Annotated in this window: 43 protein-coding genes and 1 tRNA gene; 26 read left to right on the top strand and 18 right to left on the bottom strand. The window is 64.3% G+C overall.

The window, feature by feature from the left end:
* Positions 1-404: 404 nt before the first annotated feature.
* The 3 genes from A8B82_RS13980 to secG form a co-directional block, all read right to left on the bottom strand.
* Positions 405-1,247, bottom strand: a complete 843-nt coding sequence (locus A8B82_RS13980; RefSeq protein WP_067293494.1) for a hypothetical protein — start codon at positions 1,245-1,247, stop codon at positions 405-407.
* Positions 1,248-1,537: 290 nt separating this feature from the next.
* Positions 1,538-3,184 (bottom strand): CTP synthase, encoded by a 1,647-nt coding sequence (locus A8B82_RS13975; RefSeq protein WP_067293491.1) that lies wholly within the window; start codon positions 3,182-3,184, stop codon positions 1,538-1,540.
* A 175-nt stretch (positions 3,185-3,359) separates the two neighbouring features.
* Positions 3,360-3,716 carry a preprotein translocase subunit SecG gene (secG, locus tag A8B82_RS13970; RefSeq protein ID WP_067293488.1) on the bottom strand — a complete coding sequence of 119 codons (357 nt, stop codon included), beginning with the start codon at positions 3,714-3,716 and terminating at the stop codon, positions 3,360-3,362.
* Positions 3,717-4,068: 352 nt separating this feature from the next.
* Here secG and nthA point away from each other — a divergent pair, with 352 nt between their 5' ends.
* From nthA to A8B82_RS13955, 3 genes are read left to right on the top strand one after another with little or no spacing between them, the layout of a single operon-like run.
* Positions 4,069-4,677 carry a nitrile hydratase subunit alpha gene (nthA, locus tag A8B82_RS13965; protein WP_067293485.1) on the top strand — a complete coding sequence of 203 codons (609 nt, stop codon included), beginning with the start codon at positions 4,069-4,071 and terminating at the stop codon, positions 4,675-4,677.
* Positions 4,678-4,708: 31 nt separating this feature from the next.
* Positions 4,709-5,386, top strand: a complete 678-nt coding sequence (gene nthB / locus A8B82_RS13960) for a nitrile hydratase subunit beta (RefSeq protein WP_067293484.1) — start codon at positions 4,709-4,711, stop codon at positions 5,384-5,386.
* Entirely contained in the window at positions 5,383-5,706 is a 324-nt protein-coding gene (locus tag A8B82_RS13955) for a nitrile hydratase accessory protein (RefSeq protein WP_067293481.1), read from the top strand. The genes nthB and A8B82_RS13955 overlap by 4 nt, the downstream gene beginning before the upstream one ends.
* A 51-nt stretch (positions 5,707-5,757) precedes the next feature.
* Here the strand turns inward: A8B82_RS13955 and A8B82_RS13950 are convergent, their stop codons facing one another.
* Entirely contained in the window at positions 5,758-6,153 is a 396-nt protein-coding gene (locus tag A8B82_RS13950) for a DUF6524 family protein (protein ID WP_067293478.1), read from the bottom strand.
* A gap of 182 nt (positions 6,154-6,335) precedes the next feature.
* Between A8B82_RS13950 and A8B82_RS13945 the strand changes: the two genes are divergently transcribed.
* Together A8B82_RS13945 and A8B82_RS13940 are read left to right on the top strand one after the other, a co-directional pair.
* Positions 6,336-7,628 carry an adenylosuccinate synthase gene (locus A8B82_RS13945; RefSeq protein WP_067293475.1) on the top strand — a complete coding sequence of 431 codons (1,293 nt, stop codon included), beginning with the start codon at positions 6,336-6,338 and terminating at the stop codon, positions 7,626-7,628.
* 9 nt (positions 7,629-7,637) lie between these two features.
* Positions 7,638-7,862 (top strand): DUF2842 domain-containing protein, encoded by a 225-nt coding sequence (locus A8B82_RS13940; protein WP_067293473.1) that lies wholly within the window; start codon positions 7,638-7,640, stop codon positions 7,860-7,862.
* Between the two features lie 120 nt (positions 7,863-7,982).
* On the opposite strand, the gene A8B82_RS13935 is transcribed toward A8B82_RS13940, so the two are convergent.
* Entirely contained in the window at positions 7,983-10,322 is a 2,340-nt protein-coding gene (locus A8B82_RS13935; RefSeq protein WP_067293470.1) for a hypothetical protein, read from the bottom strand.
* Between the two features lie 138 nt (positions 10,323-10,460).
* Here A8B82_RS13935 and A8B82_RS13930 point away from each other — a divergent pair, with 138 nt between their 5' ends.
* A complete protein-coding gene (locus A8B82_RS13930; protein WP_067293467.1) occupies positions 10,461-11,174 on the top strand; it encodes a thiamine diphosphokinase in 714 nt (237 codons plus the stop codon).
* Positions 11,175-11,217: 43 nt separating this feature from the next.
* Here the strand turns inward: A8B82_RS13930 and A8B82_RS13925 are convergent, their stop codons facing one another.
* A complete protein-coding gene (locus tag A8B82_RS13925) occupies positions 11,218-12,633 on the bottom strand; it encodes a diguanylate cyclase domain-containing protein (protein WP_067293465.1) in 1,416 nt (471 codons plus the stop codon).
* 100 nt (positions 12,634-12,733) lie between these two features.
* On the opposite strand from A8B82_RS13925, the gene A8B82_RS13920 reads away from it, so the two are divergent.
* The 7 genes from A8B82_RS13920 (at position 12,734) to A8B82_RS13890 (ending at position 19,283) form a co-directional block, all read left to right on the top strand.
* Positions 12,734-13,018 carry a DUF3572 domain-containing protein gene (locus tag A8B82_RS13920; RefSeq protein ID WP_067293462.1) on the top strand — a complete coding sequence of 95 codons (285 nt, stop codon included), beginning with the start codon at positions 12,734-12,736 and terminating at the stop codon, positions 13,016-13,018.
* On the top strand, positions 13,015-13,725 hold the full coding sequence (locus A8B82_RS13915; protein WP_201120817.1) for an HAD family hydrolase: 711 nt from the start codon (positions 13,015-13,017) through the stop codon (positions 13,723-13,725). Before A8B82_RS13920 ends, A8B82_RS13915 begins: the two co-directional genes overlap by 4 nt.
* A 91-nt stretch (positions 13,726-13,816) precedes the next feature.
* A complete protein-coding gene (locus tag A8B82_RS13910) occupies positions 13,817-15,379 on the top strand; it encodes a trimethylamine methyltransferase family protein (protein WP_067293456.1) in 1,563 nt (520 codons plus the stop codon).
* 219 nt (positions 15,380-15,598) lie between these two features.
* A complete protein-coding gene (locus A8B82_RS13905) occupies positions 15,599-16,186 on the top strand; it encodes a heme NO-binding domain-containing protein (RefSeq protein ID WP_067293455.1) in 588 nt (195 codons plus the stop codon).
* On the top strand, positions 16,183-17,217 hold the full coding sequence (locus A8B82_RS13900; protein WP_201120815.1) for a GGDEF domain-containing protein: 1,035 nt from the start codon (positions 16,183-16,185) through the stop codon (positions 17,215-17,217). The genes A8B82_RS13905 and A8B82_RS13900 overlap by 4 nt, the downstream gene beginning before the upstream one ends.
* A 90-nt stretch (positions 17,218-17,307) precedes the next feature.
* The gene (locus A8B82_RS13895) at positions 17,308-18,351 is read left to right on the top strand and encodes a glycosyltransferase family 2 protein (RefSeq protein WP_067293452.1); all 1,044 of its coding nucleotides are present in this window, start codon (positions 17,308-17,310) and stop codon (positions 18,349-18,351) included.
* A complete protein-coding gene (locus tag A8B82_RS13890; RefSeq protein WP_067293451.1) occupies positions 18,348-19,283 on the top strand; it encodes a glycosyltransferase family 2 protein in 936 nt (311 codons plus the stop codon). Before A8B82_RS13895 ends, A8B82_RS13890 begins: the two co-directional genes overlap by 4 nt.
* A gap of 9 nt (positions 19,284-19,292) precedes the next feature.
* Here the strand turns inward: A8B82_RS13890 and A8B82_RS13885 are convergent, their stop codons facing one another.
* A complete protein-coding gene (locus A8B82_RS13885) occupies positions 19,293-20,039 on the bottom strand; it encodes a WecB/TagA/CpsF family glycosyltransferase (RefSeq protein WP_067293448.1) in 747 nt (248 codons plus the stop codon).
* A 205-nt stretch (positions 20,040-20,244) separates the two neighbouring features.
* On the opposite strand from A8B82_RS13885, the gene A8B82_RS13880 reads away from it, so the two are divergent.
* From A8B82_RS13880 to A8B82_RS13840, 8 genes are all read left to right on the top strand, one after another.
* The gene (locus A8B82_RS13880; protein WP_067293445.1) at positions 20,245-21,699 is read left to right on the top strand and encodes a hypothetical protein; all 1,455 of its coding nucleotides are present in this window, start codon (positions 20,245-20,247) and stop codon (positions 21,697-21,699) included.
* Between the two features lie 584 nt (positions 21,700-22,283).
* Positions 22,284-28,736 (top strand): type I polyketide synthase, encoded by a 6,453-nt coding sequence (locus A8B82_RS13870; protein ID WP_067293440.1) that lies wholly within the window; start codon positions 22,284-22,286, stop codon positions 28,734-28,736.
* Positions 28,736-29,728 (top strand): glycosyltransferase family 2 protein, encoded by a 993-nt coding sequence (locus A8B82_RS13865; protein ID WP_138069766.1) that lies wholly within the window; start codon positions 28,736-28,738, stop codon positions 29,726-29,728. The genes A8B82_RS13870 and A8B82_RS13865 overlap by 1 nt, the downstream gene beginning before the upstream one ends.
* Positions 29,725-34,344 (top strand): MupA/Atu3671 family FMN-dependent luciferase-like monooxygenase, encoded by a 4,620-nt coding sequence (locus A8B82_RS13860; protein ID WP_067293434.1) that lies wholly within the window; start codon positions 29,725-29,727, stop codon positions 34,342-34,344. The genes A8B82_RS13865 and A8B82_RS13860 overlap by 4 nt, the downstream gene beginning before the upstream one ends.
* Positions 34,337-35,014: a 4'-phosphopantetheinyl transferase family protein gene (locus A8B82_RS13855; RefSeq protein WP_067293431.1), complete on the top strand. Its 678-nt coding sequence runs from the start codon at positions 34,337-34,339 to the stop codon at positions 35,012-35,014. The genes A8B82_RS13860 and A8B82_RS13855 overlap by 8 nt, the downstream gene beginning before the upstream one ends.
* 4 nt (positions 35,015-35,018) lie before the next feature.
* Positions 35,019-35,975 (top strand): hypothetical protein, encoded by a 957-nt coding sequence (locus tag A8B82_RS13850; protein WP_067293429.1) that lies wholly within the window; start codon positions 35,019-35,021, stop codon positions 35,973-35,975.
* On the top strand, positions 35,972-38,509 hold the full coding sequence (locus A8B82_RS13845) for a hypothetical protein (RefSeq protein WP_067293426.1): 2,538 nt from the start codon (positions 35,972-35,974) through the stop codon (positions 38,507-38,509). The genes A8B82_RS13850 and A8B82_RS13845 overlap by 4 nt, the downstream gene beginning before the upstream one ends.
* Positions 38,506-39,339, top strand: a complete 834-nt coding sequence (locus A8B82_RS13840; RefSeq protein WP_067293424.1) for a glycosyltransferase — start codon at positions 38,506-38,508, stop codon at positions 39,337-39,339. The genes A8B82_RS13845 and A8B82_RS13840 overlap by 4 nt, the downstream gene beginning before the upstream one ends.
* Positions 39,340-39,358: 19 nt before the next feature.
* Here A8B82_RS13840 and A8B82_RS13835 read toward each other — a convergent pair whose 3' ends face one another.
* A complete protein-coding gene (locus tag A8B82_RS13835; protein WP_067293421.1) occupies positions 39,359-40,555 on the bottom strand; it encodes a glycosyltransferase family 4 protein in 1,197 nt (398 codons plus the stop codon).
* Between the two features lie 151 nt (positions 40,556-40,706).
* Here A8B82_RS13835 and A8B82_RS13830 point away from each other — a divergent pair, with 151 nt between their 5' ends.
* Positions 40,707-42,011 carry an oligosaccharide flippase family protein gene (locus A8B82_RS13830; protein WP_067293550.1) on the top strand — a complete coding sequence of 435 codons (1,305 nt, stop codon included), beginning with the start codon at positions 40,707-40,709 and terminating at the stop codon, positions 42,009-42,011.
* 905 nt (positions 42,012-42,916) lie between these two features.
* Here the strand turns inward: A8B82_RS13830 and A8B82_RS13825 are convergent.
* The 8 genes from A8B82_RS13825 to A8B82_RS13790 all read right to left on the bottom strand — a co-directional run bounded on the left by A8B82_RS13825 (position 42,917) and on the right by A8B82_RS13790 (position 51,828).
* Entirely contained in the window at positions 42,917-44,227 is a 1,311-nt protein-coding gene (locus A8B82_RS13825) for a DUF874 domain-containing protein (protein WP_067293418.1), read from the bottom strand.
* A gap of 127 nt (positions 44,228-44,354) precedes the next feature.
* Positions 44,355-45,401, bottom strand: coding sequence for a CpsD/CapB family tyrosine-protein kinase (locus A8B82_RS13820; RefSeq protein ID WP_067293415.1), 1,047 nt, complete (start codon positions 45,399-45,401; stop codon positions 44,355-44,357).
* Positions 45,402-45,477: 76 nt separating this feature from the next.
* Positions 45,478-46,242 carry a sugar transferase gene (locus tag A8B82_RS13815; protein WP_235604700.1) on the bottom strand — a complete coding sequence of 255 codons (765 nt, stop codon included), beginning with the start codon at positions 46,240-46,242 and terminating at the stop codon, positions 45,478-45,480.
* Positions 46,243-46,807: 565 nt separating this feature from the next.
* Positions 46,808-46,882 (bottom strand) — tRNA-Glu (locus tag A8B82_RS13810).
* Between the two features lie 79 nt (positions 46,883-46,961).
* Entirely contained in the window at positions 46,962-48,701 is a 1,740-nt protein-coding gene (gene recJ / locus A8B82_RS13805; RefSeq protein WP_067293548.1) for a single-stranded-DNA-specific exonuclease RecJ, read from the bottom strand.
* 61 nt (positions 48,702-48,762) lie between these two features.
* On the bottom strand, positions 48,763-49,731 hold the full coding sequence (gene glpX, locus A8B82_RS13800) for a class II fructose-bisphosphatase (RefSeq protein WP_067293413.1): 969 nt from the start codon (positions 49,729-49,731) through the stop codon (positions 48,763-48,765).
* A gap of 424 nt (positions 49,732-50,155) precedes the next feature.
* A complete protein-coding gene (locus A8B82_RS13795; protein WP_067293410.1) occupies positions 50,156-51,442 on the bottom strand; it encodes a homoserine dehydrogenase in 1,287 nt (428 codons plus the stop codon).
* Between the two features lie 95 nt (positions 51,443-51,537).
* On the bottom strand, positions 51,538-51,828 hold the full coding sequence (locus tag A8B82_RS13790; protein WP_067293408.1) for a hypothetical protein: 291 nt from the start codon (positions 51,826-51,828) through the stop codon (positions 51,538-51,540).
* 77 nt (positions 51,829-51,905) lie between these two features.
* On the opposite strand from A8B82_RS13790, the gene A8B82_RS13785 reads away from it, so the two are divergent.
* A complete protein-coding gene (locus A8B82_RS13785; protein ID WP_067293405.1) occupies positions 51,906-52,490 on the top strand; it encodes a TetR/AcrR family transcriptional regulator in 585 nt (194 codons plus the stop codon).
* Positions 52,491-52,948: 458 nt separating this feature from the next.
* Positions 52,949-53,206, top strand: coding sequence for a hypothetical protein (locus tag A8B82_RS13780; RefSeq protein WP_067293403.1), 258 nt, complete (start codon positions 52,949-52,951; stop codon positions 53,204-53,206).
* A 71-nt stretch (positions 53,207-53,277) separates the two neighbouring features.
* On the opposite strand, the gene A8B82_RS13775 is transcribed toward A8B82_RS13780, so the two are convergent.
* Positions 53,278-54,189: a pirin family protein gene (locus A8B82_RS13775; RefSeq protein ID WP_067293400.1), complete on the bottom strand. Its 912-nt coding sequence runs from the start codon at positions 54,187-54,189 to the stop codon at positions 53,278-53,280.
* A 181-nt stretch (positions 54,190-54,370) separates the two neighbouring features.
* Between A8B82_RS13775 and A8B82_RS13770 the strand changes: the two genes are divergently transcribed.
* Both A8B82_RS13770 and A8B82_RS13765 read left to right on the top strand, forming a co-directional pair.
* Positions 54,371-55,831, top strand: a complete 1,461-nt coding sequence (locus A8B82_RS13770) for a hypothetical protein (protein WP_138069765.1) — start codon at positions 54,371-54,373, stop codon at positions 55,829-55,831.
* Positions 55,832-55,964: 133 nt separating this feature from the next.
* Positions 55,965-56,909 carry an NAD(P)-dependent oxidoreductase gene (locus A8B82_RS13765; protein ID WP_067293396.1) on the top strand — a complete coding sequence of 315 codons (945 nt, stop codon included), beginning with the start codon at positions 55,965-55,967 and terminating at the stop codon, positions 56,907-56,909.
* Positions 56,910-56,977: 68 nt separating this feature from the next.
* On the opposite strand, the gene A8B82_RS13760 is transcribed toward A8B82_RS13765, so the two are convergent.
* Entirely contained in the window at positions 56,978-57,184 is a 207-nt protein-coding gene (locus A8B82_RS13760) for a cold-shock protein (protein ID WP_067293393.1), read from the bottom strand.
* Between the last annotated feature and the right edge of the window lie 487 nt (positions 57,185-57,671).

Below are 57,671 nucleotides of genomic sequence, written 5' to 3'. Positions count from 1 at the left end.
CTGCGCTTTGCGGCGAAAGTCGGGAGCGAGCCCTTTCCTCTACCCTCGCGCGGATTCAAGGCCGCAGGCCGCCGCGCATCATGCCAGAGGCATGTCTGCGACATGACGGGCCGTCCGCCGGCACGGCGATTTGGCTTCTGTAGTGTCTGACAGATAGTTAGGAGGTGCTTGGCTGCCATTAAGTGCCAGTCACTGAGGTCGGATCGCCGAACCACGGCCCGTCGATGCGCGGCTTGACGTTTCGCAGCAAACGGCAACAACGTCCCGCTGAGCAGACCCCCGAGTGTGCCGCGTCGAGGGTCTGGTTTGGGTCGGAAATTATTGGCATTTGAACCGGGATAGCCTGGCACGGCCTTCCGACAGGATTCAGGAAACCCCTTGGTTCGAGTCACTTTCGCAAGGCCTCAGCTTTCGCGCGCATCCTCCAGCGCGTTGCCCCAGAACCGGCCCTTGACCATCCAGGACAGCCCAAAGGCCCAGAGCGCCACGGTCTCGAACCAGAACGTCAGTTTGTTGCGGGGCCACCAACTCAGGTCCAGATCGGTCCATGCACCAAGCGCGGCGTAGGCTGCCATGGCAAGGATACAGCAGATCATGATGCTGCCACAGGCGACATACAGACTGTTGCGGATGATCTTGGTCTGTTTCAACGACCCGTCGAGCTTGCGCTGATGCGGCTCCACGGCGGTAAAGACAAACAGCGCGAACCACGCCAGGAAGGAAAACAGCAGGGCCGCACAGGCGTAATGCACGCTGGCCGAAAAGGTGGTAAGCTGGAAGTACGGCGCAAGATCGGGCAGCCCGTCGATCGGCGGCACCTTGATCAGGTCCAGCTGATCGGGGTCGGGGCCAAAGCTGACCATGGCGCGGGCGGTGAAGCTTTCTGCATCGCAGCCAAAGCCGGAGGTTGGAAACAACGCGACGCCGATGGCAAAAACACCGGCCCAGGTGGCCAGACGCCCCTCTGCGCCGTCCTTGTCCTCGCCCTGATAGACCCACAAATAAGTGCCGATAAAGACCAGCGCCCCGATAAAGGGGCCGCCCAGGAAGGGCGCATAGTAATAATGGCTGATGGAGGCGCGGTAGCAGGTCGGCCAGTAAGGGTTGAACACCCCGAACAGCATGATGATGGGCAGGCCAAGCGCGACCAGCCCGACAAAAAAGGCAAGGGTGCGCTGGTTGATTGTCGCATAGGGGTCTTTTGACGGGTTTTGATACCGGTCGGCACCGGTCTGAAATACTTGCATGGATCTGGCTTTCTGAAATGGCGGTGTGAAATGCCGCCAAGGGTACTACCAATACGTTATTCCCGCAAGACGGGAGGGGGTGCTTGCCCCGCTGCCCGGTGTCAGCCGTCCTTGCCCGTGGCCCGGCTGGCAGGTTCAACCGCCATGCCCGCTTTCTTTCCGTGTCGTCCCTGTGGCGTTGAAACGCCCTACAGCGTCCCGCCTTTAACCTGAAACATATCACTTCGCCAATGTCCCGAGAGCGCGCAGCGCGGCAGGGTATTGGCGATTCAAGTTTAAGGCGGGGCGCTTTAGACCAGCCGCGAGTTCTCCTTGGCGGCGCGCACGAAATCCTTGAACAGGGGATGCGGGGCAAAGGGTTTGGATTTCAGCTCGGGGTGGAATTGCACGCCGATGAACCACGGGTGATCGGGCCATTCCACAATCTCGGGCAGGCGGCCGTCAGGGGACATGCCGGAAAAGACCATACCGGTTTTCTCAAGCTGCTCCTGATAGGCGATGTCCACCTCGTAGCGGTGGCGGTGGCGTTCGTCGATCTCGGTGGTGCCATAGGCCTCCGCCACGCGGGACCCCGCCTTGAGCACCGCGTCATAGGCGCCCAGACGCATGGTGCCGCCCTTGTCGTCGCCCAGTTTGCGTTCGACCTTGTGATTGCCCTGCACCCATTCCTTGAGGTGGTACACCACCGGCTCGAAACGCTTTTTTCCGGCTTCGTGGTCAAATTCCTCTGAACCGGCTGTCTTCAGACCGGCCAGATTGCGGGCGGCCTCGATCACCGCCATCTGCATGCCCAGACAGATACCCAAATAGGGCACCTTGTGCTCTCGGGCGTATTGCGCCGCCTTGATCTTACCCTCGGTGCCACGCTCGCCAAAACCGCCGGGCACAAGGATGGCGTGGAACCCTTCCAGATGCGGGCCGACATCCTGCGCCTTGTCGAAAATCTCCGAATCCACCCATTCGACGCGGACCTTGACCCTATTGGCCATGCCGCCATGGGTCAGCGCCTCTGCGATGGATTTATAGGCGTCCTCAAGCTGGGTGTATTTGCCGACGATGGCGACCTTGACCTCGCCCTCGGGGTTGTGGATGCGGTCATAGACATCGTGCCACATCGCCAGATCGGGGCGCGGCGCGGGGGAGATTTCAAAGGCGTCCAGCACGGCCTGATCCAGCCCTTGGGCATGATAGGCCAGCGGGGCCTCGTAGATCGACTTCAGATCATAGGCGGCAACCACGGATTCCTTGCGCACGTTGCAGAACAGCGCGATTTTCTCGCGTTCCTTTTCCGGGATCGGCTGTTCCGAGCGGCAGACCAGAATGTCGGGGGCGATGCCGATGCTTTGCAGTTCCTTGACGGAGTGCTGCGTCGGCTTGGTCTTCAACTCGCCGGAGGCGGCAAGGTAGGGCAGCAGGGTCAGATGCATGAAGATGCATTGCCCGCGCGGCTTGTCATGGGAAAACTGGCGGATCGCCTCGAAAAAGGGCAGGCCTTCGATGTCGCCCACGGTGCCGCCGATCTCGCAGAGCATGAAATCGACCTCGTCGTCACCGATGTGCAGGAAATCCTTGATTTCATTGGTAACATGCGGCACCACTTGGATGGTCTTGCCCAGGTAATCGCCGCGGCGCTCTTTCTCCAGCACGTTGGAATAGATGCGGCCGGAGGAGACGGAATCGGTCATCCTTGCGGGGACCCCGGTAAAGCGTTCGTAATGGCCCAGGTCGAGATCGGTTTCGGCCCCGTCATCGGTGACGAAGACTTCGCCATGTTCGAAAGGCGACATCGTGCCAGGATCGACGTTCAGATAGGGGTCAAGTTTGCGCAGCCGCACCGAAAAGCCCCGCGCCTGCAGCAAGGCCCCCAGCGCCGCGGAGGCCAGCCCCTTGCCCAGTGAAGAGACCACACCACCGGTGATGAAGATATATCGCGCCATGTTCGGACAGCCCCCGTGTATTCGCATTTCTGTGGCAAAAACCAGCCAGACGCGCTGCAGAAAACCGCAGCACCACGGGACTTAAGCCTAACAGGATTCGGTTGGTCGAGGCAAGAGTCGCCCGCAACATCATGTTGCGAAAATCATCCTATCCTCAAGGTATTGTGTTTGCAGGTTAATCGGCTGCGGGCACCAAAGGTGCGTTGTCATCTGCGGTCGGTGGCAGCAGGTTGTCGCTTGCAGGGGCGGTGCCGCCATCCTCGGACTGGCTGGCTGGTGCCGCGCCCAGACGGTCGATGACGGAAGCCCCCGATGATTTCTGCGCCACGATGATGGTCAGCGATATCGAGGTGATCAGGAAGGCCACGCCCAGCAGCCAGGTCAGCTTGCCCAATGCGGTTGCCGCCGCGCGGCCCGAAACGGCACCGCCGCCGCCCATGCCAAGACCGCCACCCTCTGATCGTTGCAGCAGGACAACCGCAATCAGGCCAAGGGCCAGCAGAAGGTGAATGATCAGAAGGACGTTTTCCATGGGACCGCTTTCGATTTGGTTTGGGCGTATCTAGGCATCTTTGCCACGCGGGGCAAGGGAGGATTGGCCCACTGCGCGTCAGGCGCGCCACAGCGGTGAAACCCCGCTGCCCTGCCCAAAACAAAGACCGCCCATTGCGGTGGGCGGTCTTTCTCGAAGCGGTGCTCTACCACGCCTTTGTTTAAGAGGTTTTCCCTGGAAATGAGGTGTATCAGACTCGCTTCATGCAACCTGTATACCATATTTTTCCGCGGATTTCGCCTGTAAAGTGATCAGAAATCAGAAGGACTTGGCCGGTTCTGCGGGTTTCTGCCCATGGACAAGCGGGCGGGCCTGCGGCAATCATTGCCGCATGCCACATGACCATGATGAACCTCACAGCCTGCTGCCCTCTGACCCTGCCTTGCGGGTCAAGGCGCTTGAAACGCTTTTGACGCGCAAGGGGCTGATCGACCCGGCGGCGGTGGATGAAATCATCGACACCTATGAAAACCGGATCGGCCCGCGCAATGGCGCGCGGGTGGTGGCGCGGGCCTGGTCCGACCCGGCATTTCATGCCGCACTGATGGCGGATGCGACCGCCGTGGTGGCCGAGATGGGGTTTTACGGGCGCCAGGGCGAACATATGATGGCGGTAGAGAACACGGCGCAGCAACACAACATGGTCGTTTGTACCCTGTGCAGTTGCTATCCCTGGCCGTTGTTGGGGATACCGCCCGGCTGGTACAAATCCGATGCCTACCGCGCCCGCGTGGTGCGCGAGCCGCGCAGGGTACTGGCGGATTTCGGCGTTGAACTGCCGCCCGAGACATCGGTGCGGGTCTGGGATTCGACCGCCGAGATGCGCTATCTGGTGATCCCGCGCAGGCCCGAGGGCAGCGAAGGCATGGACGAAGAGGCGCTGATGGCCCTTGTCAGCCGCGACAGCATGATCGGCACCGGCCTGGCGCGGCGGCCATGACCCGCGTTCATGACCATATTGGCGCAGCCGCGTGAGCCGCGTCCACGACATGGGCGGGCGGTTTGGCGACGGCCCGGTGGTGCCCGAGGATGAAGGCGTGATTTTCCACGCCGGTTGGCACCCGCGTGCCATGGCGGTCACGGTGGCGACCGGCCCGCTGGGGCAATGGAACATCGACATGTCGCGCCATGCGCGGGAATGTCTGGCCCCCAAGGACTACGCGCGCTTTTCCTATTACGAAAAGTGGATGGCGGCGCTGGCCAACCTGCTGGTGGACAAGGGGCTGGTCACCCGCGACGAACTGGCGGGCGCGTCAGAGGTACAACCCAGCCCGCTGGCGGACCACGCGTTGACCCGCGCAAGGGTGGCTGAGGTGCTGGCGCGCGGCGGGCCGGTGGATCGGCCCAGTGCGGTGACACCGATCTTTGCGGCGGGCGATGCGGTGGTGACACGGGCGCTTGCCGAAAATGCGGAGGTTCCGGGGGGCCACACGCGGCTGCCCGCCTATGCGGCAGGCGCGCGGGGGCGCATTCTGCGGCAGCACGGAACACATGTTTTCCCCGACAGCAATGCGCATGGGCAGGGCGAGGCGCCAGAGCCGCTTTATGCCGTGGTTTTCCCGGCATCCGAACTTTGGGCGCATCCCGAACATCCGGATGACGAGGTGGTGCTGGACCTGTGGCAAAGCTATCTGAGTGCCGCCCCGTGACTCGGCCGGAACCCGCCTTTGAGGCACTCTGGCATGCGCAGGTCTTTGCCCTGACGGTGCATTTGAACGAAATCGGCCAATTCACCTGGGGCGACTGGGCCGCGCGTTTCGGCGCAACCCTGCGGCGGCACGGGCTGGCGCGGGAATTGAACGGCGGCGAGGATTACTTTGCCGCCTGGCTGGAAACGCTTGAGGGGGTCTTGGCAGAGACGGGGCTGGCAGACTCCGGTGATGTCACGGCATTGCGGGACGCCTGGGAGGCAGCCTATCTGCGGACCCCGCATGGCGCGCCCGTCCGGCTGGACGACGCTGCTGGCTGACGCCAGCCCGCCCCGCCCCCCGTCCCGTTAAGCGTCCCGTCAGCCGTCCCGTTATTCGTCCACATCATCCATGTCGGCCTGACCGGAGAGCGCCCGGCGCACATGGCTCCAGCTGAGCCCGATGCCCAGGACAAAGCTGAGCGCCACCAGCGACAGCCAGACATTGAAGCTGGAATTGTCCAGCCGCAGCACCCCCAGATCATAAAGCACCCATAATGCGGCCCCCACGACCGCAAGCACCAGCAACATGCCGAAAGCCCCGATGGAGCGCAGGGTCGCGCGCAGGTAGATGATGTAACCGATCAGCAGCAACAGCCCCAGCAGCACCGCGATGGACATATTGGCGCTGCCATAATCCATCACCCAGTTGGTGTAATTGTATTCGGTCGGATTGAAGGTCACCGCCAGCAGGACAAAGGCGCAGACCCAGCGCATCACAAAACCCATAGTGCGGACCCTTTTCGCCGTTTCATGCCGAAATTACCGCTGTCCGGCCGGGAAAGTCCATGCCTCTCCCCGCCCGCAGCGCGCGGGAATGCGCGGCGATCGGTGCCCTGCCGCGTTTTTCAGTTTCACCCGCGCGTCTTCGACGTTATAGCAAGGCCGGTTGCCAAAAGGGGAAGTTCAATATGGCCAATGTCGTTGTTGTCGGAGCCCAGTGGGGAGACGAGGGAAAAGGCAAGATTGTCGACTGGCTGTCCGAGCGTGCCGATGTGATCGCACGTTTCCAGGGCGGGCATAACGCGGGCCATACGCTGGTGATCGACGGTGAGGTCTTCAAGCTGAGCCTGCTGCCCTCGGGCATCGTGCGCGGCGGCAAGCTGAGCGTGATCGGCAACGGTGTCGTGCTGGACCCCTGGCACCTGATCAAGGAAATCGAGGGGCTGCGCGGGCAGGGGGTGACCATCACCCCCGAGACCCTGATGATTGCCGAAAATACATCGCTGATCCTGCCGATCCACGGTGAGCTGGACCGCGCGCGCGAGGCGCAGAATTCGGTGGCCAAGATCGGCACCACCGGGCGCGGCATCGGCCCGGCCTATGAGGACAAGGTGGGCCGCCGCGCGGTGCGCGTGGCCGATCTGGCGGATGCGGCGACGTTGGAGTTGCGGGTGGACCGCGCGCTGGTGCATCACGACGCGCTGCGCCGGGGGCTGGGGCTTGAGCCGGTGGACCGCGACGCGCTGATCGCGGCGCTGAAAGAGATCGCCCCGGCAGTGCTGGAATATGCAGCCCCGGTCTGGAAGGTGCTGAACGAACAGCGCAAGGCCGGCAAACGCATCCTGTTCGAGGGCGCACAGGGCGCGCTGCTGGACATCGACTTTGGCACCTATCCCTTTGTCACCTCGTCGAATGTGATCGCGGGTCAGGCGGCGACCGGCACCGGCATCGGGCCCGGCTCCATCGACTTTGTGCTTGGCATCGTGAAAGCCTATACCACCCGCGTGGGCGAGGGGCCGTTCCCCGCCGAACTGCACGACGCGGATGGTCAGCGGCTGGGCGAGCGGGGGCATGAATTTGGCACCGTGACCGGGCGCAAGCGCCGCTGCGGCTGGTTCGACGCCGTGCTGGTGCGCCAGACCTGCGCCACATCCGGCGTGAACGGCATCGCCTTTACCAAGCTGGATGTGCTGGACGGTTTTGACACCCTCAAGATCTGCGTGGGCTACGAGCTGGACGGCAAGACGCTGGAATACCTGCCCACCGCCGCCGATCAGCAGGCCCGCTGCACCCCGGTTTACGAGGAAATGCCGGGCTGGTCGCAATCGACCGAGGGCGCGCGCAGCTGGGCCGATCTGCCCGCCGAGGCGATCAAATACGTGCGCCGTGTCGAAGAGTTGATCCAATGCCCCGTGGCGCTGCTCTCCACCTCGCCGGAGCGGGAAGACACGATCCTGGTCACCGATCCCTTTGCGGACTGAGGAGGCACCATGGCCCTGAGCTACAAAGCCCGCCGCCGCTGGGCGCTGGTGATTCTGCTGGTCGGTCTGCCGCTTTATATCGTTGTGGCGCTGAACCTGGTGGCCCTGTTCGACCGGCCGTCTATCCTTGTGGAACTGGCGATCTACGTGGGTCTTGGCGTGCTATGGGCGATCCCGTTCAAGTTCGTGTTCAAGGGGATCGGCCAGGCCGACCCGGACGCGCGCGACGATTGAAAAAGCGCCGCGCGCCCTGCCATCAGGCGTGACGCAGTAGCCCGGTTCCTGCATCGCCACAGCAAAAAGCCGCCCCCGAAGGGACGGCATTTCGCATGATAGATTGCAACGGTGCCGGGTTCACCCCACGGCGCGCTGGTCGGGGCGATAGCCGATATCCTCGGACACGGTAAAGCGCCCGCCTTTGATCTTTTCGATCTTGCCTGCGCGCAGCAACTGGCCAAAGGACCGCAAACCGTCTTCGCGGCTGAAGCCCTCTTCTGGGCCGACCTGACGCACCTTTGTCATCAGTTGCGGGCGCGAGAACTGCTCGAAGCCTTCGACAAAGGACATATAGGCCGCTGCCGCTTCCAGCAGTTCGGAGAGCGAATGCGCGCCCATCTCCTCGGCATATTCCGCAAAGGGGACAGTGTCATGAGCGGCGGGTTTCTGTTCTGTCACAACGGCAGAAACGCGGCGCGGGCGCACCGGGCCTGCGGCGCGGGACTTGTCGATGTCGATACGCTGTTCGGCCACCAGCTTGAGCGGTGCGGGGCGCGATTCTTCGGGGCGCGCGGTGCGGCTGCCGGACCCAACCGGGCGGCGCGGTCGCACCACCTCTGCCAGATCCGAGCGGAACGCGCGGTCCTTCTTTTCCTGCTCGGCGTCGGTGCCGATCCCGCCATCTGCCTTCTTGGCGGCGACAGCGGCACGCAGATGGGCAAAGGCATTCCGGCGTGTCGTGCTCTCGGGTTCGTCCATGTGGTGGTCGGCTTCGGCCATCAGGCGGGACATGTCGTCGCTTGCTTCATCCTCGATGGCGGGCAGTGCGTGCCGGGACGTGCCGGAAGCGCGGTCTTCGGTCTTGCGCGCGGCGGGCGCGATGTTGTCGCCTTCGATGTCTTTCTCAAGTGCGGCAAGCTCGCGGGCCAGTTCCTGTTCATCTTCGGGCGAGAGCGAGGTATCGGCCGATTTGGAAGGTGCCAGATCGTCCAGCGCCATGTCCCCATCATCCTCGTCGGACATGTCGAAATCGCTCATGTCGAAATCGTCTTCGTCCTCGTCGTCGTCGTATTCTTCCAACTCGCCACGGTTGATCGCCGCTTCCAGATCGGCGCGCTTGACCTTGATCACGCGGGCGCGGGGCTGCGGGGCGGGGGCTGCTTCGGGCTGGTTGGAAAGCCCGGCCATTTCCTCGGCATCGTCAGCGGTTTCGGCTGCATCCCCGGCTTCGGCGGCATCCTCGACTTCTGCCTCGTCCTCGTCGTCAAACAGGTTGGAAAATGCTTCCTCGTCCTGAACTTCCCCGTCCTGAACTTCCCCGTCCTGAACTTCCTCGGCCTGTGCCACGGCATCATCATCCATCGCAAGACGGCTCAGGATGTCGCTATAGTCGTCTTGATCTTCTGCCTGGTCCGCCGCATCATCCGCATCAAGCGCGTCTTCGATGTCGTGGCGGGCGCGGGCGACGAGGTCTTGCTGCGCGTCGTCCTCGGCATGGTCATCCTCTGCAAAGGCTTCCGCATCATCAAACGCGACCGGGGCGTTGCTGCCTGCGATGTCATTTTCGTCTTCGGCGTAGCCGTCCTCGTCGGCGGTGTCATCCTGCTGAGCCACAACCGCGCGGATGCGCTGAAGTTTGGCGGCAATGCTGTCAGGGGCGGGCGCGGGTTTGGCAGGGGCTGGGGCCGCCGCAATCGGCATCGGGTCGGCCTGTGCCGTTTCGGGCAGTTCGGTGGCTTCTGCCGCTTCGTCCTCAAAGTCGTCAGATTCTGCGGTGTCGGCAAAGAAGGCTTCGACGTCCGAATCGGGCTGGCCTGGCACGATGTCATTTTCGTCTTCATCCTGGGCCACGGTGTCGGGCTGGTCGTCGGCCACAGCGTCCTCGGCAACGTCACCCTCTTGCGACTGTTCGGGTGCCGCGGCGGGCTCTGCGACTGCTGCGCCGTCCGTCTTGGTCAAATCTTCCTTGGCCATGTCTTCCCTGGCCAGATCCGCCAGTTCAACATGCGCTTCTGCGGCGATGGCGGTGTCGGCTTCTTCGACGGGTGCCGGTGCGGCGGGTTCGGAGGCTGTCTCAGCTTCGGCGGGCTGCGCTGCATCGGCGGCGGCACCGGCCAGTGCCGCGATACCGGCGGCGGGCGTGCCGAAGGCGGGGCCGCTGCCCTCTGCCTGGGGTGCTGCCTGGGCTTCGGGGGCCGGTTGCTCGGGCGCGTCGCGGTGATCTTCCAGCGCGCTCAGCACGATCTTGCCCTCATGCTCGCGGGCCTGAACCCGGCGCGAAATTTCCTTTTGCGCAATCCGCGCGAGCATTTCGGCATCGGGCTGGGGAGGTTCAGCACCAAAGTAACGGTCGTCCGCCGCCAGGTCGCGGAAATACTCCGCGATCGCCTTCATGGTGCCGAAGCTGTCATCGAAACCTTCCAGCGTGCACGAAAACGTGCCATAGGAGACGGTCAGGATCTTGTTGTTACTCATCATCGGATGCTCGTCCTCTGCGGTTCTGCAGATATCTGTTTACCATGATGTCCAAGACCAAAGCGGTCCGAATCTGTGCAAGGTATCGTATCATTTCATGGCCAGAATGTGGTCAGTTTCCGGAATAAGGGCAAATAGGCCATGATTGACGGTGTTTTTGCCAAAACGAAGAGCATTGTTCACGGGGACGGTCCAATCACTTTGGTCGGTGGTGGGCAGGCTACGCCGCAAGACCTTCACAAAGCATTGACGCTGGCCCCCCGCTGCGTCGCGGCAGACAGCGGCGCGGCGCTGGCGCTGGCGGCAGGGGTAACGCCCGAAGCCGTGATCGGGGATTTCGACTCACTCTCGCCCGAGGCAAGGCGCGCGATCCCGTCCGACCGTCTGCATCTGATCACGGAGCAGGACAGCACGGATTTCGAAAAGGCGCTGACCCGCATCGCGGCCCCCGTTGTCATCGCGGTGGGTTTCACCGGCGGGCGGATGGATCATCAATTGGCGGCCCTGCATACGCTGATGGTTTGTGCAGATCGTCCCTGTGTCCTGCTCGGGGCGGAGGAACTTGTGTTCCTTGCGCCGCCCCGTATCAGCCTGCCGACGGAACGATCAGAGGTTATCTCAATGTTTCCGCTGGCCTTTGTCACGGCGCAAAGTACGGGGTTGCATTGGCCGCTCGACGGGCTTGATTTCGCGCCGGGCGTCCAGTCGGGCACCTCGAACCACGCCACCGGGCCGATGACGGTCAAGGTTTCAGCGCCCGCGCTTTTGATGATGGTGCCGCGGCGGTTGCTTGGCCCGGTTGTGGCGTCGCTGAGTGCGCCGGATGCGGCGCGTTGGCCGGGTCAGGCAGGGTGATATCAAGCCGCGCCGCAAGTGCGATCACGGCCGTTTTGGCAGGTCAGGCCGCAGGGCGGCCAAGCTTGACCTGGTTGCGGCCTTTGACCTTGGCGGCATAAAGCGCCTTGTCCGCCTGATCCATCAGTCTGGCCCCCGCATCCTGCGCCGAGACTTCGGCAGTTTCCGAAGAAGATTGAGGCAGGGTGTCCAGCGCCATGCCGATGCTGATCGTGATGCGGACAGGCTCGGGGCTGCCGGGAAGGTCGAAGGGGCGTTCGCCAATCAGGTCGCACAGGCGCAACGCGGCCTTGCGCGCCGCTGGCAGGGTGGTGGCTGGCATCACGATCATGAATTCCTCGCCGCCGATCCGGGCCACCATATCCATCGCCCGCAGGGACCCGCGCAGCCGTTTGGCAACCTCGATCAGCACCGCGTCGCCAGAGGCATGGCCGTACAGGTCATTGACGCGTTTGAAGTGATCCAGATCGCAGACCATCACCGCAAAGGGCCGCCTCGTGCCGCGCGCCTGTTCTGCCACGCGCATCAGATGTGGCATTGCATAGCGTCTGTTGTACAGCCCGGTCAGCGGGTCATAGACTGCCGCCTCCAACCCCGTCCGCACGGTCTGGCGCAGCTTTTCCGACATCCGTTTGCGCCGCAGCAGCGCCTTGAGCCGCAGGGCAAGTTCGGCAGCGTCGAAACCGTCGATCATCAGGTCGTCCGCGCCCAGGTCCAGCGCATTGGTCGCCAGTGTGGCATCGGGCCGCGTTTGCAGGACAAGGATGCCGCAATGCCGCGTCCTGGCATTTGACCGCAAGGCAGAGATCAGCTGCAACCTGTCCTCGGCGCTTGTCCTTTCCGGCCCGATGACAAGGACAAAGACATCCGGCGGGGCACCGTCCAGCCGCTTGCTCATGACCTCCTTGCCGCTGGCCAGGGTTATCTTGCCGCCCAGCAGGGGGCGCAGCCCGGTTGCCCATCGCTGGATCGTGGCCCTGTCCTGGCCCACCAGCACAAATTCGCCCTGCGGCGCAAAGGAAACCTCCGCTTCAGCAAAGCCCAATGCGCGTGTGGTATCGTCACGTATCTGCCACTCCGCCTCCGCATTGTAGGTGCGGATCAGGCTGCGCACCCGGCTCAGCAGCAAAGTCTCGTCATAGGGTTTGACCAGAACATCATGCACGCCCGATTCCAGCGTCGCCATGCGCGTGGCATGGTCGATGGCACCAGCCAGCGCCAGGATGCCGATCTGCCGGGTCTGGGGCCATTTGGCCAGTTGCCTGCAAAGGTCCGCGGCGGACCCGTCCGGCAATTCCAACGCGCTGATGATCAGGTCCGGCGCGTGGGATGCCGCGATTTCCACCGCTTCGGAAATCGTACCCGCCTGGACAACCGTATAGAATGCGCTGGCCAGTTTGACCTTCAGCACGATGCGGTTGGTGACAATCGGATCGGCAATGAGGATTTTACCTTGCATGCCTCCGACCTCCGCGTGATGTAAGAACGCATTCCATAGGTTCTTTCTTGAACTCATTGGTTAACAAAGCGTTGCTGGAACCCTAAAAACCGGAAAAGCCATGTCCAATACGCGAGAGTCCGCCGAAAGCTTTGCCCTGCATGCGCTGGCCTGGCTGGTCGGCAATGACGACCTTCTGCCGGTTTTCCTGGGCAGTACCGGGGCGTCGGAAACCGACCTGAAGGATCGCGCGACCGATCCTGCCTTTCTGGGCGGGGTGCTGGATTTCCTGATGATGGATGATGCCTGGGTGGTCGCCTTCTGTGATGAAGTCAACGCATCCTACGACAGGCCGATGATGGCACGGGCGGCCTTGCCCGGTGGTGAGCAGGTGAATTGGACATGAGTGAAATCAAAGGGTTGCTCTTTGACAAGGATGGCACCTTGTTCGACTTTGCCGCCACATGGGAGGCCTGGGCCACGGCGTTCCTGAACCGTTTGTGCGACGGCGATCATGCACGCGCGCTGCGCGCGGGCGCGCGGATCGGCTTTGACCATGACGCGGGGGTATTTGCGCCTGACAGCATCGTCATCGCAGGCACGCCCGGAGAAGTAACCGAAGCGTTGCTGCCGTCCTTCCCCGAGTTTTCGGGCCAGCAGCTGATCACGGTGTTGAACGAGGAAGCCGCGCGCGCGCCGCAGCGCGAGGCGGTGCCGCTGATTCCCCTGTTGAACGTCCTGCGCGGGCGCGGGCTGGCGCTTGGTGTCGCGACCAATGATGCAATTGTGCCTGCGCGGGCGCATCTGTCGGCGGCCGGGATCGAAGGCCTGTTCGACTTCATTGCCGGTTTCGACAGTGGCCACGGGGCCAAACCCACGCCGGGCCAGATGCAGGCCTTTGCCACATCGACGGGCCTGCCGCCTGAACGGATTGCCATGATCGGCGACAGCGCGCATGATCTGGTTGCAGGGCGCGCGGCGGGCATGGTCTGTGTCGCGGTCCTGACCGGCATGGCCACAGCCGATGCGCTGGCCCCGCTGGCCGATGTGGTCTTGCCCGATATCGGCCATCTGCCCGCCTGGCTCGACGCTCAAATTCCGCCAACCGACTAGCGGCGGCCCGGAAGCGACATCTTCCGTCGCGAACGGAACGGATGTGGGCGATGGGCTGGGGCTTTCTGAGATCAACCTCAGGAGAGCAACCATGACAGAGACCCAACCCAGACGCAAAACGCGCAGCGGCGGGCGCGCGGGGGCCAAGACCCGGCGAGGCAGCGCGGTCATCGAACAGATGCCCTGGAACCCGCCGGTCAATATCGACCGCCCCACCGAGCCGCTGGACGAGGAAGGCATCGCGGCGATTCACGATGGCGCAATGCGGATACTGGAAGAGATCGGGATCGAGTTCCTGAACCCCGAGGCCCTGGAAATCCTGGGCAAGGCGGGCTGCACCGTGAATGGCGAGAACGTCCGCATGGGGCGCGACTTTGTGATGGAATGGATCGGCAAGGCGCCCTCCGAATTCACCCTGACCCCGCGCAACCCCGACCGCCAGATCACCGTGGGCGGCAGGAACCTGCTGTTCGGCAACGTGTCCTCGCCGCCCAACTACTGGGACCTCGCGATTGGCAAGAAGGTCCCCGGCACCCGCGAGATGTGCAAGGATCTGCTGCGGCTGACGCAGTATTTCAACTGCATCCACTTTGCAGGCGGCTATCCTGTCGAACCGGTCGATGTGCATGCCTCGGTGCGGCACCTTGATGTGCTTTTTGACAAGCTGACGCTGACCGACAAGGTCATGCACGCCTATTCGCTGGGCCGCGAGCGGGTCGAGGACGTGATGGAGATGGTGCGGATTGCGGGCGGTCTGACCCATGATGAATTCGACGCCACGCCGCATATGTACACCAACATCAACTCCACATCGCCGCTGAAGCACGACTTCCCGATGATGGACGGCTGGATGCGGCTGGCGCGGCGGGGGCAGGGGCTGGTGGTGACACCTTTCACGCTGGCGGGGGCAATGGCCCCTGTCACCATGTCCGGTGCCGTGGCCCAGTCGCTGGCAGAGGCGCTCTGCGCCGTGGTGCTGGCGCAGATCATCCGGCCCGGCTGCCCGGTTGCGATCGGCACATTCACCTCCAACGTGGACATGAAATCGGGCGCGCCCGCCTTTGGTACGCCGGAATATATGCGTGCGACCCAGATGACCGGCCAACTGGCGCGGTTCTATGGCCTGCCGCTGCGGTCCTCCGGCGTCTGCGCGGCCAATGTGCCGGACGGGCAGGCGATGTGGGAAACCTCCAATTCGCTCTGGGCGGCGGTGCAGTCCGGCACCAACATGGTGTATCACGCCGCAGGCTGGCTCGAAGGCGGGCTGATCGCCAGCCCTGAAAAGTTCATCATGGATTGCGAAGTCCTGCAACAGATCCAGCGCTATATGCAGCCGGAAATCTGCGCCACCGGCCCGGATGAGATCGCGCTGGATGCGATCAAATCGGTGGGGAATGCGGGCCATTTCTTTGGCATTCAGCACACCCAGGACCGCTATACCACTGCCTTTTACCAACCTTTCCTGTCGGACTGGAAGAACTACGAGGGCTGGGAGGCCGCAGGCGCCATCTGGACGCCCGAGCGTGCGCATCACATGTTCAAGGATATCGTCACCAGTTTCGAGCCGCCCCCGATGGATATCGCGATCCGCGACGAACTGGCCGATTTCGTGGCGCGACGGAAGGCCGAAGGCGGCGCACCGACAGATTTCTAGAGCCTCCGGCCTTTTACCTGAGGCATCGCAGATCACTTTTCGCGCCCCGCCGCAGGCGAAGGCAGCGAACAAGTGTTTCATGTTCAAGGCCGGACGCTTCAGGGTCCTGATTCCGGGGCAGCCGACTGGCAGGAACTTTACCGACAATTGTACATGTTGACCCTCTGTTAATCCCTTTGCCCCAAGGTGCCTGCGGGGCTCCAAGGGAATGAGGGAACAATGCACGGTCTTATCAACCGCAGCATCCAGAACTACATCTGTGCCAGTTTCGGCGCGCACATATGGGAAGATGTCGTGCGGCATGCCGGATTGGCATTCAACAGTTTTGAGGCGATGCTGACCTATGAGGACAGCCTGACACATGCCGTCCTGGACGCGCTGGCCGATATCACCCGGCGCAGCCGCGGCGACCTGCTTGAGGATTTTGGCACTTTCATCGTGGCAGACCCGAAGTTTGAGGCGGTGCGTCGGCTGTTGCGGTTCGGGGGCGTCAGCTTTGAGGATTTTCTGCATTCGCTGGACGACCTGCCGGACCGGGCGCGGCTTGCGGTCCCGGACCTGCATCTGCCACAGATCGAATTGCGCGCCGTGGGCGATGGACGATACAGCCTGATCTGCAAATCCGACGTGGCCGGTTTTGCCCATCTGATGATGGGGGTTCTGCGCGCCATGGCCGATGACTACGGGGCCCTGGCCCTGCTTGAGCCGACCGGCGCGGTGCAGGGGGTTGAAACCCTTTCGATCTCGCTGATCGAACCGGATTATGCCGAAGGACGTGCATTTGAACTGGGAGCACGGGCGGGATGACGGGACCTGGCGACGCATCGGTGCTGGATGTCCTGTGCCCCATGCACATCGTGATCAGCGAGACAGGGCATATCACCCACGCCGGGCCGACAGCCCGCAAGCTGACCGGCGACAGGCCGATGGTCGGGGCCCGCTTTCTCGAAGTGTTTGCCGTCAACCGGCCACGGGCCGTCGCCAGCATGGAGGATCTGAAGCGGTCGGGTGGCGCGAAACTGCATCTTGAAATGCGCGCCGCGCCGCACACCGCGCTCAAGGCGGTGCTGGTGCCCTTGCCGGACGGGGATGGCAAGATGATCGTGAACCTGTCGTTCGGGATTTCGATTGTCGATGGCGTGCGGGATTATGCGCTCAGCAATGCCGATTTCGCGGCGACGGATCTGGCCATCGAAATGCTCTACCTGATCGAGGCAAAGACAGCGGCGATGGACGAATCCCGCCGCCTGAACCTGCGCCTGCAGGGGGCCAAGGTCGCGGCGGAACAAAAGGCCGATACCGATATGCTGACCGGCCTTGCCAACCGGCGCGCGCTGAACACTGTGCTGACGCGCTTGGTGGCGGGCCAGGTGCCTTTTGCGGTCATGCAGATCGACCTGGACTACTTCAAGGCCGTCAACGATACCCTGGGCCATGCGGCGGGCGACCATGTCTTGCAGACCGTCGCGCGGATCATGGCTGAAGAAACCCGCAAGAAGGACACGGTTGCGCGGGTCGGCGGGGATGAATTTACCATCGTACTTGCGGATGTGCGCGGCGATGACATTCTGCGCCGTGTCGGGCGACGCATCATCAACCGGCTGGAAGAGCCGATTTCCTTCAAAGGGCAGCTGTGCCGGATTTCCGCCAGCATCGGCACCGTCTGGATTCAATCCGGCATCAGCCCGGCAATGCACGAACTGATGGATGATGCGGATGTGGCGCTTTATGCGTCCAAACACGCCGGGCGCGCCCGCCAGACAATTTATGATCCTTCCCTGCGCGATCTTGCCGGGAAGGTATCCGCGCGGGATGCCCCTGGACAACACCCCGCCTGACGCCTTTCATGGCCACAGTGCCACGGCAAAACCACGGCGGATGCAGCCAGGTCATGGACCCCTGCGCGGGGCTGTCGTATCACCCGACGCATGAAAACACCGCTTCATATCCTGCGCCGTGTCATACGGCGTGCCGCCGAACGCCGCCGCCGCGCGCGATTCGCGGCCGCCCTGCGCCATGTTCATGGGCCAACCACGCTGGAGACCGGCAAGGATGATGTGATCGCCATCGTGCTGGTGCGCAACGGCAGCTATTACCTTGACGCCTTTCTCGACCATTACCGCAGCATCGGCATCCGGCATTTCGTCTTCATCGACAACGGGTCGACCGACGAAACGCTCGCGCGGATCGCGGCAGAGCCGGGCACGGTGATCGACCAATGCACCCTGCCGCTGGCAGGCTACGAGGACCTGCTGCGCGCCTATCCCGCCCGGACCTATGGGCAGAACCGCTGGTGTCTATACGTGGATATGGACGAGATCCTGGATTTTCAGGGGGCTTCAACCCACGGCATCCGCGCCCTGACCACCTATATGCAGGCGCGGGGCCATACCGCGATGGCGGCGCAGATGCTGGAGATGTTCCCCAAGGCGCCGCTGTCGCAGGTGGCCGATCTGCCCTATGACCGCGTGCTGCGCGATTTTGTCTATTACGACATCAGCCACATCACCCGCTTTGACTACCACAGCCCTGACATCGCCTTTTCCGCCCTGTTGCGCGACAACCGGCTTGCCAGCGATGCGGTGAAATTCTGCTTTGGCGGGGTGCGGGGCAAGGTGTTTGGTGAAAACTGCTGCCTGACGAAACATCCGCTGATCTTCAACGGGCCGGGTGTCACACCCGCGCCGCATCCGCATCTGTCGATGGGGGTGACGGTGTCGGACGTGACGCCGGTGATCCAGCATTACAAGTTTGCCAACAACCCGCTGGCCCGTGATGCCGCCTCGCTGTCCTCGGGCGATCTGGCCCATGGCGAGGACGCGGCCCGCGCCAAAGTGCTGACGGACAGCCCCGATGTCAGCCTGTTTTCGCTGGAGGCGCGGCGCTGGAACCGGGTGGAACTGCTGGCGCGCGCGGGCTTTACCGTGACGACACAGGACTATGCCGACCACCTCGCGGACCTGTCGCCGTGAAGGTCGCGGCGATCGTCATTGGCCGCAACGAAGGGGCGCGGCTGATTGCCTGCCTTGATGCGCTGTCAGGCCGCGCCGATCCGGTGATCTATGTGGATTCAGGGTCCACCGATGGCTCGGTGGCGGCGGCGCAGGCGCGCGGCGCGCAGGTGATCGCGCTGGACATGACGCAGCCCTTCACCGCCGCGCGTGCGCGCAATGCCGGGCTGGCGGCGCTGCCCGCCGATGCCGAACTGGTGCAGCTGCTGGATGGCGATTGCGTCTTGCGCGACGGCTGGATCGAGACGGCCCGCAGCTTTCTGGCGGACCATCCGCAGGCCGCCGTGGCCTGTGGTCGCCGCCGTGAGCGCCACCCAGAGGCCAGCACCTACAACGCGCTGATCGACGCGGAATGGAACACAGCCGTGGGGCAGGCCAGGGCCTGCGGCGGTGACGCGCTGATGCGTGTGGCAGCCCTGCGCGCGGTCGGCGGCTACCGCGACACTCTGATCGCTGGGGAGGAGCCGGAGCTTTGCGTCCGCCTGCGCGCGGAGGGATGGCAGGTCTGGCGGCTGGAGGCGGAGATGACCTGGCATGATGCCGACATCACCCGCTTCGGCCAATGGTGGAAACGCACGCGCCGGGCCGGTCATGCCTTTGCCGAAGGAGCAGCGCTGCACGGCGCCCCGCCCGAGCGTCACTGGGTGACCGAGACCCGGCGCGCGCTGACCTGGGGCGCGGGCCTGCCGCTGGCAATCCTGGTTCTGGCGGTTTTCTTGACGCCCTGGGCGCTGTTGCTGCTGCTGGTCTATCCATTGCAGGTGCTGCGCCTGTCGCGGCGGGGCGGGGTTGCGCAGGCGACTTTCACCGTCTTGGGCAAATTCCCCGAGGCGCAAGGCGCGTTGCAATACCTGCTGGGCCGCCGCAGGGGCCGGATCATCGAATACAAATAGCCCCGGACGTCAGCGCTGGCGCAACGCCTGTGCCACAAGCCCCGGCAGGATCGCGAAACATTTCGCATAGCGCGGCACCATCCGGCGCGGGGCCTGCAGCGCCCGCCACAGCCATTCCAGCGCCAGCATCCGCATGACACGCGGCGCGCGGACCTGATGACCCGACAGAAAATCAAGCCCCGCCCCGATCGAGGCGAAGCCGACCCCCGGTGCCTTTTCCCGGCCCCGTGCGGCAAACAACTCCTGTTTCGGCGCGCCAAGTGCAATGAAACACAGGCCTGCGCCCGACGCGGCCAGTTCGGCCAGCAGCGCATCGGCAGTGGCACCCTGCGGGTCGAACCCATAGGCCGGGGCGTGGATATGGGTGACTTCCAGACCCGCTGTGCGGTCCGTCAACGCCTGCGCCGCCCCCCTCAGCGCCGCCGCGCTGCTGCCGATCAGCGAAACCGTTGTGCCGGTCTCGGCCGCAAGGGCGCACAGCGGCAGGATCATGTCAGAGCCGGGCATGAGTTCGACCGGCTGCCGCGCCAGTTTCGACAGCCAGACGATGGGGCGGCCATCGGCCACCACCATGTCATGGGCGCGATACGCCGCCAGAAAGGCCGGATCACGGGGCAGTTTGGTCAGGTGATCGAGGTTCAGGGTGGCCAGCGCGAATCCGTCGCGGGCGTCGAATTTTTCCCGGACGGCGCGAAACAATCCCGCGCGTGTCGGCACATTGACCGCGACTTCGGCCGGGGGCGTGCCAAATTTCACACGTCACCTGCCCAAGCGCAGCACGGGGCGCAGGGCAGGCGCGCCATGGGTAACCATATATTCTTATTCATTAACAAAATCTTGCAGGCGTTCTTTTTGTCGATCTCCGGGGTTTTGCCAAATCTACCCAGATGACAGGGCGCGGGCCAGATGGTAATTTACCCGCTCGACCCTCTCACGCGACCTCAGGACACGCCCGGACCCCATGCCCAACGGCCTTGCATATCTGATGCTGCTGATCTGGCCGCTGGTCTGTCTGATCCTGTTCCGGACCCAGAAGCTGGACCGTGCGCTGATCTGGTCGATTCTGGGGGGCTATCTGTTTCTGCCACCGCTGGCAGAGTTCAACCTGCCGCTCGTTCCGGCGATGGACAAGACCTCGATCCCCAATCTGAGCGTGTTGTTGATCCTGCTGTTCGGGGTGAAATACCGGGTCAACCTCTGGCCCGATGCGCGGCTGGCGCAGTTGCTGGTGGCGGGGCTGGTCCTGTCGGCCATTCCGACCGTGCTGACCAACAGCGACCCGATCATTTTCGAGGTGCTGCGCAATACCGACCCGATTGTGTTCATGGTGGACCAGCTGCCGGGACAATCGGTGCGCGACATCGGGTCGGTGCTGATCGCGCAACTGCTGAGCCTGGTGCCCTTCCTGCTGGCGCGCCAGTTTCTGGCGACAGAAAGCGGGCTGCGCGAACTGCTGACCGCGTTTATGGTCGGGGCGTTGATCTATTCGGTGCCATCGCTGATCGAAATTCGCCTCAGCCCGCAGATGAACGTCTGGATCTACGGCTTTTTCCAGCATTCCTTCGAGCAGATGATGCGCGACGGCGGGTTCAGACCCATCGTCTTCCTGCCGCATGGGTTGTGGCTGGCGCTGTTTGTCTGCACCGGGCTGATTGCCGCTGCCGGTCTGGCGCGGGTGGCCGAACCCGAACGCCGGCTGCGGGGCTTCTGCGTGGTCGCCTATCTCGCGGTGCTGCTGGTCCTGTGCAAAAGCCTTGCGTCGCTGGCCTATGGCATGGTGCTGACCCCGCTGGTGCTGTTCGCGCCGCTGCGCTGGCAGGTCCGGTTGGCGCTGCTCTTTGCCGTTGTCGCGGTGGTCTATCCGATGCTGCGCAACTTCCAGCTGATCCCGCTGGACGCGATCATCGCCCAGGCCGAGGCGATCAACCCCGCGCGCGCGCAATCGCTGGAATACCGTTTCAACAACGAGGAGCAACTGCTGGCGCGGGCGGCGGAAAAGCCGCTGTTCGGCTGGGGCGGCTGGGGCCGCAGCCTGATCCGCGACGGCGAGACCGGGCAGATCCTGTCGATCCCGGATGGCCGCTGGATCATCATCTTCGGCACCTTCGGCTGGCTGGGCTACATCTGTGAATTCGGTCTGCTGGCCCTGCCGCTGGCGATGCTGGCGCTCTACATGCGGCGGCACGGCGAGGCGGCGCTGTCGCCGCTGGTGGCCCCCTTGTGCCTGATCCTGGGGGTGACGATGGTGGACATGCTGCTGAATGCCACGCTGACACCGCTGACCTGGCTGACGGCAGGTGCGTTGCTGGGGCATGCGGAACGCCTGATGCCAAGGGGGGCGGCCGCCCCGCGCCATGCGCTGGGGCAAACGGCGATGTCCCGGACCCGCGCAGAGGGCAAGCGCACGGTGCTTTGACCCGGGGCAAAACCACGGTTTTTGGCGCGTGGGTTCTGGCAAGAGGTTTATGTCCGGTGTGCGGAGATTGCTGCTGTTGGCTACGAAACGTCAAGCCGCGCATTGACGGGCCGTGGTTCGGCGATCCGACCTCGGTGAATGGCACTTAATGGCAGCCAAGCACTTCCGAGCTATCCATGGAAGACAACAGCAGCCAAATCGCCGTGCCAGGGGACGGCCCGGCGATGCGCGGCGGCCTGCGGCCTTGATTCCGCGCGGGGGGAAGCGGAAAGGCCTCCAACCGGACCTTCTGCGCACCGCAGGATCTGCCAACCTCCCGTTTCTGTCCGGCCAAAACCACCGATTCTGGCAAATGTGGCGCGACTGTTTCCATCTGCGGCAAAATTCCCCGGACAGCCCCTCGATTGTTGTGCTAAACCAGATCCGTGAACCGTCGAACTTGCTGCAAAACCTCTTAAAAATATGAGGGTTCGATAAAATAGGGCATAAAATTGCCGCAATTGCCCTGTTGAAACGCCCGGTATTTCAGAACTCGAATATGGGGCCCAAATCTGCCGCGCTTTCAGGTATGGGGTGATTTGAAAATGAGCACGTCAAAAAACCGCACCCTGACCGGTGAAGACATTGCCATTGTCGGCATGTCCGTGAACCTCCCCGGTGCCGCCGGTGTCGATGCCTATTGGGCCAACCTGCGCGATGGCGTGGAAAGCATCCGCCGCCTGTCCAAGCAGGAGCTTCTGGAGGCGGGCGAAAGCCCCGAAAACATCGCCCGCAAGAACTACGTGCCCGCCGCCGCTGTCTTGGACGGGTTCGAGACCTTCGACCCAGACTTCTTTGGCTTTTCTCCCAAGGATGCGGCAATCCTCGACCCCCAGCACCGCAAGTTCCTCGAAGTGGCATGGGAAGCGATGGAACAGGCGGGCCATCCGCCTGAAACGATTCCCGGCGACATCGGCGTTTATGCGGGCTGCGGCATGGGCAGCTATTTCTATTTCAACATCTGCTCCAACCCCGACCTGGTGGACGATGTGGGCATGTTCCTGCTGCGCCACACCGGCAACGACAAGGATTTCCTGTCCACCCGCGTCAGCCATGTGTTTGACCTCAAGGGGCCGTCGATCAACCTCCAGACCGCCTGTTCCACCTCGCTGGTGGCGATCCACTATGCCTGCGCCGCCCTGCGCGCGGGCGAGGTGGACATGGCGCTGGCGGGCGGCGTGACCATCGAATTGCCGCAGGGGCGGGGGTATCTGTTCAAGGAAAACGAAATCCTGTCGCCCGACGGGCATTGCCATGCCTTCGACCACCGCGCGCAGGGCACCGTCTTTGGCTCCGGCGCGGGCTGCGTGGCGCTGCGCAGGCTCAGCGATGCGGTCGCGGACGGCGATCACATCTGGGCGGTGATCAAGGGATCGGCGGTCAACAACGATGGCGCGGCCAAGGCGGGGTATCTCGCACCTTCGGTCGATGGCCAGACCACCGCGATCACGGCGGCACTGGATGCCGCCGGAGTTGCGGCGCAAAGCATCGGCATGGTCGAATGCCACGGCACCGGCACCTATCTGGGCGACCCGATCGAGGTGGCGGCCCTGACCGAAGCCTACCGGAGCGAGACCGACGCCACGGATTTCTGCCGCATCGGGTCGGTCAAGACCAACATCGGCCATCTGGACACCGCCGCCGGGGTCGCAGGCTTTGCCAAGGCCGCACTGGCCCTGCATCACAAACAAATTCCCCCGTCCCTGGGGTTTGAGGCCCCGAACCCCGCAATCCCCTTCGCGGGCAGCCCGTTCCGCGTCAACGACCAGCTGACCGACTGGGCGCCCGCCGACACCCCGCGCCGCGCCGCGATCAACGCGCTGGGCGTGGGCGGCACCAATGCCCATGCGATCATCGAGGAAGCACCGGCGCGCGCCGCCTCTGACGCCAGCGACTGGCCGTTCCAGCCGCTGGTGATCTCAGGCCATACCAAGGCGGCGCTGGATGCCAATACCGCCGCCCTGGTCGCCCATCTGCGCGCCCATCCCGAACAGCCGCTGGCCGATGTGGCCTTTACGCTCAAACAGGGCCGCCGCGCCTTTGACAAGCGCCGCGTCGTAGTCGCCGAAACCGCAACGCAGGCCGCCGATCTGCTGGAGGCAGGCGATGCCCGCCGCGTCTTTACCCATGATGCGCTGGGCGAGAGCCCGGAAGTGGTCTTCATGTTCCCCGGCGGCGGCGCGCAATACGCAGGCATGGCGCGCGACCTCTACGAGACAGAGCCGGTCTTTGCCGAGTGGATGGACCGCGGGCTGGCGCATCTGCAACCGCAGCTCGACTATGACATTCGCGCGCTCTGGCTGCCGGATGCGGATCAGGTGCAGGCCGCGGACGAGACGCTGAAAAAACCATCCGTGCAATTGCCGCTGATCGCCATCACCGAATATGCGCTGGCGCGGCTCTGGATGTCATGGGGCGTGAAACCCGCCGCCATGGTCGGCCATTCCATGGGCGAAAACGTCGCGGCCTGTCTGGCGGGGGTGATGACATTCGAGAACCTGATTGATCTGGTGCTGCTGCGCGGACGCTTGTTTGACGAAGTGCCCGCAGGCGGCATGCTGTCAATCTCGGCCCCGCTGGCGGCGATCGAACCGCTGCTGGGCGAGGATCTGGACATTGCTTCGGTGAACGCCGCTGAACTGATCGCCGTATCCGGCCCGCAGGCCGCATTGGATGCCATGCAGGACCGGCTGACCGGGGCGGGGCTGGACCACCGGCGCATCGCCATCGACATTGCCGCGCACAGCCGGATGCTGGAAGGCATCCTTGACCGCTACCGCGCCTTCCTTGGGGATCTGAACCTGCAAACGCCGCAGATGCCCTTTGCCTCCAACCGCACGGGCGAGATGATCACGCCGGAACAGGCGACTGACCCCGATTACTGGGTCGCCCAACTGCGCAATACCGTGAACTTCGCCGAATGCATGACCACGCTCAGCGCCGCGCGCAAACGGGTCTATCTGGAGGTTGGTCCGGGCAAGGCGCTGTCCTCGCTTGCGATGATGCATCCGAATGTCGGCGTGGGGCAGGTGATGTCATCGCTGCGGCATCCCGAACAGAACATCGCCGATGATGTCTATTTCATCTCCGTCTTCGCGCGGCTCTGGGCCTGCGGCGTCAATGCCGACTGGTCGCAGATCTGGGGCGAGGCGCGGCGCAACCGGGTGCTGCTGCCGACCTATCAGTTCCAGCGCGCGCGCTTTTTCATCGAACCGGGCAAGGCGGTCAGCGCCGCAGCCGCGCCTGCGCTGACGCGGGCGGATGACATTGCCGAGTGGGGTGCGGTGCCAAGCTGGCGGCCTGCCTTTGCCGATGTGGATGTGGATGCAGTGGCCGATCTGGCAGCAACGCCGCTGACCTGGCTGTTCTTCGCGGATGAGGCCGGGCTTTCCGCCCCGATGCGGACAAAGCTGCGCGCAGCCGGTCACCGGGTTGTCACGGTCCGCGCGGGCGATGCCTTTGCCAGCACCGGCGATGACAGTTTCACCCTTGCCGCCGAACAGGGGCGGGCGGGCTATGACCAGCTGATCGCGGCCCTGCGCGAGGGGGGGCAAATGCCCGACCGGATCGCGCATTTCTGGCTGACCGACGATCAGGTCGCCCCGCGCCCCGGCTCAAGCACCTTTGACCGCAACATCGAACAGGGCTTCTGGAGTCTGACCTGGCTGGCACAGGCCATCACCGAGGCAGGCATCGACGCGCCCTTGCATCTGAGCGTCTTTACCACCGGTGCGGCACAGGTGACGGATGAACCCTTGCCGCATCCCGAAAAGGCGCTGGTGTCCGGCCCGGTCGGCGTGATCACCCGCGAAGTGCCGGGTGTCACCGCGACCCAGATCGACCTTGACCCGGTGCCGCCGCTGGCCGCGCGGGCAGGGTGGTTCGCCAAATCCGCCCCGGCAATTCCCCAACCTGACCTGACCAACCGGCTGATCGAGGACCTGATGGTCACCCCCGCCAACCGCATTGCGGCCTATCGCGGCGAAAAGCGGTTCGAGATGGGCTATAAACCCCTGCCGCTGGCCCCGGCTGAAACAGCGCAGTTCCGCGACGGCGGCACATATCTGATCACCGGCGGCTTTGGCGGGATCGGCCAGACGCTCGCGGCGGATATCCTGACCCGGCACAAGGCCAATGTGGTGCTGCTGGCACGCGATGCCATGCCCGAACGGACCACCTGGCAGGCCCATATCGCCAAAAACGGCACCGCCGACCGCTCTGCGCGGCGGATGCAGGCGGTGATGCGTCTGGAAGAGATCGCAAAAGCCAAAGGCGGCAGCGTCGAGGTGGCGGGCGGCGATGTGGCCAACCTTGCCCAGATGCGCCGGGTGATTGACGATCTGACAGCGCGGCACGGCGGGCTGACCGGGGTGATCCACGCCGCCGGTGTGCTGGACGATGCGCCGATGCTGGGCAAGAGCGATGCCCAGATGGATGCGGTCCTGTCGCCCAAGGTGCAGGGTCTGCGGGTGCTGGACCAGTTGCTGCCCGACGGCGCGCTGGATCTGCTGGTGCTGTTCTCTTCGACCTCCACCGCGACCCGGTCGGCGGGGCAGGTCGATTATGTGGCCGCAAACGCCTGGCTCAACGCCTTTGCCGCCGCGCGCCGGGGCGGCAAGACAAAGGTTGTCGCGGTCAACTGGGGGGTCTGGTCAGATGTCGGCATGGCCGCCAATGCGTTGCCGGGGGCGGCCAGCGACGTGCTGCCACCCCGCCCGGTCGATGCGGCGCTGATCAAATCTGCCGGTGCGGATGCAGGCGGCGATCCGGTGCTGAGTGCCCCGCTGGGCACCGATCACTGGCTGCTGGACCAGCACCGCACCAGGGACGGGCAGGCGATCCTGCCCGGCACCGGCTATATCGAACTGCTGGCCGAAGCGGCAGCGGCGCAGGGCTTCAAGGCCTTTGACATCGAAGACCTCTATTTCCTGCGCGCCATGCCGGTGGCCGAGGGCGACGCGCGCCAGATGCAGATCACGCTTCAGGGCCGGGGCCGTGGCTTCAGCGCCGAAATGCGCAGCGATTGCGTCTTTGGCGGCCAGCAGGGCTGGCAGTTGAACGCCCAGGCCAATCTGGCCCCGCTGGCCGAGGCGCGACCCCATGCGCTGGACCTCGCAGCGATTTCCGCGCGCTGCGGTGACGTGCAAAGGGCCGGCGAGACGCGCCTGATCTCCCCGCAGGAGGCGCATCTGTCCTTTGGGCCGCGCTGGCATGTGCTGCGCGAAACCGCCCTTGGCGCGGGCGAGGGGCTTGCGACACTCGCCCTGCCGGATGACGCGCGGGAGGACCTGCAAGCCGGTCATATCCTGCATCCCGGCCTGATGGACCTTGCAACCGGCTGGGCCATATCGTTGGTGCCGGGCTATGGCGCGACACATCTGTGGGTGCCGGTCTCTTATGGGCTGATCCGGGTGCATGGCAGCCTGCCTGCCGAAATCCGCTCGCATGTGCGGCTCGCCTCCGGCAAGGCCAGCGATGGTTTTGCCCGTTTCGACGTCACCCTGACCGACCCGTCCGGCAAGGTGCTGGTCGAGGTCCGCGATTTTGCGATGAAACGCCTTGAGGGCGGTTTCGGCACCACCCCCCTGACCGCGGCCGAGGTCCGCTTTGAGGATGAGGGCCGGGACGACACGCCGCTCTCCGCCGCCGAGGAACGGCTGGCCTATCTGGTATCGCAAGGCATCCGCGCTGCCGAAGGGCCGGAGGCATTGCGCCGCGCGATGGCGCTGAACCGCCCGCAGGTCATGGTCTCTTCCCTGCCGCTGTCCGCGCTGATGGCGCAGGCCGATCTGCCCGCCGTGGCCCCGGTGAAAAGCGGTCAGAGCTTTGATCGCCCCGATCTGGACGGCAGCTATGTCGCGCCCCGCAACGGGATAGAGGAACGTCTGGCCGGGATGTGGGAGAACCTGCTGGGCGTCAGCCCCGTGGGGGTCGAGGACAGTTTCTTTGATCTCGGCGGGCATTCGCTGATCGCCGTGCGCCTGTTCGCCAACGTCAAACGCACGTTCAAGGTGGAATTCCCGATCTCGGTCCTGTTCGAGGCCCCGACCATCGCGAAATGCGCCGCCCTGATCGCGGCGGAAACCGGCGGCGCGGGCGAGGTTTCAGGCGGTGGCGGCGACGGGGTCGTGGCACCGGAGAAGTTCGAATTCCTGGTGCCGCTGAACCAGAGCAGCCACAAGCAGGCGGCACCGCTTTTTGTGGTGGCGGGGATGTTCGGCAATGTGCTGAACCTGCGCCATATGGCCTTGCCGTTCAGCGCCGAACGCCGGGTGATCGGCGTGCAGGCGCGCGGCCTGATCGGAGAGACCCAGCCCCATGCGACAATCCCCGAGGCGGCAGAGGATTATCTGAACGAAATCAAGCGCCTGCAACCCGAAGGCCCCTATCTTCTAGCGGGCTATTCCGGCGGCGGGATCACCGCCTATGAAATGGCACAGCAGTTGCGCGCGGCAGGCGATGAGGTGGCCGTGCTGGCGATGCTCGACACGCCGCTGCCGGTGCGCCCGTCGCTCAGCCGCCCCGACAAGGCGCTGATCAAACTGGCGGAACTGCGCGCCAAGGGGCCGGGATATCTGGCCGAATGGGCGCGCAACCGCTGGGCCTGGGAGATGGAGAAACGCAAGGGCCTGCACAGCCCCGGACAGGACGCGCCGGGGGCGGAGTTCAACAACCACAAGATTCAGGCGGCCTTCCTGAACGCGGTCGGCCAGTATCAGACGCCAACCTGGGACGGGCCGATGACCCTGTTCCGCCCGCCGCAGGATTTCCACTGGCAGGTGACCAACGGCAATTGGGTCAGCGCCGAACGCGAATATGTCTTTGCGGACAACGACTGGCGCAGATACGCGCCGCATATGGAGGTGATCGAAGTGCCGGGCGATCACGTCAGCATGGTGCTGGCCCCGAATGTGACGGTTCTGGCGCAGGAGTTGCGCGAGGTGATTGCCGCCGCATTGGTGCATCACGATGACCTGCAGGCGACGGCGGCGGAATGATGGCTGACCCCCGATTGCTTGTTGTGCTGCTGAACTACCGCACCCCGCAGATGACCCTGCGCGCGGCAAGGGCGGCATTGGCCGACATGCCGGAAACGGCGGAACTGGTGATTGTCGACAATGCCTCCGGCGACGGGTCGATGGGGATTTTCGAACAGGCGCTGGCCGAATGGAATCTGGGCACGCGGGTGCGGCTGATCCTGTCGGGGCACAACGGCGGCTTCGGGGCGGGCTGCAACATCGGGCTGGCCGAACAGATGTCCGACGGCAGCGCGCCGGATTTCTTCTATCTGCTGAATTCCGATGCCTTTCCCGATCCGGGCTGCATCGCAACCTTGCTGGACCACATGGCGCGCCATCCGCGCGCCGGGTTCGCCGCCAGCCATGTGCGGGGCGAGGATGATCTGCCCCATACCACCGCCTTCCGCTTCCCCTCCATCGCGGGAGAATTCGAGGGCGCGGTGCGTTTCGGCCCCGTCTCGCGCCTGCTGCGCCATGCCATCGTGGCCCCCCCGCTGCCGGAACAGACCACGCAGGTGGACTGGGCCGCAGGGGCCAGCGTGATGATCCGCGCCGAGGCACTGGATGAAATCGGCAGATTTGACGAGACCTTCTTTCTTTATTTCGAGGAAACCGACCTGATGAAGCGCGGCGCGCACGCGGGCTGGTCCTGCTGGTACGTGCCAGAGGCCAAAGTGGTCCACATCGGCTCCGTCTCCACCGGCATGAAGGAATGGCAGCGCATGCCGGCCTATTGGTTCGCCTCGCGCCGCCACTATTTCATCAAGACCCATGGCCGGGCCTATGCCGCCGCCGCATGGGGCGCGCGGCTGACCGGCTCGGCGCTGCACGCCCTGCGCTGCACCCTCACCGGGCGCAGGCCGCAGGACCCCGCCTTTTTCACCCGCGATCTTGCGCGGCACGGGCTTGGCCTGCGCACCGAATCCGGCACCGCAACACCCCGCCGCCCCGCTACGGAGGACAGAACATGACCGCCACTTTCCAGCCCGCCGGTTTCAGCGCGATCCTGATCGGGGATGAAAGCCTGACCATCGCCTGTGGCGACATGATCCTGGCCGGGGGGCATGGCATCGCGGCGGTTGTGACGCGCGATGCCGCTGTGCGCGGCTGGGCCGAGGGGCAGGGGATTGCCACGCTCACAGCCCCCCGCGATCTGCTGGCGGCAGACGTGAGCGCCGACTGGCTGCTCAGCATCGCCAATCTGCGGATGATCCCCGACGACGTGCTGGCGATCCCAGCCAAGGGCGCGATCAACTTTCACGACGGACCATTGCCCGCCTATGCCGGGCTCAACACCCCCGCATGGGCCGTCATCAACGGCGAAAAAACCCATGGCATAAGCTGGCACCTGATTGAGGGCGGCGTGGACGAGGGCGACCTGCTGGCGCAGAAGATGATCGACATCGCGCCGGATGAGACCGCCTTCAGCCTCAATTCGAAATGTTACGCCGCCGGGATGGAAAGCTTTGGCGCGGTGCTGTCACAGCTTGAGGCGGGTAGCCTTGAGCGCAGGCCGCAGGACCTGAGCCAGCGCAGCTATTTCGCCCGCGACCAGCGGCCAGAGGGGCAGGGCGTTCTGAACCTGACCCGCCCCGCCGCCGATCTGTCCGCGCTGATGCGGGGCTTGGATTTCGGTGACTACTGGAACCCGCTCTGCCTGCCGAAACTGGCGCTGGAACATGCGGTTCTGGTGGTCGGCGGGCTTGAGGTCACGGCGCAGACCGCCGCCCCCGGCACGGTGCTGGAGCTTTCCCGCAATGCCGTCACCCTGGGCACGGCGACACAGGCGGTGCGCCTGAGCGACCTCAGTGATTTCAGCGGCACACCCGTGGACCTGACCCAATGGCTGAAGGTCGGGGACGTGCTGCCAAAACCGTCCTTGCCGGATACCCCGGTCGCGGATGAGGCACATTGGCGCGGGGTTCTGGCGGGAAATGAACCCTTGAAACTGCTGCTGGCAGGGGCCGCCACCCGCCCGGCAGAACCGGCCTCCATCCCCTTGACCACCGGCGCCTTGAATGCCGATCAGATCGCAAGCATCGCGGCGCTTGTCGCGCTGCGCTCTTCCGGTCAGGTGGCGGCGACACTGGCGGTGCAGGCCGACACGACAAACCCGCTGCTGGCACCCTGGTTGCCCCTCGCCGTCACGGCAGAGGATGACACACCGCTCACAACCGCTGCCGACCGGATCGCCAGGGGAATGGAACGCGCGCGCGCCAGCACGGGCCGTGCCGCCGACCTTGGCCTGCGGGACCCGCAAGTCGACCCAGGCGCGATGCCCGACGTCGGCCTGTCCGAGGATGAGGCGCTGTTCCCCGGCACCGCCCTGACGGTCAGCCTGTCCGGCAGCCTGCATTACGATGCCGCGCGGGTCCCCGACGATGCGGCCCGCCTGATTGCCGACCGCCTGAACACCGCCTTTGCCGCGCTGCCGGATGCCACAAGCAGCGGGGCGCTCTGGGCGCTGCCGGAAGGTGAAATGCAGCAGATGCTCACCGGCTGGAACGCCACCAACCGCGCCTATGACCGCACAACCGTGCATGCCGCATTCGAGGCGCAGGTCGCCCGCACGCCTGATGCGGTCGCGCTGGTGTTCGAGGATCAGACATTCACCTATGCCGCGCTCAATGTCGCGGCGAACCGGCTGGCCCATGCCCTGCTGGCAGAGGGGGCCGGACCGGACATGCCCATCGGTCTTTATTGCACGCGGGGGCCTGACCTCATGATCGGGGCGCTGGCGATCCTGAAATCGGGGGGGGCCTATGTCCCGCTCGACCCGGCCTATCCAGCCGACCGCATTGCGCATTACATCAGCGACAGCGCAGCACCGCTGATCGTGACACAGGCGAAGATCGCCGCGCAGCTGCCTGAAAACGAAGCGAAAACCGTGATGGTGGGTGCCGATCATTCGGCCATGCCCGACCACAATCCCGATGCCCGCGCCACCCCCGACGATCTGGCCTATCTGATCTATACCTCCGGTTCTACCGGCACGCCCAAGGGGGTGATGGTCAGCCACGGCAATGTCGCCAATTTCTTTGCCGGGATGGACGACCGCATCGACCATGACAGCGCGTCGGTCTGGCTGGCCGTCACCTCGCTGTCTTTCGACATCTCGGTGCTGGAACTGTTCTGGACCATCTCGCGCGGCGTGAAGCTCGTGCTGACCGGCGACGAAAGCCGCACGCTGGTGTCGAATGGCCCCCTTGCGCGGTCAGCGCGCGCCATTGATTTCAACATCTTCTACTGGGGCAACGACGATGGCGTCGGCCCTGCCAAATACGAACTCTTGCTGGAAGGCGCGAGGTTCGCCGACACCCACGGCTTCAATGCCGTCTGGACGCCGGAGCGGCATTTCCACGCCTTTGGTGGCCCCTATCCGAACCCCTCTGTCACCGGCGCCGCGGTTGCTGCGGTGACCTCGAACCTTGCGATCCGGGCCGGGTCCTGCGTCGCCCCGCTGCACCATCCCGCCCGCATCGCCGAGGAATGGGCGGTGATCGACAATCTGACCAACGGGCGCGTCGGGCTGGCCATCGCCAGCGGCTGGCAGCCGGATGACTTCGTGCTGCGCCCAGAAAACACGCCGCCCGAAAACAAGCCCGCAATGTATGCAGCCATCGACCAGCTGCGCAGGCTCTGGGCCGGGGAAGCGGTTGAATTTCCAAAGAAAGACGGCACTCCCCACGCCGTCATCACCCAGCCGCGCCCGGTCTCGGCAAAGCTGCCGATCTGGGTCACAACCGCCGGGAACCCGCAGACCTGGAAAGAAGCGGGCGAGATCGGGGCCAATGTGCTGACCCACCTGCTGGGCCAATCGGTCGAGGAAGTCGCGGGCAAGATCAAGATCTACCACGCCGCCCTGCGCGAGGCGGGCCATGACCCGGCGGATTTCACGGTCACGGTGATGCTGCACACCTATCTCGACGACACCCGCGAAGCCGCCGAAGAGGTCGCGCGCGAGCCGATGAAGGATTACCTGCGCTCCGCCGCCGGTCTGATCAAGCAATACGCCTGGGCCTTCCCCGCCTTCAAAAAGCCCGAAGGCGCGACCAACCCCTTTGACGTCAACCTTGAGGGCCTGTCCGATGAGGAAATGGACGCGATTCTGGAATTCGCCTTTCAGCGGTATTTCAACGACAGCGGCATGTTCGGCACCGTGGCGGACGGGCTGGCGCGTACTGAAGAACTCAAGGCGATCGGCGTGGACGAGGTTGCCTGCCTGATCGACTACGGCATTCCGGTGCCGGATGTGCTGGAAGGGCTGAAACCGCTGGCGCAGGTGCTGGCCGAAGCCAACCGCGAGATCACGCTGGCGGCGGATGATTTCTCCATCGCCGCGCAGATCCAGCGCCATGGGGTGACGCATCTGCAATGCACCCCCTCGATGGCGCAGATGCTGGTCATCAACGAGGAAGCGCAGCAGGCCCTGGCAGGGGTGCAACAGCTGATGATCGGGGGGGAGGCCTTGCCCGGCTCACTGGTCGCGGCGCTGCAATCGCATACACAGGCCAGCATCCAGAACATGTATGGCCCGACCGAAACAACCATCTGGTCAACCACGCAGATGGTGGCGGATGCCGCAGATGTCACAGCCCCCATCGGGACGCCCATCGCCAATACGCAGGTCTTCATCCTGGATGAAAAGATGCTGCCGCAACCAGCTGGTGTTGCTGGGGAATTGTGGATCGGCGGTGACGGCGTCACCCTCGGTTACTGGCACCGCGAGGAGATGACGGCAGAGCGGTTCGTGGACAATCCCTTTGGCGCTGGCAAGCTCTACCGCACCGGTGATGTGGTGTCATGGGATGCGGCGGGATGCCTGCATTTTGCAGGCCGCGCCGATGCGCAGGTCAAGATACGCGGTCACCGGATCGAACTGGGTGAGATCGAGGCGCGGCTTGCGGGCCTGCCGGGTGTCACACAGGCCGTTGTCATCGCGCGCGACGGTCCCGGCGGGGCGCAACTGGTGGGCTATGTCACCCCCGCCAACGCGATAAGCGAGGCGGCCGCGAAGGCGGCGTTGATGCAGGACCTGCCTGCCATCATGGTCCCCGGCGCCGTGGTAGGGTTGGCTGCCATGCCGTTGACCCCAAACAAGAAAATTGACCGCAAGGCCTTGCCCGCACCGACAGCGCGGGGTGCAGCCCCCCGGCCCAAAGCGGTCACGCCGGATCGGGTCGAGGACGCGCCGACACAAGGCAGCGCAGAGACGGTGCAGCGCATTGCAGAAGTCTGGACCGGGCTGCTGGGCGTCGCCGACATCCGGGCGGAGGACAACTTCTTTTCCCTCGGGGGTCATTCCCTGCTGGCGGTACAGGCGCACCGCGACATCAAGGCGGCATTGGGCGGCGTGGCGCTGTCGATCACCGACATCTTTCGCTTTCCGACCCTTGGGGCCTTGGCCGGGCATCTGGACAAGGCCACCGGTGGCACAAGGCGCAAGCGCCAGCCGTCACCGTCAGAGCCTGCACCGCAAAGGGGCGCGGAAATGCGCCATGCCGCGCCGGTTCTGCCTGCCGAAACTGCTGATATCGTTCAGAAACGTCGTGCCATGCGGGCAGGGCGGCGCACAGCGGATGCCTGATGCAAAAGCAATTGAACGGGCGGTGCGCGGGTTGTTCGATGTGCCGGTGGGCCTTGGCCTGACCGATCCGAGCGCGCCACAACCTCCGGTCTGGGCGGGGGAAGCCGAAGCGCTGGCAGGGGCAGTTCCCGCCCGCCGCAACGAATTCGCAGCGGGCCGCGCCGCCGCGCGGATGGCGATGCAGGATGCCGGTTGCCCCGCACAGGCGGTCCCGGTTCAGGCCAACCGCGCGCCGGACTGGCCGCAGGGGCTGGCAGGCAGCATCACCCATACAAGGCAGCTTTGCCTGGCGGTTGTGTCAAACCGCGTCAGATCGCTGGGCCTCGATGCCGAACAGCTTCACAGATTGGATGAAGATATCATTCCAATCATTTGTTCTGATGTGGAAATATCCCGTCATGCAGGTATCCCGCTGGCGGAACTTGGCCTGATGATCTTTGCGGCCAAGGAAGCCGCCTACAAGGCGCAGTTTCCGCTGACGGGGCAGCTCTTTGGGTTTGAGGTTCTGGATGTGACGTTCGATCCGCCCGCAGGGCGCTTTGACGCGAGATTCCTGCACCCCATCGGCCCGTTTTCCGTCGGCGATAGCCTGCCGGGGCGGTTCGCCGAAGTGGCCGGGCATCTTGTCACCGGGGTTGCGATTGGGCAACGTGACGGCAAAGGAGCCTGACCCGATGAAACCCGCCTCGCGCCGAACCGCCCTTGCAGGTCTGGGAGCCCTCGCGCTGGTGGCGGCAGCAGGTCGGCAGTTCTGGACCCGCGACCGGCGGCAGGGCGCGGCAGAGGCGCAGGCGCTTTATGCGGTGCCGCTCAATCCGCCCGATGCGGCGCTCAATGTCTATCATCTGGGTCACAGCCTTGTGGGGCGCGACATGCCCGCGATGCTGGCGCAGCTTGCCGGGGCAGGACATCGCTATCATTCGCAACTGGGCTGGGGCACCTCCCTGCGCGACCATTGGGAGGAAGACGTGCCCATCAACGGCTTTGCCGAGGAAAACGCCCATGCGTGGTTTCGCCCCGCGAAACAGGCGCTTGCCACCGGCAGTTATGACGCCCTGGTCCTGACCGAGATGGTCGAGATCCGCGATGCGATCCGCCATCACGATGCGGCGGAATATCTCGCGCGCTGGGCCGGGCTGGCCTGGGACGCGAACCCGCAGACTCGGATCTACCTTTATGAGACATGGCATCACACCGACGATGGCAACGGCTGGCTGCTGCGCATCGACCGGGACCTGCGCAAATTCTGGCAGGGCCGGGTCAAATACCCCGCGCTGGCCGCGACCGATGCGCCGATCCACCTGATCCCCGCCGGTCAGGTCATGGCGGCCTTTGTCCGCCGGGTCGAGGCCGCGGGCGGCATCGGCGGCGTCACCAGCCTGCATGATCTCTTTACCAAACGGGACGATGGCACCCCGGACACCATTCATTTCAATGACCTGGGGGCCTATCTGGTGGCACTGACCCACTACGCTGTCCTCTATCACCGCGATCCGCGCGGCCTGCCGCATGCGTTGACCCGCGCCGACGGCGCCCCTGCAACAGCGCCCTCTGCCGATGTTGCCGCTGTGATGCAGGACGTGGTCTGGCAGGTCATCGCGCGCCATCCTGAAACCGGGGTCGCGGCATGAGCCTGCTTGGGGTTGCTGCATCGGTGGTGATGGTGGGCCACAGCCTGTTCGGTTCCGACGGCCCCGACATGCTGCAAGAGGCGCTGCGCGCGGGCACCGGCGCAGGCACGGTGCGCGCCCAGATCATCAATGGCGCGCCGCTGAAATACAATTGGGACGAATCCGCCAATGCCGAAGGGATCGACGCCCGGTTGATCCTGCCCGAAGGCGGCACAACCCACTTGATCCTGACCGAGGCCATTCCGCTGGCAAACCATGTGAAGTGGTCCGATACCTATGTCTATGCGCAGGCCTTTGCGGGGCTTGCGGCCTCGGCCAATCCGGATGTGCATATCTATGTGCAGGAAACCTGGCATTCGCTGAAAAGCGGCACAGGTGCGGCGGTTGAGCATGACGAGGGCGCAGCCACGCCCTGGCGGGAACGGCTGGATCAGGATCTGCCGGTCTGGGAGGAAATCGTGGCCCAGGTCGGTGCCGCAACCCGGTCGGACAGTGCGCAGGTCGGGCTGATCCCTGCCGGGCAGGCGATGGCGCGTCTCTATGATGAGATTGCGGCGGAGCGGATACCGGGGCTCACGGATATGTCCGCGCTTTTTGCCGATGACATCCACCTGAATGACACCGGCCATTACTTTGTCGCGATGGTGCAATATGCCACGCTGACCGGGCAGGACCCGCTGGGCCTGCCGGTGGATTTCAACGACCGCTGGGGGCAGCCCTTTGACACGCCGGACGCGGACCTTGCCCGCCAGCTTCAGCGCGTCGCATTTGAGGCGGTGCAGGCCTATGGCGGCAGCGTGGTGGCCCCGGTGCCCCCTGCCAATGGGCCAGCGCGCGCCAGCACCGCTCCTGCGGCCCCCACCGGCCCGCCGGTTTTGCCAGAGACACCCGCTGTTGATCTGGTTGCGGCGGCGCGCGGTACGGTCGAGGGCACCAACCGGGTGGCCATCGGCCTTGCCGCCGTCTCGGACTGGAGCACCCAGGCCCCGTTTATCGACGTGATGAAGACCGCGCGGCCCTGGCTGGGCCATGAACCCGGTCGCTTCGGCGGCATGGAATACGCCGAACTGCTGGCGGGCGGGCATCTGGATGAAAACGGCTGGCCGATACGGATGCCCCGCAGCCTGAGCAGCATCGGCACGCTGATCCTGACCGACATGCCGCCAGAGGCTGCATCGCTCAAGGGGCGGTATCGTCTGGCCTATCGTGGCAAGGGCGTGATCGAGGTGACGGGGCGCGCGCAGAATGTGCGTTATGGCAAGGGCGAAGTGAGTTTTGACTACACGCCCGGTCCCGGCAGCGTGGACATCCGCATTCAGCGCATTAAAACGTCTGACCCGCCGCATGACATTTCGGTGGTCAAACTCGGAAACCTTGAACGCCACGCGGCGGGCGCGCTGTTCAACCCGGCCTGGACCGCGCGGATCGGCCAGTTCAGCGCGTTGCGCATGATGGACTGGATGGAGACGAACAATGCCAAGCTGGCCGCATGGGCCGACCGCCCCTTGCCCGGTGACGTGACCTGGGCAGGCGGTGTCCCGGTCGAGGTGATGGTGCAGCTTGCCAATGAGCTTGAGGCCGACATCTGGCTGAATGTGCCGCATCTGGCGGATGACGGCTTTGTGCGCCAACTCGCGGCGCTGGTGAAAGACAGGCTTGATCCCGCGCTGAAGGTCTATGTGGAATTCTCCAACGAGGTCTGGAACTGGCAGTTCGAACAGGCCCGCTGGGCCGATGTGCAGGCCCGCGCGCGCTGGAATGCGCAGGACAAGTGGATGCAATACTACGGGCTGCGCGCGGCAGAAGTGGCGCGGATCTGGTCCGGGGTCTTTGCCGGGGAAGACCGCGCGCGGCTGGTCAATGTGATCTCAAGCCAGACCGGCTGGCTGGGGCTGGAAACCGAGGCGCTGACCGCCCCGCTGGCGGTGGCAGAGGGGGTGCCAGCCCCGGCAGAGGCTTTTGATGCCTATGCGGTGTCGGGCTATTTCGCAGGCGGGCTTGGCACGGCGGAACGCGCGCCGATGCTCCGCAACTGGCTGGAGGAAAGCCGCACGCGGGCCGTGGCCGCCGCCAATGCAGAAGGTCTGACCGGCGCGGCGGCGGAGGAGTACATCACCCGGCACCGTTTTGATTTCGCCTTTGAACTGGCGGGCCGCGAATTGCGTGACGGGGCGGTCAGCGGTGACGGTGCCGATACGGTCAGTGACCTGATCACCCGTGTCTGGCCCTATCACGCGCAGGTGGCGCAGGCGCATGGGCTGGACCTGATCATGTACGAGGGCGGCAGCCATGTGGTGGGCATTGGCGCAATGGTCGATGACGCGGAACTGACCGCCTTCTTTCAGGCGCTGAACTACGCGCCGCAGATGGGCGCGCTCTACACCACCTTGCTGGAGGGGTGGAAAGCGGTCGGCGGACAGTTGTTCAACGCCTATTCCGATGTCTATGCCCCGACCAAATGGGGGGCATGGGGTGCGCTGCGCTATCTTGAGGATGAAAACCCCCGCTGGGATGCGCTGGTGGCGTTTCAGTGAGCCGGGCAAGCATTCTGATCCCGGCCCATGACGAGGCCGCCTATCTGGCCGCCTGCCTGACGGCGCTGCTGGCCTCGGACGATGTCGCGGGGGGCGTGCAGGTGATCGTGGTGGCCAATGGCTGCACCGATGACACGGCGGCGATTGCGCGCGGCTTTGCCGAACAGGCCGGGTTGAAAGGCTGGCATCTGCAGGTGCTGGAGCTGGCCGAGGGCAACAAGCTGGGCGCGCTGAACGCGGGCGAGGCGGCGGCAGCAGGCAGGGTGCTGATCTATCTCGATGCGGATGTGATTGTGTCACCGCCGCTGATTGCGCAACTGGCCGGGGTGCTGGACGTGGATGCGCCGCGCTACGCCAGCGGGCGGCCCAATGTGACGGTGCAGGGCGGGGGCGTGACACGGCCCTATACAAGGTTCTGGCTGACAACGCCTTTCATGACGCGCGGCGTACCGGGCTTTGGTGTCTTTGCCATGAACCGGGCGGGCCGGGCGCGCTGGGGCGGTTGGCCGGACATCATCTCGGATGACACCTATGCGCGGCTGAACTTTACCCCCGGTGAACGCCTCGCCGTGCCCGCCACCTATGACTGGCCCATGGTCGAAGGTTTTGCGCGGTTGGTGCAGGTCCGGCGCAGGCAGGACATCGGCGTGGCCGAGATCGAAAGCCGCTATCCCGAACTGATGGCAAATGACGACCCGCAGCCCGGTGCTGCGCCGCTGTGGCGTCGGGCCCTGGCCGACCCGCCGGGTTTTGCCGCCTTTTGTGCGGTGCGCCTTGCGATTCACCTGCCCGTCCTGCGCAGCAAGAACCGTTGGGTGCGGGGGCGCTGAGCGGGCAGGCGGGGGGCGGTCAGACCCGGTCGGAGGCCATGAGCGCCGCCAGCTTCTGCGCCTCTTTGTCAATGTCATGCCGCGCCAGCACCCGTGTGCGTCCGGCCTGCGCCATCTCGGACAATCTGGCCAGTGGCACCGTGGCAAGCCCGTCCAGGGCCTTCGCCAGGGCCGTGACATCGCCCGCAGGCACGAGCCAGCCGGTTTCATCGGGGCGCACCAGTTCGGGCGTGCCCGCGATATAGGTTGCGATGACGGGGCGTGCAGCGGCCATCGCCTCCATCACCACCATGGGAAGGCCCTCGGCCAAGCTGGGCATGACCATCGCATGGGCTGCTGCCAGTTCCGCGTTCACCCGTGTCTCATCGACCCAGCCGGTCAGGGTGATGCGCGCGCGCAGGTCAAGCTTGTCGATCAGCGCCTCGATCTGCGCGCGCATTTCGCCGTCGCCAATCTGGGTCAGGTGCAGGTCGGACGTGACCTCTGCCATCGCCTGTATGAGGGCAAGCTGGCCTTTCTGCTCGACCAACCGTCCGATTGCCACGACACGGCGCGGCCCCTGGGGAAGTGGTGCGGGGTCCTTGAACCGGGCGGGTTCGACGCCGCAATGGACGACATGGATGCGGTCCCAATCGGCGTGATCGGCCCAGCGCATCAGCTGCGAGCGGCAAAACTGGCTGATCGCGACGGTGAAATCGGCGGCCTGCATCTTGGCCCCCAGTGACAGGGCGCGGGGCGAATCGAATTCTTCGGGGCCATGTACGGTGAAGGAAAACTTCGGCCCGCCCAGCATCCGCGCCAGCATCGCCACGGCGGGGGCGTTTGTGCCGAAATGGGCGTGGGCATGGGTGATCCCGGCGGCGCGGCATTGCTCGGCCACATGGGCCGCTTCGGCAAGATAGATCAGATGACGCAGGCGGCCGACTTCGGACAGGCGGCCGAGTTTCAGCGCAGTCCGCAAGGCGGCAAAGAAACCGGCCGCGTCCCGGCGCAGGGCGCGCAGGCTGTCGCGGACCAGTGTCATCGGCCCCTTGGCAAGCAGGTAGTCGGTCTTTTCCGCCTCAGAGATGTCTTGCGGGTCCACCAATGTGCCGTCAAAGCGCCGCATGGCCATCCGCGTCACCGCGTGTCCCTGACGTTCCAGCGCGCGTATCTCGCGGCGGATGAAACTTTGCGAGGGTTGCGGATAGGTATTCAGGATATAGGCGATCTTCACGGCTCTTCCTTGTTCTTCATAACTTTGCCCCATTGGCGTGTCATGGCGCTGGCGCAGGACGCAAGGACGCTCTATTCAGCGCCTGAGGCAGAAGTGAGGCTTTTTTCGAGTGATTGCACGGGTTTTTGATGTGCTGAAGGATAACCGTCTGATGGCGCGCGCCCTGCGCTCGGCCTCGTGGATCCTGCTGGGCTATGGCGCATCGCAGGCGATCAGGCTGGCGTCGAACCTGATCCTGACGCGGCTGCTGTTCCCGGAGGCCTTTGGCCTGATGGCGCTGATCAGCGTGATCACTGTCGGGCTGACGCTGTTTTCCGATGTCGGCATCTCGCCCTCGATCTCGCAGAGCAAGCGGGGCGATGACCCAGCGTTCCTCGATACCGCCTGGACGATCCAGGTCATGCGCGGCATCGGGCTGTGGATCGCGGCCTGTGTGCTGGCCTACCCGGTGTCGCTGTTCTACGACCAGCCCGACCTGGCCCGCTATCTGCCCATCGCCGGTCTGGCGCTGATTCTGGGCGGGCTGAACCCGACCCGGATCGACACTGCGCAGCGCCACCTGCTGATGGGGCGGCTGACGGTGCTGGACCTGACATCGCAGGTGATCGGCATCGGGGTGATGATCGGCCTTGCCGTGGTGTTGCAATCGGTGTCCGCCCTGGTCATCGGTGGCGTCGCGGGGGCGGGGGCAAAGCTGCTGCTGACCCATTATGGCCTGCCGGGCCAGCGCAACCGGTTGCGCTGGGAAAAGACCGCGGCGGTCGAGCTGATCAGCTTTGGCAAATGGATATTCCTGTCCACGCTGTTCTGGTTCTTTGCCAGTCAGGGGGACAAGGCGATCCTGGGCAAGTTCCTGACGCTGGAGACGCTGGGCATCTACAACATCGGCTATTTCCTGGCCAGCTTTCCCCTGCTGCTGGGGCTGAGCGTGACGGGCCGTGTCATGATCCCCATCTACCGCGAAGGGGCAGAGCCACATCGTCTGGCCCGCATCCGCTATGGTCTCACCCTTGGCATCGGGGGCATGCTGGTGGTGATGGCGCTGATCGGGCCCTGGCTGGTCGATCACCTCTATGACAGCCGCTACGCCAGTTCCGGCGGGGTTGTGGTTTTGCTGGCGCTGGCGCTGATTCCGCAGGTAATTGGCATGACCTACGATCAGGCTGCCCTTGCGGCGGGAGATTCGCGGCGCTTTTTCATCTACTCCGCGCTGCGCTCCAGCTTGCAGGTGTCGCTGCTGCTGATCGGCGCGGTCTATGCCGGGCTGGTGGGGGCGATTCTGGGCATGGGGTTGGCCATGGCGCTGTCGCATCTGGTGCTGATCTGGCTGGCGCGGGTCCATGCCGTCTGGGACGCGCGGCACGATCTGACCTTCTTTGTGGCGGGCGGTGTTGCAGCGGTATTGGCTTTGTGGCTGCATCTGGATGTTCTGCGCGCCCTGGGCGCGTCGGTCTGACCTGGCAGGGGTTGTTTCGCGCGGGCTTTGACGCATTGAAATCTTAGATTTCAGGTGGTTGGAGTCAAAGTCGAAACCATAGGCTTCCTGCTTTGCGCTTTGCACTTTGCGCTCTGCACCTTGGCTGCCGACATGTGCCGCCCACTTCCCGCACCTGCAGACATGTCATGCAAGACCTGTCATTTTTGACATGTCTTGCATGACATGTCGTCCGAAGCGGCTTGATGCGCCGAAGCGTTTCGCGCCCACCCTCGCGGCCGGGCGCGAGCCTCAGTCACGCGCCTGTCGCGACGCTGCGAACCTGGATTCCGTGGGCCAGCCGCAGAGAACCTGTCAGTACCCAAGAATAACCGATTTTTGCGCCACATCGCTGACCCAGAGCGCGGCGCTACGTCCGAAGGACGGGGCAGGGCCCAGGCGGTCATTCGTGAAAATTGCAGCGGATGGCGGGAGGGAGTCCTTTCCGCATTCCCCCGCGCGGAATCAAGGCCGCAGGCCGCCGCGCATCTCCGGGCCGTCCCCCGGCACGGCGATTTGGCTGCTGTTGTGCCTCATCGTTAGGTAGGAAGTGCTTGGCTCCCATAAAGTGCCAGTCACTGCTGTCTGATCGCCGCACCACGTCCCTGCGATGCGCGGCTTGGCGTTTCGATGCCAACGTCGGTTTCGTCCCGCTCACCGGTCCTTGGCCCATACCACGCCTAAAGCGCCCCGCCTTAAACTTGAATCGCCAATACCCTGCCGCGCTTCGCGCTCTCGGGACATTGGCGATACGGAGCGTATCAGGTTAAAGGCGGGACGCTGTAAAAGCTGGTTTGGGTCGGAGCTGCTTGGCACGGCCCACTGACATGATTCAGCAAATTTGCCGCCAGGAGTCGGCGTTGCGCGACATTCGACAGAACCGCCGCTCAGCTGCGCCGGGCATCCGACTGTCTGGCCAGACGGGCATTGCGCCCCTTCTGACCGGCTTCCCTGCGGTCCTGCCAGAGTTTGGCCAGACCCTTGCTTGCCTTCACCCGACCGACCTGCGGAATGGACACGACAGGGACAAGGCCGGTTTCCCGCTCCATCTGGCGGGCGGTGCGGATCACGGGGCGGCGCAGTTCCATCAGAAACGCCAGCGCAAGCCCCGCAAACAGCGCGGCAGCGCCTCCCATGGCGGCCCGTTTCTTGCGGCTCATGCTGACCGGGAAATCCGGCACGCGGGCCTCTTCCAGGGTGATCAGCCGCTCGCCGCGCGCAGCGGCCTCCAGCGAATAGCCCACTTCCGCCTCGTTCCGGCGGGTGGCGATCACGTCCAACTGCCCCTGCAACTGCTCCATGCGGCGTTGAAACTTGATCAGCGTGCTTTCGACCTCGGGGGAGGTTTCGATGCTGGCCGCCAGTTCCGCACGGCGGTCCTGCAACAGGTCGCGCTGGGTGCCCAGGCTGGCCAGTTCCGCGTCAAGGTCGGCTTCCTCCTTGGCAACCGTCGCGGCGCGTGCGTTGCGGTCGATCCGGCTGCGGGCAAGCTGGGTTGCGATGATCTCGCGGTCCAGCTCAAGCAAGGCGTCGTTCAGGCTGGTGATTTCGGAGCGGACAAATTCGAGGCTGCCTTCGATGGAAATGTCATTGGCACTGCGAAAGGTGGCCATTTCGTCGTCCAGCCTGGCGATTTCCGCGATCAGCTGGTCCTCCTGGGCAGAGAAGAACTCCAATGTCTCGCGGGTCTGCTCGCGGCGCTGTGCGGCGGTCAGATCACGGGTGCGGTTGGCAAGCTCATGGGCGACGGCCTGTGCCTGTTCGGCATTGTCCAGCCGCGCGGTGATGGTCAGCACCGCGATGGTGCCATCATCGGCAAAGCCCTCGCGGGTGGCGGCGACCCCGTTGATGGACACGGACCTGCGCAGCAGATCGACCTTTTCGGACATCCGCAGGGCGGTCAGGTTCTCGAACAGGTCAAAGTCCTCAATGATTTCCGTCAGGCTGCTGCGCGCCATCAATTGCTGCTGGATCAGTTGCAGACGCCGTGCCGAGGACCCTTCGACCGTGGAAGGGGCCAGCGAGTCGGCAATCTTGGGTTGTTCGATCTGGATGACTTCGGCGGATTCGTAAACATGCGGCTGCGACAGGGCCCAGTAGAGCGACAGAAAACACCCGGCAATGAACACAAAGGAGATCACCCCGATGCGGCGGCGCACCATGTCCAGAAAGTCTGCAAGGGAATAGATCGGCCCCATGTACCTGTCACCTCAATGCAAAATGACCCCACAGACAGCCAATGCCATCAAGGGGTTCTTCGGCTTTCACCATGAAAATCGGGCGAAGTTGAGGCACAAATTGGCCAGGTCGCACCGGATTCCTGACCTATTTATAGCGCGGCAGACTGTTGCTGCGCGCCCTGTTCAGGACCACGCCCAGCAGGGGCACCTGGCCATCCAGCATATGTTCGCATTCGACCAGTTGCTTGCCCATCGTCTGTGACCCGTCCGATACCAGCAGGATGCCATCGAGATGCGGCAGGAAGGCCGACACATCGTCATGGCCCAGCATCGGCGGCATGTCGTAGATCACCAGATCCGGGCGCAGGGCCGCGCGCATCTGGTCCAGGGTCCGCGACAGCGCGGGGTTCTGAAGCGTTTCCGCCGCATCCATGTCCGGTGCGGCGTTCAGCCCCAGCGCCAGCGTGTCGCTGACCCGCTGGATTTGATCCTCGATCCGCGCATCACCGCTCAGAAAATCACGCATTTCGCCCGGTGCCGCCACATCCAGCGCAGGCGCCAGGCCCGGATCGCGCAGGTTGAAGTCCATCAGCACGGTGCGGGACCCGGCAATGCGCGACAGGCTCAGCGCGAGGTTGAGCGCGGTAAAGGTGGTGCCACAGCCCCGTGTCGGGGCGGTGATCGCAATATTGACCCAGCCGTTTTCGCCCGTGGTCTTGCGGAGACGGGTGCGCAGCAGATCAAAGGCCTGCACCGCCAGGCTGTCGCGCGCCGCATCCACCACCGGGATTGCGGTTGCGCGGTTGCGCCGGTCGCCCGGCGTCACAAGGTCAAGGTCGTCCCAATGGGGCACGTTCCGCCCGGCGACATCGGCACCGGGCGTTTGGTGAGCTGCCGCATCGACTGCAGAGGTCAGGGCAGGGGCTGACAGGGCGGAGGCGGGCTGAACCGGCGCAGGCTGGGCGGGCGTCTGCATGGTTGGCTCCGCTATGGTTTCCGGGGCTTCCGGTGCGGTTTGCACCGGGGGTTTGCTCCGCAGCACGTCCAACATGTCAACAGGGGCATCCGCCATCAGATCATCGGGCAGGTGGCGGCGCGGTCTGATGCTGTGCCGCAGACCGCTGGTCTGGGACCAGGACTCATCCTCCGTGCCCTGCGCGGTGGGATCGGCCCTGAGAAGATTATCCTTCATACCGGGCTCCTTTGGGGTGTCTGACATGGGAATGGATCATACCACAGTGTTTATCGGTGCAAAAGCAAGGCATCGCTCAATACCCCGTCTGGCGCAGGACCACACCAACGGTCTTGAACAGGATGGTCAGGTCCAGCCGGAAGTTCAGGGCGTTTTCATAGGCTTCATCGACCCCATGACGATAGGTGAACTTGTTGTTGTTGCGCGCACTGACCTGCCACAGGCCGGTCAGACCGGGGCGCACCGCGAAATAGGCACGCGGGTTGCCATAAAGGCCAAGCTGATCCGGCATCATCGGGCGCGGCCCAACCAGAGACATTTCGCCTTTCAACACGTTGATAAGCTGAGGAAATTCGTCAAGCGATGTCGCGCGGAGGAACCGGCCGACCGGGGTGATCCGGGGATCGTTGCGCAGCTTTTGCAAGGCGTCCCATTCGGCTTTGACCTCCGGGTTGGATGCCAGCAGGTTCTGCAACACCTGATCGGCATCGCGGACCATGGTGCGCAGCTTGAGAATCGAAAACCTGCTGCCGTCGCGGCCCAGGCGCTGCTGCTGATAGAACGGCTGCCCGCCCTCGATCCACAGGGCCAGCGCACAGACCGCAATGACCGGCAGCCAGAACGGCATGGCCAGCACGACAAGGGCCAGATCCAGCAGCCGTTTCAGACCGTTCCGATAGGGTTTTGCCGGTGCATGTTTGCGGGCGATCGCCGCATCCCACAAGGTGGATGCGTCCGCCGTAACCAAGTCCACGCGGCCCAGAATACCCTCTGCCGCAGACCGATGTTCACCAAGATCGAACAGGCCGTAGCCTGGCTGATCCATTCGGAATCTCTTCATCACAACCCCCCAGGGCCGCATATTAAAAATTGTCCCGCTGCGGCAATGCCGCCCCGGGTCCTTACTGGTCACTCACCCCGCCGGCACCATGGAACACCGGCAGTGGATACCGTCGCTGCATACGCTCAATCCGCGCAGCGTGATAGGGGGCGCCCGATCACTTTTTTTGCAGACGCAGCATGCGTTCGATGGCCGGTTGGGAAGCGCACCATGGCGCAATTCTTAACACTTTTCGGCACTTTTTGGCCTCATTTGTCGGAAACAGTTTGTTTCACGCTCGAAACACAGTCAAATCTCCCCTTTTGCGGGAATTTCGAGGTATTTTCTGTCAAATGAGACTGCTCCGGGCCGGACAATCCTGCGCGAAAGCGTTGATTGTCTGCCAACCGGCACCCTATGCGCCACAATTGAAGCTCGCACAGCGATTTCGCCTCTGACGGCGCGGGCGCATTGCCTGGTTGGCGCAATGGTTTGGGGGGCGAAATGGCCGGAGGGCCAGATGCGACACTCTCCACCCTGCACCGGCAGGACCGGATCAGATGAGTGATGAACTGGAGGGAGAAAGTGGCAGCCCGTAGGGGAATCGAACCCCTCTTTCCAGGTTGAAAACCTGGCGTCCTAACCGATAGACGAACGGGCCACGGGTCGTGAGCGGTTCATTAGGGTTTTCAGACAACGCGCGCAAGCAGAAATTTCCCCAAGACCGCGATAATCTGTGTTCAGGCCCGCGCGGCGTCTTCCAGGCGCAACTGAACGCTTTGCCGTCCGCGCCAGCTGTTGATGTCCAGCCGCCCCGCCAGATGGAACCGCGCGCCGCCATGGGCCTCCAGCGCGGCGCCCAGCGCGGTGTCATAGGCCCCGAAACAGATCGCATCCAGCCTGGGGCCGATCCCGTCGCCAAAGCTGATCTTGAGGTGGCTTTCGCCGACACGTTTGGCGAAGTGAATCTTCATCTCCGCAAAGACAAAGCGCGGGGAAGGGGCGGCGGCACCGAAGGGGCCTGCCTCCTCGACCTGTTCGGCCAGCTCGACAGAGGCGGCACCGGGCATCAGCAAGCCGGTCACGTTCAGGTCGGAGGGGCCAGTCAGATGCGCGCCCTGTCTGGCCAGCAGGTCTGCCAGCCGGGTCATCGCCGCCTCCAGCTTGTCCTCGGCCACGGTCAGCCCGGCGGCCATCTTGTGACCGCCGCCCTTGATCAGCAGCCCCTCGGCCGCCAGCCGCTGGATCGGCGCGCCCAGGTCGATGCCGCTGACCGAGCGGCCCGACCCCTTGCCGATGCCATCCTCAAAGCCGATCACGATGGCGGGGCGGTTGGAGGCCTCCTTGAGCCGCGAGGCCACGATGCCGACCACGCCGGGGTGCCAGCCGGGGCCGGAGGCCCAGACCAGCGGCGCGTCGAACCCGCGCGCCTGGGCCTGTTCGAGTGCGGCGGCACGCACGCCTGCCTCGACATCGCGCCGCTCGCTGTTCAGCGCATCCAGCCGCTCGGCCAGGGCCGCCACCTCATGCGGGTCGTCAGAGGCCAGCAGACGCGCGCCCAGATCCGCCTGGCCGATGCGCCCGCCCGCGTTGATCCGCGGCCCCAGCAGAAAGCCCAGGTGATAGGCGGTTGGTGCGGTATCCATCCGCGCCACATCCGCCAGGGCCGCAAGTCCCACGCGCTCGCGCCGCGCCATGACCTTGAGGCCCTGCCGGACAAAGGCCCTGTTCACGCCGATCAGCGGCGCCACATCCGCAACCGTCGCCAGCGCCACCAGATCCAGCATCGCCATCAGATCGGGGCCTTTCCGGCCCGCCTCGCGCAACTGGCGACCGGCCTCGACCAGCATCAGGAAGACAACCCCCGCCGCGCAGAGATGCGCCAGCGTGCCATCTTCGTCCTGCCGGTTCGGGTTCACCACCGCCAGCGCCTCGGGCAGTGTCTCGCCGCCCAGGTGGTGATCCAGGATCACCACGTCAGCGCCCGCCGCTGCCGCCACCGGGCCATGGGACAGCGTGCCGCAATCGACACAGACGATCAGGTCATGATCCGCCGCCAGCGCCGCCATCGCCGCGTCATTGGGGCCATAGCCCTCGTCGATCCGGTCCGGCACATAGAGCGTGGCACCATGGCCCATCTCGCGCAGCCAGATCAGCAGCAGCGCGGCGGAACTGCCGCCATCCACATCGTAATCGGCAAAGACCGCAATCCGCTGGCGCTGCGCCAGCGCCACAAGGAACCGCGCCGCTGCCTTTTCCATGTCTTTCAGGCCACGCGGATCGGGCAGCAACGCGCGCAGGGCCGGGGCCAGAAAGCCTGTCGCTTCCTCCGGCGGGACCCCGCGCCGCGCCAGCACCTGACACACCGCCTGCGGCAGGCCGGTGCGCTGCACCAGCAGCTCGGCGGCACGCTCCGCCTCGACGCCGGGACCAACCCAGCGCCGCCCGGTCAGGGAAGTCTCAACCCCGAGAAAGCCCACCGTCACCCCGCTTCATTGTTCCAAAAATATACACAAGCCACCGCCCGCCACGGGCGCGCGGTCAGTCTTTTGCGACCGGCGTGCGATAGTTGATGCGCCGCACAGAGCCGGTCTTGGACCGCATGATCAGGGTCTCGGTGGTCATCCAGCCGGGTTCGCGCTTCACGCCCGGCAGGATGGTGCCGCCGGTGACGCCGGTCGCGGCAAAGATCACGTCTTCCGTCACCATTTCATCGCGGGTGTAGATGCGGTCGAAATCGGTGATGCCGGCCTTGCTGGCCCGGCCACGCTCATCGTCGTTGCGAAACAGCAGCCGCCCGTACATCTGCCCGCCCATGCATTTCAGCGCGGCGGCGGCCAGCACCCCCTCGGGCGCGCCACCGGCACCCATGTACATGTCGATCCCGGTCTGCGGATCGGCGCAATGCATGACACCGGCCACGTCGCCATCGGTGATCAGCCGGATCGCCGCACCGGTGGCGCGGACCTCGGCGATCATCTCTTCGTGGCGGGGGCGTTCCAGGATACAGACGGTGATGTCCGCAACCGCACAGCCCTTGGCCGCCGCCAGCGCCTTGACCCGCTCGGCGGGGCGCATGTCCAGCGTGACAACATCTGTCGCATAGCCCGGCCCGATGGCCAGCTTGTCCATATAGGTGTCGGGCGCGTGCAGCATCGAACCGCGCGGGCCCATGGCGATCACGGTCAGCGCATTGGGCATGTCCTTGGCGGTCAGCGTGGTGCCTTCCAGCGGGTCCAGCGCGATGTCCACGCCGGGTCCGTTTCCGGTGCCGACTTCCTCGCCGATATAGAGCATCGGTGCCTCGTCGCGCTCGCCCTCGCCGATGACCACAACCCCGGCGATGTCCAGCATGTTCAACTGGGTGCGCATGGCGTTCACGGCGGCCTGGTCGGCGGCTTTCTCGTCGCCCTTGCCAATCAGGCTGGCCGAGGCAAGTGCGGCGGCTTCCGACACGCGGGCAAGGCCCAGCGACAGCATACGGTCTTGGAAATCGGCGGATGTGGGCATGGTAATTCCTTGGCGGTGTTAATATTGCCCTGTCCTCTATCGCGCCAAGCGGTTTCGTACAAGCACGCCATGGCGGCACGGGTATCCCCGGCCCAGGGTTCACGCGCCGGGGGCGGGTGTTTCAGGGACAGATTTCAGCGGCGCGACAACGGTCCGTGAAATGCCCTTTCCCACCAACGCAACGCGCAAGCCGGGCCATCGCCTGCCGTCATGCCAAAGGCATGCCGACGATCAAGGGCGCACCTTGGTGCGACCGGCGGGCAGGCGATGGCCCGGCACCTTCGGCTTGATTCCGGGCTTTGGCGAAAGACAGCAACCTCCCGCATTCCCGACGCAGACTCACACCGCAGCACATGTCCGACCTGTGTCGCAAACCATGCCGTCAATGAAAGAGCGGACCCGTAAATGAACCAGGTCTGGCGCCTCAGACCTCTTCGATGCGCAGGGCGACGGGCGGGCCCGCCATCACGCCGGTGCCATCCATCGCGGCAATCGCGCGGTCCAGATCGGCGGGGATGGTCTTGTGGGTCACGATCAGCACCGGGGCCGAGGCGGCATCATGTTCGTATTGCCGCATCCTGTTGATGCTGACGCCCGCTTCGCCCAGAACCGTGGCGATCTTGGCCAGGGCACCGGGTTTATCGACCAATTTCATGCGCAGGTAATAGGGGGCCGGGGTCTTGGACTTGGCGGATTTGGCCAGTTCCAGACCGGCGGCAGGCTGGCCAAAGACGGGCATCTGCATCCCGCGTGCAATATCGCAGATATCGGCCATCACCGCGCTGGCGGTGGGGCCTTCGCCCGCACCTGCGCCGCGCAGCACGATCTGACCCACGGAATCGCCATCCAGCACGACCATATTGGTGCCACCATCCAGCTGACCCAGAGGGGAGGTTTCGGGCACCAGACAGGGCTGCATCCGCTGTTCCAACCCGCGCCCGGTCTTTTGCGCCACGCCCAGCAGCTTGATCTTGTACCCCATGTCGGCGGCGGCGTGGATGTCCTCGATGCTGACCCGCTCAATGCCTTCCAAATGGATGCCCGCGAAATCCACCTGTGCGCCAAAGGCGATGGCGGACAGGATCGCCAGCTTGTGCGCCGCATCAATGCCGCCCACGTCCAGTTGCGGATCGGCCTCCAGATAGCCCAGACCGTCGGCCTCGGCAAAGATCTCCTGATAGGTTTTGCCGGAATTCTCCATCCGGGTCAGGATATAGTTGCACGACCCGTTCATCACGCCCATCACACGGGTGATGGCGTTGCCTGCCAGCCCTTCCATCAGCGTCTTGACGACGGGGATGCCGCCCGCGACGGCGGCCTCGAAACGCAGGTTGACGCCCTGCGCCTCTGCCAGTTCGGCCAGCGCCTGACCATGGATCGCCAGCATCGCCTTGTTTGCCGTGACCACCTGCTTGCCCGCTTTCAGCGCCGCGTCGGTGGCGTTTTTGGCGGGGCCATCTGCGCCGCCCATGAGTTCGACAAAGACATCGACATCGTCACGATTGGCCAGGGCGACGGGATCGTCCTCCCATGCGTAGCTGTCCAGATTGACACCCCGGTCGCGGCCCCTGGTGCGGGCAGAGACGGCGGAAATGGTGATCTTGCGCCCGGTCCGCGCCTCCAGCAGGGCGGCTTGCTGGCGGATGATGCGCACCACACCAACCCCCACCGTGCCCAGACCGGCAATACCAAGGCGAAGGGGGTCAGACATGGGCGAAATCCTTTGGCTGTGGTCAGGCGTTTTGGGTTCAGCCGCGATGTAGCCGTTTCACAGGCGGCGCGCAACGCAGGACCGCGGAAGCGGCGCTATTGCAGACCTTCTGCCAGACGCTGACGTTCCCGGCCCGACAGGATTGATCCGCGCATCCGTGCTGCGCGTGACCTCAGCCGCGCCACCCGCGCCTCCAACTGGGCCTGGGTGGCCTGCGCATCGACCCGGCCCGCCGTGGCCTGCGCCAGCACCGGTTCAAGCGGCACAAGGGCAGGGTAGTCGGAGGCCGCCATCTCGGGCGAGATCGTCCTGTCCAGTTCGGGAAACTGGGTGCAGGCGGCAAGGCAACAGGCGGCCAGCAGGGCGATCAGGGGGCGAATGCTCATGACAACTTTCTTGCACCAGCCTGTCTGACAGCGCAAGCGGGCTTTGCTTTCCCATGCGGTTTCATTAATCAGGGCCCATGGCACGTACAGCAGGTTCACATTCCGACATCACCGGGCCGCGGGTCCGTGCCGCCGCACTGAGGCTGTTCGCGCGTGGCGGCTATGCGGCGGTGTCGATGCGCGCCATTGCGGCCGAGGTCGGGGTGCAGGCCGGGGCGCTTTACAACTATACACCCGACAAGCAGACCCTGCTGTTCGAACTGATGCGCGATCACCTTGTGGATCTGCTGGCGGCCCTGCCGGTGCCCGAGGGCGGCGCATTGGCGCAGCTTGAATCCTTTGTCGCCTTTCACATCCGGTTCCACGCGGACCGGCCCGATGAGGTCTTCATCGCCTATATGGAATTGCGCAACCTCGACGCGGAAAACTTTGCCGAGGTCGAACGCCTGCGCCGGATGTATGAGGACCGGCTGGAAAACGTCCTGCGCACAGGCGTGGACAGCGGCGATTTCGCCGTCAAGGACACCAAGATCGTGACGCTGGCGATCATCGCGATGCTGACCGGGGTGAACACATGGTTCCGCGAAAGCGGCCGGCTGTCGCTGGACGAGGTCGTCGCGCAATACTGGGACATGGTGCGCAAGGCGGTCAGCGCAGCCTGAATCGCCCGCGCGGGGCATCCCCGGCGGTGATGTTCTGCTGTTGATATCTGTTGATCGCGAAGCGTCGATAAAAAGGGCGGCGCCGCCAGATCGGAGGTATGAGACGGGATTTTACCCCGCATTCCTGAACCGTTCAGATATGGCCCTGATGCCGGGCCTCTTCTCCGGGTCGATACCGCAGGGGTGAAAGCCCTGCGGCCTGTGTCATGACAGGGCAGGTTTTAGGCCAGCGGGGTTAACACATGCTGACCCAGGCGTGCGCCGGGGGGCGCAACAGGGCTGCCGACTGATCGTTCCGGGACATCCCGGAATGTGCTATGATCGGGGTTAAAGCGCCCCGCCTTAAACTTGAATCGCCGATACCCTGCCGCGCTTCGCGCTTTCGGGACATCGGCGATACGAAGTGTATCAGGTTAAAGGCGGGACGCTGTAATGGAGCCTGACCCGGGGATAGCGGCATGACCGAGGACGAACATCTTGCATGGTTGAAAAAGATCATGCCCATGGTGGCCACCCTGATGACCCTGGGCACATTCGCCGTGATCCGGCTGGCGAGTCATGACAACGGCACGGCGCTGCTGGTCGCGGGCATCATGTTCGGCTTTGTGCTTTTTCTCTACGGCGCGCGGATCGTTCTTGGGGTCAAGGGCTTTGTCGTGGTGATCGGGGCAGGCGCGCTGATTCTGTGGCGCCTGCAACGGAACGGCTATTTCTGACCGGCACCCTGCAACCGGATCACATCCCATTGTCCTGAGAACGTGAGGTGGGCGCATCGCCCACCCCTGTTTCAATGCGCCGGTTTGATGAACTTGCCATTGCGCAACTCGGCAAAGGCCTGTTCCAGCTCGGCGCGGGTGTTCATCACGATGGGCCCGTGCCAGGCCACCGGTTCTTCGATCGGCGCGCCGGAGATCAGCAGGAAGCGCAGACCTTCCTCGCCCGCCTGCACCGTCACCTCGTCCCCGGTGCCGAACCGGATCAGGGTGCGGTCGCCGCTGAGGTCGCGGATGTTGATCTCTTCGCCCGCCACTTCCTTTTCCAGCAGGACGCCGGACGGGGCGGAGGCATCGGCAAAGGCACCGGCCCCCTGGAACACATAGGCGAATGCCCGGCGGTAGGTGTCGATGCGGAAGGTTTTCTTCACCCCCGCAGGCACGGTAATGTCGAGGTACTGCGGGTCTGCGGCGATCCCGTCCACCGGGCCGGTCTTGCCCCAGAAATTCCCGGTGATCACCTTGACCTGCGTGCCGTCGTCATCCGTCACCACCGGAATGTCCGCCGAGGTCACGTCCTGATACCGTGGCGCCGTCATCTTTTGCGCGGCGGGCAGGTTGCCCCAAAGCTGGAAACCATGCATCTGCCCACGCGCGTTTCCGGCAGGCATTTCCTGATGCAGGATGCCGGACCCGGCTGTCATCCACTGCACGTCCCCGGCCCCCAGCGTGCCGGTATTGCCCAGGGAATCGCCATGTTCGACCGTGCCTTCCAGCACATAGGTGATGGTTTCGATCCCCCGGTGCGGGTGCCAGGGAAAGCCCTTTTCAAAATCCTCGGGCCGTTCGTTGCGGAAATCGTCGAACAGCAGGAAGGGGTCCAGTTCGGACGGGTCCTGAAAGCCAAAGGCGCGGTGCAGCTTGACGCCCGCCCCTTCAAGCGTGGGGATTGCGCGACGTGTCTCAAGTGTGGGTCTGAGGGACATGACAAATCTCCTTGTCTGAAGCTGCAAGACAGATAGGTGCGCGCGCCGCGCCTGAAAAGAGAATTGCCGGCACGGCCACTGTGCAAAAATGCGGAGCTGCGGGGAATCCTTGCGCGGCGGGTCGAAAAGTGACAACCTGAGCGTGCATTTTAGCAGCAACATTTTTGTTTTGGAGATTTTGATGAGACATTATCCTTCCGCCCTCGCTGCGGCCTTCGTTCTTTGTGCGGCACCCGCATTTGCGGATTACCAGCAGGATGCGCTTTGCGTGACCGGCGCGGCAGAGCTTTGCGCAACCCTGCCCAGTGACATGCCGAACCTCGATGTGCCGCTGGGCTATACGCCGACCACCAACCTTGAAACCGAAGACGGGGTGCAGCAGCAGAATTTCGACTATTTCGGCTGGCAGAGTTTTGTCGCGCTGAACTGGCCTGCGGATGCCAGCGGCGCGCCCATGGGCAGCATACTGGACGATCCCGATGCGCCACGGGTCTGGGAAAGCTATCTTGGCATCGACGCGGTCTTTCCACAGGCCAATCTGGTTGCCGACGACGCCGAGGCCGCCTGCACGCCGCAGGGCCGCATGGTGCTGGCGCAGACCTCGAAGCTGACCTCATCCTCCTTTATCGAGCCTTTCACCGCGTCGCCGCTGATTGACGTGGATGGCAATTTTGTCATGTACGACATCCGCATGAACCCGGTAGAAGTCGGCTATCTGCGCGACAACGGGTTGACCACGCAAGCGGGGCAAAAGGCCTTTGCCGCCGCGAATCCGCAGGGCTGGGACCTGCCGCGCGGCCTGACCGGATCGCCCGGCGCGATGGAACTGAAGACAGCCTGGCGCGTGCTGGCCGATGACAGCAACCCGATGGGGTATTTCACACTGCCCGCGACGCTGATGATCGGGGCGGAGAATTCCGCAACCGGGCAGCCGCTGTGCCTTGAGGTGACGGTGGGGCTTGTGGGCATGCACATCATGCACAAGATCACCAATCCCACCGCATTTTCCGACAATTGGGTCTGGGCGACCTTTGAACATATCCGCAACGCCCCGGATGCGGCAGGGGCCGCGCCCTCGCAGAAGAACACTGCCGCGACGGTCAGCGGGCTGGAACCCTATCCGCCGGTCGGCTCCTGCCCGGTGCCGCAGGACGCAGGCACCGGCTGGGCCTTTTTCGATGCGAGTTGCGCGGACGCGCAGGGGGCCTGTACCCCAAATATCGGGCTGGAGTTGAAGAATTACCTGTGGGAACCGGACATGCCCTATGCGGAGAAATACCTGACCCAATCCGGCGCTGGCACGCAGGTCACCCGCTGCTGGGAAGTCTATGAGAGTGCAAAAAATGTCGACAAGGTGTTTCAGGACGCGCTGGCCGGATCGGTCTGGGCGAATTATCAGTTGATCGGCGTGCAATGGGCCAATGGCGGGTTGGACCACCCCGACCCGCTGCGCCCATTCCCGGCCCCGATCTATATGGTCAACAGCACGCTGGAGACCTTTCTGCAGGATGTGCCGGTGGTGCATCCCGATGGCACGCTGAACCGGGGCGGGTCGTCCTCCTGTATCAACTGCCACGACATTGCGACCGACAAGGGCGGCAACCGCTCTGATTTCAGCTTTCTGGGCGGCTACGCAAAGTAACCGGCCGTCAGGGGGGAGGCTGCGGGCCATTTCATCCATTGCCTGCGGCTTTGCCCCGGTTTCCCGTCGCAATCAGGCGCGACAGGTCGCGGGTCAGCCGCGCTGATGCGTAGGACTGCGACAGGAGAGACATATGAAAGTCGGATTTGTTGGATTGGGAAACGTCGGTGGCAAGCTGGCGGGATCGTTGCTGCGCAACGGCGTGGACCTGCATGTCCATGACCTGAATGCGGAACTGGTGGCGGCGAAGGTGGCCAGGGGCGCGAAACCCGCCGCCGATCCCGGCGCGTTGATGCAGACCTGCGATGTGGTCATCACCTGCCTGCCCAGCCCCGCCGCCTGTGCCGCCGTGCTGGCGCAGATGCTGCCCCATGTCGGCCCCGGCAAGGTCTGGATGGAGATGTCCACCACCGATGCGGGCCAGATCAAGGCCCATGCCGACGTGGTGATCGCAAAGGGGGGAGAAGCGGTGGATTGCCCGGTTTCGGGCGGTTGTCACCGGGCGGACACGGGCAACATCAGTATCTATGCGGGCTGCACGCGACCGACCTTTGAAAAGGTACTGCCGATCCTGACCCATATGGGCCGCCGCATCCTGCATGTGGGCGATGTGGGCGTGTCCAGCACGCTGAAGGTGATGACCAACTATCTGGCCACGATCAACCTGTTGTCGCTCTGCGAGGCGCTGACGGTGATGAAGGCGGCGGGCATGGACCTTGGCGTGACCTATGAGGCGATTGCGGCCTCGTCGGGCAATTCATTCGTGCATGAGACCGAAAGCCAGTTGATCCTGTCGGGGTCGCGGGATGTGAATTTCACCCTCGACCTGGTGCAAAAGGACGTGGGCCTGTTTCAGAAACTGGCTGATGACAATGGCGTGCCGCTGGAACTGTCGCCGCAGATCATCGGGATGCTGAGTGACGGGCAGCGCCGCTATGGGGTCAGCGCCCAGTCAGACCGGATGATCGAACGGCTGGAGGAGGCGACGGGCCTCAGCATCACCGCACCGGGGTTTCCGACCGAATTGGTCGATGATGAACCCGAGGAACGCGGATACGAAGTGCCCGTGCGCCGGTAACCCCTGCTGCAAACGCAAAACGCGGCCCCTTTCCAGGGACCGCGTTTCAAATGTCGTCGCAGGGTGGCTTATGCCAGCGCGATGTTCGTCGCCGATTCGCGACCGTCACGGCCCGCTTCGATGTCGAATGTCACTTTCTGGTCGTCTGCCAGGCCGGTCAGGCCTGCGCGCTCAACAGCAGAAATGTGGACGAAAACGTCCTTGCTGCCGCCATCGGGTGCGATAAAGCCGAAGCCTTTTGTTGTGTTGAACCATTTTACGGTGCCAGTGGCCATATCCGTAGTCTCCGTTTTTGGGTCTGTCCGCACTATGCGACAGCGTGGCGTGGTCGATCTGGATCGGGACTGAACGCCGTGTAAGGGAGACAGTGGGTCGAAAAAGAATAACGTTAGCCCTGCCCGCATAACGGAAATCGCATGGCAAATCAAGTGGGTGATGAGGTGCTTCAATTTGTCCTGCGCGGGGAGGCAAGATCTTGCTCAGGTGGCCGGATATGCCGGGGCCTGCACATCCTCGGGCCGTAAGATGCGGCGGACGGCGGGCATGGGGCCTTTTGACCGCCGACGTAACAAAAACGCAAGCCGGGCCGTCGGCTAACCGCCGGTCATGCCAAAGGCATGCCGACGATTGACGGCGCACCTTTGGTGCGATGGGCAGGCGATGGCCGGGCGCTTTCGGCTTGTTCCGGGCTTGGGTGCTTGTGATCGCCGGCCGCTTTGTCCAAGGTTTGTGGCTGCTGTCAGCGGGAGCTGCAGCGGCGAC

The organism is Sulfitobacter sp. EhC04 (assembly GCF_001650875.1).
Lineage (GTDB): Bacteria > Pseudomonadota > Alphaproteobacteria > Rhodobacterales > Rhodobacteraceae > Sulfitobacter.
This window is presented reverse-complemented; position numbering and strand designations above follow the sequence as displayed.

Coding starts and splice junctions, on each gene's coding strand:
- A8B82_RS13855 (WP_067293431.1), top strand. CDS start 34,337: ATGCCTGATGCAAAAGCAATTGAACGGGCGGTGCGCGGGTTGTTCGAT.
- A8B82_RS13920 (WP_067293462.1), top strand. CDS start 12,734: ATGTCCAATACGCGAGAGTCCGCCGAAAGCTTTGCCCTGCATGCGCTG.
- A8B82_RS13770 (WP_138069765.1), top strand. CDS start 54,371: ATGAGACATTATCCTTCCGCCCTCGCTGCGGCCTTCGTTCTTTGTGCG.
- A8B82_RS13945 (WP_067293475.1), top strand. CDS start 6,336: ATGGCCAATGTCGTTGTTGTCGGAGCCCAGTGGGGAGACGAGGGAAAA.
- A8B82_RS13850 (WP_067293429.1), top strand. CDS start 35,019: ATGAAACCCGCCTCGCGCCGAACCGCCCTTGCAGGTCTGGGAGCCCTC.
- A8B82_RS13845 (WP_067293426.1), top strand. CDS start 35,972: ATGAGCCTGCTTGGGGTTGCTGCATCGGTGGTGATGGTGGGCCACAGC.
- A8B82_RS13815 (WP_235604700.1), bottom strand. CDS start 46,242: ATGAAGAGATTCCGAATGGATCAGCCAGGCTACGGCCTGTTCGATCTT.
- A8B82_RS13785 (WP_067293405.1), top strand. CDS start 51,906: ATGGCACGTACAGCAGGTTCACATTCCGACATCACCGGGCCGCGGGTC.
- A8B82_RS13830 (WP_067293550.1), top strand. CDS start 40,707: ATGGCGCGCGCCCTGCGCTCGGCCTCGTGGATCCTGCTGGGCTATGGC.
- A8B82_RS13880 (WP_067293445.1), top strand. CDS start 20,245: ATGCCCAACGGCCTTGCATATCTGATGCTGCTGATCTGGCCGCTGGTC.
- A8B82_RS13950 (WP_067293478.1), bottom strand. CDS start 6,153: ATGGGTTTTGTGATGCGCTGGGTCTGCGCCTTTGTCCTGCTGGCGGTG.
- A8B82_RS13780 (WP_067293403.1), top strand. CDS start 52,949: ATGACCGAGGACGAACATCTTGCATGGTTGAAAAAGATCATGCCCATG.
- A8B82_RS13930 (WP_067293467.1), top strand. CDS start 10,461: ATGATTGACGGTGTTTTTGCCAAAACGAAGAGCATTGTTCACGGGGAC.
- secG (WP_067293488.1), bottom strand. CDS start 3,716: ATGGAAAACGTCCTTCTGATCATTCACCTTCTGCTGGCCCTTGGCCTG.
- A8B82_RS13765 (WP_067293396.1), top strand. CDS start 55,965: ATGAAAGTCGGATTTGTTGGATTGGGAAACGTCGGTGGCAAGCTGGCG.
- glpX (WP_067293413.1), bottom strand. CDS start 49,731: ATGCCCACATCCGCCGATTTCCAAGACCGTATGCTGTCGCTGGGCCTT.
- A8B82_RS13915 (WP_201120817.1), top strand. CDS start 13,015: ATGAGTGAAATCAAAGGGTTGCTCTTTGACAAGGATGGCACCTTGTTC.
- A8B82_RS13925 (WP_067293465.1), bottom strand. CDS start 12,633: ATGCAAGGTAAAATCCTCATTGCCGATCCGATTGTCACCAACCGCATC.
- A8B82_RS13940 (WP_067293473.1), top strand. CDS start 7,638: ATGGCCCTGAGCTACAAAGCCCGCCGCCGCTGGGCGCTGGTGATTCTG.
- A8B82_RS13825 (WP_067293418.1), bottom strand. CDS start 44,227: ATGGGGCCGATCTATTCCCTTGCAGACTTTCTGGACATGGTGCGCCGC.
- A8B82_RS13865 (WP_138069766.1), top strand. CDS start 28,736: ATGGCTGACCCCCGATTGCTTGTTGTGCTGCTGAACTACCGCACCCCG.
- nthA (WP_067293485.1), top strand. CDS start 4,069: ATGCCACATGACCATGATGAACCTCACAGCCTGCTGCCCTCTGACCCT.
- A8B82_RS13860 (WP_067293434.1), top strand. CDS start 29,725: ATGACCGCCACTTTCCAGCCCGCCGGTTTCAGCGCGATCCTGATCGGG.
- A8B82_RS13790 (WP_067293408.1), bottom strand. CDS start 51,828: ATGAGCATTCGCCCCCTGATCGCCCTGCTGGCCGCCTGTTGCCTTGCC.
- A8B82_RS13905 (WP_067293455.1), top strand. CDS start 15,599: ATGCACGGTCTTATCAACCGCAGCATCCAGAACTACATCTGTGCCAGT.
- A8B82_RS13935 (WP_067293470.1), bottom strand. CDS start 10,322: ATGATGAGTAACAACAAGATCCTGACCGTCTCCTATGGCACGTTTTCG.
- A8B82_RS13980 (WP_067293494.1), bottom strand. CDS start 1,247: ATGCAAGTATTTCAGACCGGTGCCGACCGGTATCAAAACCCGTCAAAA.
- A8B82_RS13820 (WP_067293415.1), bottom strand. CDS start 45,401: ATGAAGGATAATCTTCTCAGGGCCGATCCCACCGCGCAGGGCACGGAG.
- A8B82_RS13870 (WP_067293440.1), top strand. CDS start 22,284: ATGAGCACGTCAAAAAACCGCACCCTGACCGGTGAAGACATTGCCATT.
- A8B82_RS13775 (WP_067293400.1), bottom strand. CDS start 54,189: ATGTCCCTCAGACCCACACTTGAGACACGTCGCGCAATCCCCACGCTT.
- A8B82_RS13795 (WP_067293410.1), bottom strand. CDS start 51,442: ATGTCTGACCCCCTTCGCCTTGGTATTGCCGGTCTGGGCACGGTGGGG.
- A8B82_RS13900 (WP_201120815.1), top strand. CDS start 16,183: ATGACGGGACCTGGCGACGCATCGGTGCTGGATGTCCTGTGCCCCATG.
- A8B82_RS13910 (WP_067293456.1), top strand. CDS start 13,817: ATGACAGAGACCCAACCCAGACGCAAAACGCGCAGCGGCGGGCGCGCG.
- A8B82_RS13895 (WP_067293452.1), top strand. CDS start 17,308: ATGAAAACACCGCTTCATATCCTGCGCCGTGTCATACGGCGTGCCGCC.
- A8B82_RS13975 (WP_067293491.1), bottom strand. CDS start 3,184: ATGGCGCGATATATCTTCATCACCGGTGGTGTGGTCTCTTCACTGGGC.
- A8B82_RS13760 (WP_067293393.1), bottom strand. CDS start 57,184: ATGGCCACTGGCACCGTAAAATGGTTCAACACAACAAAAGGCTTCGGC.